Source organism: Microlunatus flavus, assembly GCF_900110855.1.
GTDB classification, from domain to species: domain Bacteria; phylum Actinomycetota; class Actinomycetes; order Propionibacteriales; family Propionibacteriaceae; genus Microlunatus; species Microlunatus flavus.
In genome coordinates this window covers 843747-900710 of sequence record NZ_FOFA01000001.1, presented here as the reverse complement: position 1 = coordinate 900710, position 56964 = coordinate 843747, and the positions used below count along the sequence as shown (strand labels likewise).

The following is a 56964-nucleotide window of genomic DNA, read 5'->3' as shown; positions in this document are numbered from 1 at the left end:
CTGAGCAGACCGAGACCGGCGAGGAGCCGGGCCCCGAGGACTCCACTCCCCTCACGCCTCCGGTCGAACCGGCCGACGACGCTGTCACTCCCCCGGTGGCGCCGGCGACCTCGACCACCGAGACCGTCATCCCTCGCGCACCCGGACCGCGGCGCGCCCGGTTCGAGCAGGACGAGCTGGCCGCCAAGCCGGAGGCCCCGGACGACCTGGTCGTTCCACGTGAAACATCGACACCGGTCCTCCCCCGGCCCGCCGCCCGACGAACCTTCGTCATCGCCAACCAGAAGGGTGGCGTCGGCAAGACGACGACCGCCGTCAACCTGGCGACGGCGCTCGCCCTCGGCGGCCTCCGCGTCCTAGTCGTCGACCTCGACCCTCAGGGGAACGCGTCGACGGCCCTCGGCATCGACCACGGACCCGGGACGGCCGGGACGTACGAGGTCCTGATCCAGGGCGAGACGGTGGCCGACCACGTGGTCGAGTCCCCGGAAGCGCCTGGCCTCCAGGTGCTGCCGGCCACGATCGACCTCGCCGGCGCCGAGATCGAGCTCGTCAGCGTGGTCGCGCGCGAGCGCCGGCTGATCCGCGCGCTCGACCGCTACACCGCCGAGCACCCCGTCGACTACGTCCTCCTGGACTGCCCGCCGTCGCTCGGCCTGCTCACGCTGAACGCGCTCGTCGCCGCCACCGAGATCCTCATCCCGATCCAGTGCGAGTACTACGCCCTCGAGGGCGTCTCGCAGCTGGTGCGGACCATCGACCTGGTCAAGGGCGAGCTCAACGACCGGCTCCAGCTGTCGACGGTGCTGCTGACGATGTTCGACGGACGCACGCGGCTGTCGGCGCAGGTCGCCGACGAGGTGCGCGCGCACTTCCCGGCCGAGACGCTGCCCGTCGCCATCCCCCGCTCCGTCCGGATCTCTGAGGCGCCGAGCTACGGCCAGTCCGTCCTGACCTACCACCCCGACTCCGTCGGAGCCGTGTCCTACCTGAAGGCGGCCGAGGAGATCGCCCGCCGTGGAGCCGAGGAGGCCGCATGACCGTCACGCCCGAGCGCACCCACGAGCGGAGCGAGCGCCGCGGCCTGGGCCGCGGCCTGGGAGAGCTCTTCCAGCGCACCGACCTGCCGACGGAGAGCCGGCCGGAGGCCCCGGCGACCCCGACCACCACCGAACCGTTGGTGCCGGTCCCCGAGGGTTCCTCGTACGCGGACCTGCCGCTCGACGCGATCGTCCCGAACGCCCGGCAGCCGCGCAACGTGTTCGACGGCGACGCGCTCGAGGAGCTGGTCGAGTCGATTCGCGAGGTGGGCCTGCTGCAGCCCGTCGTGGTCCGGCCGCTGGGCGACGACCGCTACGAGCTGGTGATGGGGGAGCGGCGCTGGCGCGCGTCCCAGGCCGCCGGGACCGGAACCATCCCGGCGATCATCCGTCCGACGGAGGACCACGACCTGCTGCGCGACGCGCTGCTGGAGAACCTGCACCGCGCGCAGCTGAACCCGCTCGAGGAGGCGGCGGCCTACCAGCAGCTCCTCGAGGACTTCGGGTGCACGCAGGACGAGCTCGCGGTCCGCATCAAGCGGTCCCGGCCGCAGATCTCGAACACGATCCGCCTGCTGCGGCTGCCGCCCACCGTGCAGCGCCGGGTGGCCGCCGGCGTCCTCAGCGCCGGCCACGCCCGCGCGCTGCTCGCCCTGCCCGACCCGCTCGGGCAGGAGCGGCTGGCGCAGCGCGTCGTGGCCGAGGGGCTGTCGGTCCGCGCGACCGAGGAGCTGGTCACGCTGGGGGAGCGCGAGCAACCCGACGCCTCGACCACGCGCCGCGGCCCCCGGGAGCCCTCCGAGCGTGCACGGGTGCTGGCCGAGACGCTGACGGACCGGCTGGACACCCGCGTACGCGTGGACGCCGGCCGCAAGCGCGGCAAGATCACCATCGAGTTCGCCTCGGAGGAGGACCTGGAGCGCATCGCGGCTCTACTTGCGGGTCCGACAACTTAAATAGTCTGGCTATGTTCTGGACCCGATCCCGCTCGTCGAGGTCGACGACCTGCGGGGCCGGGCCGCCTGCTTGCCGTCGGTAGCCGTCGGGGTCCCTCGACCTCGACCAGCGGCGGGGCTGACCACCCGGGTCTCCGCCGGGCGGTACAGCGCGTGGCAGGGCGGCACGGGGCCGGAGCGCCGCCGGAGGCCGGGCGAGCGTTCCGCCCTCGTACGCCGACCGCGAGGGTCGGTCAGCCCTGCGGGTCGGCGATGACGGCCTCGGGCTCGGTCGGGTGCGCCTCGTTCCAGGCCAGCTTGGCCTGGACGTCCTTGTTCGCGTAGTGCTCGGCCACGAAGGTGACGAAGGGGACCGTGCCGGCCAGCGCGATCAGGAGCAGCCGCAGCCAGCTCCAGCGCGCCCGCCGGCCGAGGTCGATCGCGGTGATGATGAGGAGCATGTAGAGCCAGCCGTGGGCGATGCCCGCCACGGTCACGACGCTGTCGTTGTGCCAGATGTACTTCAGCGGCATGCCGACGCAGGTCAGCACGATCAGCATCACCCCCACCACGTAGGCCATCACGCGGTAGCGGATCAGGGCGTTGCGCATGGGTTCGAGCCTACGTCGCCGTCCTGTGCTCCAGCCTCGTCAGCGGCGGCTCGCGCGGAGCGGCAGCCACACCGCCAGTCCCATGAGCAGCATCGCGAGAGGGAAGTGCACCGCCGTCAGCCCGGCCCGGTCACCGATGAGCCCGCCGAGGTAGGCCTCGAGCACGAGGAGCACCAGGAAGACGATGCTGCCGATGACCAGGTCGCGGCGGCTGCGGAGCTTGACGAGCGCCAGGACCACGGCCACCAGGGCCAGCGCGATGGCGACGTCGGCGCCGCGGGCGTGCACCTCGACCCAGCCGTCCTTGTAGTCCTGGCCCTCCTGGACGAACAGGCCGGCCCACAGCCCCTGCAGCAGGACGACGAGCGTGCTCAGGCCGACGAGAACGCTGAAGAGGCGGCTCCGCACCCGCGGCGTACGGGCGTCGGAGGCGGCGGGGGAGGGGGTGCTGGTCTGCGTCATGCCGACGGTTCCCGGGGCTCCGTGACGGTGGACGCGGACCGCCGGTCGATCCGGCTCAGGTCTCGCTCAGCCGTCGTGTGCCTCAGGCGTACGGGTCGAGCTCGCGCTCCTCGAGCCGCCCGAGGTCGCGGGCCACGCGGATGCTCATCCCGAGGGCGAAGGCGGCGAACACCCACCACTGCAGCGCGTACGCGCCGTTGCGGAGCCGTCCCTGCGCCTCGGGCAGGTCCACGGCGACCGGGGCCAGGCCCTCCGCGCCGGCGCTGTCGGCGTCGAGGGTGACGAAGCCGCCCACGAGGGGACCGGGCCAGGTCTGCGCCAGCGACGGCAGCCGGATGGTCGGCACCTGTCCGGCGGGCAGGGGAGCGGTGGAGGTCGAGGCCTCTTCCGACGGCAGGAGCACGCCGGTGCGGGTCACCTCGCCGGCGGGCGGCACGGGCTGCTGCGGCTCGGCCTCCTGGCCGCGGACCACGGCCACCACGCTGCCGTCGGCCTGCTTGAGCCCGGTCACGACCCGGTAGCCGCCGTCGGTGGGGACGAGCAGCTGCAGGCCCGGGTCGTACGTGCCCGTGAACGTGACGCGCCGGCCGAAGCCGTCACCCACGGTCCCGCCCGCGGGCGCCACGGTCGTCAGGGGCAGCGGGGCCTCGGCCGCCTTGCGGGCCGCCGCCTCCGTGCCCTGCCGCTCGTAGACGTCCAGCTGCCACAGGCCGAGGACGACCATGGCCGCGGCGAGCACGACCCCGAGCGCGACCACGCCGGTCTGCTTGAGCCAGGTGTGCGACGGGGCCAGGGGAGAGCCCTCGACCTGGGTGCTCACGGCCGGACCACGCCCGTCACGCGGGCGCGACGACCGCGGGACGGCCGCCACGGGCGGCGGCGACCGCGACCAGGTCGGCGCACATCTTGCCCAGGCTCCAGCCGGCGGCCTCGCTGGCCAGCGGGACCGCCGAGGTCTCGGTCATGCCGGGCGCCACGTTGACCTCGAGGAAGACGGGCTCGCCGCCCGAGATGATGAGGTCGGTGCGGGACAGGTCGCGCAGGCCCAGCTCCTCGTGCACACGCAGGGCGACGTCGGCGCACCGGGTCGCCACGTCCGCCGGCAGCTCGGCCGGGCACAAGAAGCGGGTCGTCCCGGCGGTGTACCGGGCGGTGTAGTCGTACACCCCGGAGTCGGGCCGGATCTCGACGGCGGGCAGGGCGGCCGGGCCGTGGCCGCGGTCGACGACCGCGACGGTGACCTCGGTGCCCTCGACGAAGGACTCGACCACAGCGACCGGGCCGTACGCGTACGCGCCGACCATGGCGGCGGGCAGCTCGGCAGGGGTCGAGACCTTCGAGCAGCCCAGCGCGGAACCGCCGCGCGACGGCTTGACCATCATCGGGAAGCCGATCTGGTCGCCGAGCGCCGCGACGAGGGCCTGCGCGCCGAGCTCGCGGAAGATCTCGTGGGGCAGGGCGACCTGCGTAGGCACGGTGAGGCCGGCGTCGGCGACGACCGTCGTGGCGATCGACTTGTCGAAGGCGACGCGGCTGGCCGAGCCGATGCTGCCGACGAAGGGCACCCCGAGCAGGGCGAGCACCTCGCGCAGCGCGCCGTCCTCGCCGGCCTCCCCGTGCAGGACGGGGAAGACCACGGCGTCCGGCGTCTCCCCGAGCCGGGGCACCAGCGTCGAGTCGACGTCGCTCTCCAAGACGTCCAGCCCGCGCGAGCGCAGGGCCTGCGCGACGCGCCGGCCGGAGCGCAGCGAGACGTCGCGCTCGTGCGACAGCCCCCCGGCGAGCACGACGACGAGCTCGGGCAGCGGCAGGTCGATCGGCTCGACGGGCACGCTGAAGTCGCTGCCCTGCTCCGGTGCGCTCATGCCGTCCGCCTCACGCCTGGTTGGTGCCGGGCGCAAGGTGCGTCGACAGCTCGGGGGTCCTCGGGCCGCTGACGGACGTGCCGAAGGTGGACATGAGGTCGGCCTCCCGGGCCAGCACGTCGCCGAGCCGGCGGGTCCCCTCGAGGATCCGCTCCGGCGTGGGGAAGCAGTAGGACAGCCGCAGGTGGCGGCTGCCGAACCCGTCGGCGTAGAAGGCGGTGCCCGGCACGTACGCGACCCGGGCGGTGACGGCCCGCGGCAGCATGGCCTGCGCGTCGAAGCCCGGGGGCAGCGTCACCCAGACGTAGAAGCCGCCGGCCGGCACGGTCCAGGTGACGCCCGCGGGCATGTTGTCGGCCAGCCCGGCGAGCATCGCGTCGCGGCGCTCGCGGTACATCTCGGCGAACACCTTGATCTGGCCCTGCCAGTCGTGCTGGGCGAGGTAGGCCGTGATGGCGAACTGGCTGAACGTCGGCGGGCAGAGGGTGGCCGACTCCTGCGCCAGGACGAGCTTTTCCCGCACGGCGTGCGGCGCGAGGACCCAGCCGATGCGGAAGCCGGGCGCGAACGTCTTGGAGAACGTCCCGAGGTAGACGACGCGGTCGTCACTGAGCGAGCGGATCGCGGGGATGGGGTCGGCGTCGAAGCCGAGCAGCCCGTACGGGTTGTCCTCCACGACGAGAAGGTCGGTCTCCTCGGCCACGGCGAGGATCGCCTCGCGGCGCTCCAGCGACTGGGTCACGCCGGCCGGGTTGTGAAAGCTGGGGATCGTGTAGACGAACTTGACCTTGCGGCCGGCCGCGCGAAGCGCCAGGACGGCCTCGCGCAGCGCCTCGGGCACCAGGCCCTGCTCGTCCATGGCCACGTGCGCGACGTCGCACTGGTAGCTGCGGAACACGCCGAGCGCGCCGACGTAGCTGGGGGCCTCGCAGAGCACGACGTCGCCCGGGTCGCAGAAGATGCGGGTGGCGAGGTCGAGGGCCTGCTGGGAGCCGACGGTCACCGTGACGTCGTCGGGGTGGGCCGAGATGCCCTCCAGGCGCATGACCTCGCAGATCGCCTCGCGGATCTCCGGCTCGCCCTGCCCGGAGCCGTACTGCATGGCCTGCAGGCCGCGGTTCAGCACCAGGTCCTGCAGGCTCGACCCGACGACGTCGAGGGGCAGGTCGGCGATGTTCGGCATGCCGCCGGCCAGCGAGACGACCTCGGGCCGGTTGGCGACGGCGAAGAGGGCGCGGATGGCGGAGGCCGTCATGCCGTGCGTGCGCGCGGCGTAACGGTCGACGTAGCTGTCGAGCCGGGTGTCCTGGCGCCGCAGGACCGGGGGCTGCGACCCGTCGCGCCCCGCACCCTGTCCCGGCGTGCTCTCCACCCCCCAAGGGTGCCTCATCGCCCCCAGCGGCGCACGTCACCACCCGAGGGTGAGAAGACCGCCCCGCTCGGGCGGTGCCGCCGCCCTGGCGGCGCTCACTACGATGGGGGCGTGGCGTCCAGGGTGTCGTCGGGTCTCTCGGCCCCGCTGCGCTGGGGCCTCTGCCTGCTGGCGGGCGTCGCCGGCGGGCTGGCGGTCGGCTTCGTGGTCGGCCTGGCCCGGCCGCGGACGTGGCCGGACCCGGCGGCGCTCGGCTGAACGCCGGCTCGGAGGTCGGCGCGAGCCGGCTCCGGGCAGCAGGAGAAGCAGCGCTGGGCAGCGGCGACCAGTGCCGGTGCAGCGACCTCGGGTCCGACCGTGCGGCGGACCTCCGGGGGTGGGAGGAGCACGCATGGGGAACCGTCGCCTACGACCGATGACGCCCGACGACCTCGACCTGCTGCCGGAACCCTGCGGCAGCTGCGCCTTCTGGGAGACGAGCGTCGGCGACCTGGCCTCGCCGGTCGAGCACCGGGCGCGGGCCTCGCGCAAGGCGGAGTGGGCGCAGCAGGTCACCGACCGCTGGGGCTACTGCGGGGTGGTCGCCGTGCACGACGAGGAGGTCGTCGCCTTCCTCACGCTCGCACCCGCCGGGCTCGTACGGCGGCTGCCCGCCTTCGCGACGACCCCGGTCGGGACAGACGTGGCGGTGCTGCTGTCGGCGCAGGTGGTGGAGTCCTGGCGGGGCAAGGGGCTCGGCCGCCAGCTCGTCACGACCGCGGCCGGACTGGTCGCGCGTCGCGACCTCCGCGCGCTCGAGGCCGTGGGCACGCGCCGCGAGGGCCCGTCCTGCATGATGCCCGTCTCCTGGCTGGAGTCGGTCGGCTTCGCCGTGGTGCGCGAGCACCCCGTCACGCCGCGGCTGCGGATGGACCTGCAGACCACGCAGCGCTGGCCCGGCTTCGGCGCGGCCTGGAGCCGGCTGACCGGTCTCGTGGCGCCCGCGGCCAGCCCGCAGCCCGCCGCGTACGCGGGGCGCGAGGCCCGCGACCCGCAGGCCAGGCCGACCACGCCCGCCGTACCGGTCGCGGCTGCCGTGCCGCCGGCCGTCCAGCCCGGCTGAGGACAGACGGTTCCGTCAGCCGGGCAGGAGGCTGCGGGTCAGAGGTACTCCTCCAGCGCGTTGAGCAGCGTGGACTTCGACTTGGCGCCCTTGAAGGCCTTGACGACCTCGCCGCCCACGTAGACCTGGATGGTCGGCAGGCCGAGCACGTGGTTGTTCGCCGGGGTGACCGGGTTGGTGTTGGTGTCCATCTTGACGAAGGTCACCTTGTCGCCGTGCTGCGCGGCCAGCTCCTCGATGATCGGCCCGACCTGCTTGCACGGGCCGCACCAGTCGGCCCAGTAGTCCACGACGACGGGCTTGTCCGACTTGAGGACGACGGCCTCGAAGGTCTCGTCGGTGACGTCGGCGACGTTTGCCATGTTGCTGCTCCTGGTCTCAGGTCCTGCACCGGCCCTCAGTCTGACGGCCGGGTCTGACAGCGCGGGGGCGCGAGGTCCCCGCGCGGGGGACGCTCTAGCTGCCTGCGCCGGCCATCAGCGCGGCCTCGGCCTGCGCGAGCACCGGGTCGCCGACGTCGTCGAGGTCGGCGAGGTAGCGCTCGGCGTCGAGGGCCGCGGCGCAGCCGCTGCCCGCCGCCGTGATGGCCTGGCGGTAGGTGTGGTCGACGAGGTCGCCGGCCGCGAAGACGCCCGGCAGGTTCGTCCGGGTCGAGCCGGACTCCGTCAGCACGTAGCCCTCCTCGTCCAGGCGCACCTGGCCGTGCAGCAGCTCCGAGCGCGGGTCGTGGCCGATCGCGATGAACAGGCCGCTGATCGCGAGCTCGCGGGTGCTGCCGTCGAGCGTGTCGGTCAGCGTGACGCCCTCGACGTGGTCCTGGCCGTGGATGTCGGTGACCGCGGAGTTCCACGCGAAGCGGATCTTGGGGTCCTTCTCGGCCCGTCGCGCCATGATCTTGCTGGCGCGCAGGTCGCCGCGGCGGTGCACGAGGGTGACCGAGCGGGCGAAGCGGGTGAGGAAGGTGGCCTCCTCGATCGCTGAGTCGCCGCCGCCGACCACGGCGATGTCCTTGTCCCGGAAGAAGAAGCCGTCGCAGGTGGCGCACCACGAGACGCCGTGGCCCGAGAGGCGGTCCTCATCGGGCAGGCCGAGCTTGCGGTAGCCGGAGCCCGTCGCCAGGATCACCGCGCGGGCGGAGAACGTGTTGCCGTAGCCGTCGGTGACGGTCTTGACGCCGCCGGTGAGGTCCATCGAGACGATGTCCTCGCTCACCAGCTCGGCGCCGAAGCGCTCGGCCTGGTTGCGCAGGCCGTCCATCAGGTCGGGACCCTGGATGCCCTCGGGGAAGCCGGGGTAGTTCTCGACCTCGGTCGTGTTCATCAGCGCGCCACCGGCGGTGATGGAGCCCTCGAAGACGAGCGGGTGCAGGTCGGCGCGGGCGGCGTAGATCGCGGCGGTGTAGCCCGACGGGCCGCTCCCGACGATGATGACGTCACGGATCTGGTCGCTCACTTCGCCTGTTCCTCGCTGTCTGCGTGCTGCCTGCCGGTCGACGGGCCCAACCCTAGGCCGGGTGCTCGCCGTGGACCACCAGAACGCCGCGGGGCAGGACCGCTATTCCCCGCCGGCCGGCGCGGCCGAGCAACGTTCGCGGACCACCCCCCGTATCCGCAGGGAACTCCTGCTCCCCGCAGCAGATCTGCTGGGTGAAGCATCGGAGCTTCACGTGAACGTGGCGAGATCCCGGGGTGAGAAACCTGAGGCGCGAGGGACCCCAGCCGGCGGGCGGTCGGGGGACGCGGTCCGCGGGCCGAGCTCAGTCGCCGATGCGGACCCAGGGGGTCGCCGCGGGTGTCGTCGTCTCGCAGCCGGTGACCACGCGGACGCCCAGGCCGTCGCTCGTACGGACGTAGACCAGCACGGCCGGCTGGTCGTCGACGCGGGTGGTGGCGAGCCCGACGATGCGGCCGTCGCCATCGGTGGCGCGCCGGGCGCACCACCAGGCCTGGGAGAAGCGGTGCGGGTCGATGTCGGTGCGCTGGCGCAGCGTCGCGGCCTCGCCCGGCAGCCGGCCCGGGGCCGTGGAGATGGAGACGGCTGGGGGCTCGTTCAGGCCGAGGGTGGCGCTGGCGACGTACGCGACGAAGCCGAGGACGAGGGCCGCGGCGGCCGCGGCGAGCACGGGGACCGCCCACCGGCGGCCGGGGGAGACGGTGCGCAGGTCCTCGCCGAAGCGGTGGCCGAGGCTGGGGTGCAGGCGGCGGCGGGTGCCGTACGGGTGGCGCGGGACGGGCGGGGCGTCGGGCCCGGAGCCGGGCACGGCGTGCAGCACCGCCGACACCTCGCGGGCGGCCTGCTCGGTGGCCAGCACCGCGGCCAGGCGGGCGGCGACGTCGGCGGGCATGGTCGGCGAGGGGGCCGCGGCCAGCACGGTGCTCACCTCGGAGAAGGCGGCCAGCTCCGCCCGGCAGTCGGCGCACCCCGCGACGTGCGCGTCGACCGTCGCCGCCTCCGCGGGCTCGAGGAGCCCTTCGGCGGCGTCCGCGAGCGTGTCGCGGGACGGGTGGTCGGTCACGGTCGGGTCCTTGCCGGGTGCTCGAGGGGGAGTGGGGGAGTGGTGGTGCCGGGGTGCTCGGTCTGGTGCTCGGTCTGCTCGCCGCGGGTGCGGCCGGGCTCGGCGACGGGGGTCGCCACTGGTTCGACGCCGGAGCGCGCGGTTCGGTTCCGTCCGACCCGCGACGCGGACGGGGGACGTCCCGGCGCGCCGCCAGTATGGCCAGGCCCGGGGTCGCGGCCCACGGGCGCAGCCGGGTGCCCGGCCCCGGCCCCGCGGCCGGTGCGGCTCACGGCGGGGCCCCCTGGCGCTCGTCGGGCGGGTCGCGCAGGTGGGTGAGCAGCGGCACGAGCCGGGCGCGCCCGCGGGCGCAGCGGCTCTTGACCGTCCCGGGGGCGCAGCCGAGGATGCGCGCGGCCTCGTCGACGGAGTAGCCCTGCATGTCGACGAGGACGAGGGCGGCGCGCTGGTCCGGGTTCAGCGTCTGCAGGGCGTCGGCGACGGCGTCCTGACGCTCCTGCTCCTCGAGCGGGTCCCGTTCGGGCTCCCGGCCGAGGAGCTCGGCCCGGTCGAGGTCCTCGGGGAGGGGGTCGGCGGCGCGCACCTTGGCGCGGCGCAGCCGGTCGAGGCATGCGTTGACGACGACGCGGTGGAGCCAGGTGGTGACCTGCGCGTCGCCGCGGAAGGTGCCGGCCCGGCGGAAGGCGGCGACGTACGCGTCTTGCAGGGCGTCGGCGGCGTCGTCGGGGCCGCCCATGACGCGCAGCGCGACGGCCCAGAGGCGGTCCTGGTGGCGGCGGACGAGGGTGCTGAACGCCTGCGGGTCGCCCTCGACGTGCGCGCGCAGCAGCTCGGCGTCACTGGGGCCGGGGCTGCCTGGCTCGGGGCTGCTCGGGTCGGCGCCGCGAGAACCGCGGCCGCCTGGCTCGCGGTCGTCGGTCCCAGGGCCTCCCGGCCCCGGGCTGCCCGGCGCGGGGTCGTCCGTCGCGGTGGCCGCGGCGCCGGGGGTCGGGTGCGGGGCCTGGCCCTCGGTCACCCCACCGCTCAAGAACGCACCTCGGCCTCGTAGATGCCGCCCCGGTAGCCGCTCCCCTCCCTCGGCAGCGAGGTGAGGTACACCAGCACGAACCGGGTGGTGACGGGCTGGTCCGGGGTCAGGGTCGCCGAGGAACCCGCGTCCGAGCGGGAGGCGACCTTGCGCCAGGACTTGTCCGAGCCCATCGGCGGCGTGGTGGTGCGGGCGGGGTCGTCGGCCGGGACGCGCAGCTCGACGTCGGTGCCGTCGCCGCTCAGCCGCAGCCGGACCGAGCCCACCTGCTGCGCCTCGCCGAGGTCGAGCACGAGCCCGACGCCCCGCTTGATCCCGCCGAGGCGGGGGTTGCCCTTGTAGGTGACCGTCGTCCAGCGGGTGCTGTCCTTGCCGTCGACGGCCAGCGGGACCTCGTCGCGGTTCTCCTCGCGGGTGTCGCCCTGCGGGTCGAAGTCGCGGGCGGACACCACGCGCACGACCTGCCCGGACGGCGTACCGGTCGGGGTCGGCGAGGACGTCGTCGGCGCGGCGGCGGAGGGGGCGGGGGCGGCGGACCCGGCGAGGCGTCGGCTGAGGACCTGCGCCGAGACGGTTCCGGCGACGACGAGCACGAGGCACAGCGCGAGCAGCACGGCGACCCAGCGTCGCGGGTGCGCCGGCGCGGCAGGACGCGCCTGCGCGGCGGTCGGGCGGACGGGGGTGGTGACGGCCTGCGTCACGCCGGCGGCGCCGGACGCGGCCAGCGGGACCGATCGCGGGCGGCTGACGGGGGCCTCGGCGGCGGGGCGGCGGGTGTGGGCCGGTGCGGCGGGCGTGCCCGGACGGGCCGGGCGGATCGCCGTCATCTCCTCGGTCGGCTGGTCGAGCAGGGCGCTGACCGGCGGAGCCCCGGTGTCGGGGTCCGCGGCGGCGCTCGGCACGCGGCGGGGGCCGTGGTGGACGACGGGGATGGGCTGGTGCAGGCGGCGTTCGAGGTCGCCCGAGGCGTCGGCCGTGCCGAGCACCTTGGTCAGCGCCTGCACGAGCTGGTGGGCCGTGGTGATCTGCGGCGCGTGGTGGCGGGGCGGGTCACCGAGCACCTGGTCGCAGACGTTGTCGAGGGCGGGGGACACACCGGCGCGGACCTGGCGCGGCGTCATCCAGCGCCGGCCGAGCCGCGGAGCCGCGGGCAGGCTGTACGCCGGTCCGCCCGGCCAGCGCGACACCAGGGCCGCGTACAGGAGGCGTCCGAGGTCGGCCACGTCGACCAGCTCGCCGGTGTCGGCGCCGGGGACGCTGGTGCTGCGGTTCGGCCGCAGGACCGCGTCGATGAGCAGGCCGACGATCTTGACGTTCCCCGACGGGGTGACGATGACGTTCTCGGGGTTGACCCGGCGGTGGTGCAGCCCGAGGCCGTGCACGCCGGACAGCGCGTCGGCGACCTCGCGGACCACCCAGGCCGCCTCGAGCCCGGACAGCGGGGCCTGGCTGAGCAGCACCTCGAGCGACTGGCCCGTGGCGTACTCGCAGACGATGTACGAGCCGACCCCGGCCTCGCCGCCGCTGACGGCGTCGAGCACGCGCAGGAAGCGCGAGTCGGTGGCCACCGAGGCACGGCGGGCCGCGGCCATCAGCTCCGGCTCGTCGGGGTCGCCGGGGGCCAGCACGTGCACGAGCACGGAGCGCGAGAGGACCTCGTCGAAGGCCCGCCAGGTCACCGAGGGCCGCGAGTCCGCGATCAGCTCCTCGAGCCGGTAGCGGGCGGCCAGCACCGTCCCGGTGGGCAGTGCGGCCGCGGTCGGCACGTGGAGGAATTCGTCCGGTGCGACCTCGGAGGATGCGTCCTCATCGGTACGGAGCTCCTCGTCGGCACGGAGCGGGGCGATCGCCGTCTGCGTCATTCCATCGTCCTCGGACCGGCCGGAGGCCGCGCTCTCGTCGCCCCGATCGAGAGCTGCGGCAGGGGTGGTGGGTGGTGCCCCGATGCTAGGGGCACCGGGCCGTACGAGGGTGGCCGAATCGCCGTTCTCCTCCGAACTGCCGGTGGCCGCCGACGCGGTCGCCGCCTCGGCCTCGGTCTGGACCGGGTCGCGCCGGCCGCGCACCTCGGTGTCGACCTCCTCCTCGGCGACGGGGCCGGTCGGCTCCGACCCCGTCAGGTCCGTCGCCGGAGAACCGCCGCGGCGGCGCAGCACCCGGGTGAGCTGGGTGACCTCGCTGACGCGCAGCAGCCGGGCGAGGACGAGGAAGACCCCCACGGCGACGACCCCGGCCAGCACGAGCGCCAGGAACAGCGCCGGCCGGGACCCCAGCCGGCTCGTCACCGCCCAGCACACGACCCACGCCAGCGCCGCCGCGGGCAGCGCCGCGGCGAGCAGCCGGACGCAGAGCGCGACCAGGGAGTGGCCCTCCAGGTCGGGCAGCGTGCGCCGCAGCCGGCGGAACGAGACCAGCGCGCCCACCACGTACGCGAGCGAGTAGGCCAGCCCGAGGACGGGGGCCACCCAGTCCTCGTCCTGCACGAGCGCGATCAGGCCGACCGCGGCGACGACGTTCACCGCCGCGATGACGAGCTGCAGGAAGAACGTGGTCCGGGTGTCCTCGAGGGCGTAGAAGGCCCGCAGCACGACGTACTGGACCGTGAACGGGACCAGCCCGAGGGCCAGCGCCATCAGCGTCCAGCCGACGAACGACGCGTCCCGGCCGCCGCGGCCGAAGCCGAACGCGAGCTGCGCGGCGGGCAGCCCCAGCGCGACGAACCCGACCGCGACCGGGAGCAGGACCGTCACCGCCAGCCGGATGGTGCGCGTCGTCTCGGCGGCCACCCCGCGCAGGTCGCCGGCCGCGCCGAGCCGCGAGGCCGACGGCAGCATGGCGGTCGCCAGCGAGACGGTGACCAGGGAGTGCGGCAGGATCCAGACGGCGTACGCGTTGGCGTAGGCGGTGAGCCCGGCGCCGCGCCCGGACACGGTCGCCTCGGTGGCGAGGCGGTTCACCACGACGAGCGCGAGCTGGGTGACGGCGACGAAGCCGAGCGTCCAGCGCGCGAGCCGGAACGTGTGGCCCAGGCCCGTGCCCTTGAGGTCGAGCCGCGGCCGGAACCGGTAGCCCGCCGAGCGCAGGAACGGCACGAGCACGACGGCCTGGACGGCGATGCCCAGGGTCGCGCCGAGGCCGAGGACGACCTCCTGGCTCGTCGTGAAGGCCGCGCCCGTGTCGGTGCGGCCGAACACGACGGCGAAGAGCCCGAGGACCGCGACGGAGACGACGTTGTTGGCGATCGGCGCCCACATCATCGGGCCGAACCGGTCCCGGGCGTTGAGCACCTGCCCCGCCAGGACGTGGACGCCGTAGAAGAAGACCTGCGGCATGCACCAGTAGGCGAGGGCCGTCATCGAGGCGTACTGGGCGTCGAGGCCGGGCGCCTTCCAGCCGGGACCGGAGTAGAGGGCGACGACGAGCGGGACCGCGAGGGTCAGGGCCACGGTCACCAGGCCGAGCCCGAGCAGGCCGATGGTCATGACGCGGTTCGTGTACGCCTCGCCGCCGTCGGCGTCACGGCGCACGGCCCGGACGAGCTGGGGCACGAGCACGGTGTTGAGGACGCCGCCGGCCAGCAGGATGTACATCGAGTTGGGCAGCGTGTTCGCGATGGCGAACATGTCGGCCTGCCGCGTCGCGTTGCCGAAGAGGTAGACGAGCACGATCAGGCGGACGAAGCCCAGCACGCGCGACAGCGCCGTGCCCGCGGCCATCACCGCGCCGGCCGACACGAGCCGCCGGGTCGCGCCCGCCTCCTCGACCTTCGCCGAGGCGTCCGGCCCGACCCGGGTGTCCTGGCTCATCAGCTGCCCACCGACGCGTCGTCGTGGCGGGTGCCGAGCTCGCTCGACGGCACCGAGCCCAGCGCGCCGGTGGCGGGGGCGCCGCCGCCGGCGGCGTCGGCCGCCTGACGGGCGCGCTCGCGCTGGACCTGCCGGATGCGCCAGGTGGTGGAGCCGACGAGCACGAGCCCGGCGACGACGGCGATGGCCCAGCCGGTGGTCCCGTTCTGGGTGACCTGCACCTCGATCGGCACCGGGCGCCCGACCTTGCGCCCGGACTCGGTGTAGAGCTGCGCCACGACCGGCACGGTTCCGTTGGCGCGGGCGGTGACCGCGGCGTTGCCCGTGAACCCGGAGTCGGGGGCGAGCGTCCCGATGGTGTCGCTGGTGATCGACCGGACCGTCAGGCGCCGGGAGTTGTCGGAGACGAAGTCGAGCCGGACCCGGATCGCCGCCGGGTCGTCGGGACCGCCGTCGCCCTGGGGGGCCAGGTCGTTGCGGACCGTGATGGGGAACTCGACGCCCTGCTGGGCGACGGTCGAGACCTTGCGGATGCTGCTGATGCGCACCTGCTCCGTCAGCCGGGTGTCCAGGCTGGCCTGCTGGGGCGCCAGGTACGCGGTGCTGCGGCGCTGCTGGCCGCGCCAGCTGCCGCTGGCGGCCCGGGCGACGGCGGCGTCGGCCGCGTCCGAGGCGGCGTCGCCGTGCACCAGCAGGTCGCTCCACGTGCGCTCGGCGTCGTCGAGCCGGGCGAGGGCGGCGAGCTGGGTGGCGGTCAGCTCGTCGTCCGCGGCGGAGGACGGGTAGCGCAGCGTGCCGGACCAGCGCTGCGGGCTGCGCTCGAGGATCTCGCCGAGCGGCGTCGCCTCCGACCACGGCGGGTCGGTCCGGTCGGCGGACGTGGCCTGCGCCGTGGTCCGGACGACGCGGACGTGGGCGGCGCGGGTCTCGCCGCTCGTGGTCTCGACCCACGACGCGGCGAGCGAGCGCTGCTGGATGTGCACCGCGTCGTCGCTCGGGTCGGGGCCCGGACCGCCGCCGAGCGAGGCCGCCCCGTACGTCAGGACGCGGACCCCGTCGGCCTCGAGCAGCGGCCCGGCGCCGCGGGTGGCGCTGTCGGAGAGCAGCACCGCGCGCGGGCGCAGGGCGGCGGCGGCGCGGAGGGTGGTGCCGTCGGCGGCGCCGCCGTAGGGCAGGACGAGCAGCGGGAGGTCGGCGGTCGCCTCGACCCGGGCCCCGGCGTCCGCGGCGGCCTCGAGGACCTGCGTCCGGCGCGCGTGGGCCAGGGCGGCCACGTCGGGGGAGCCGAACAGCAGCCGGTAGCCGTCGTGGTCGGCGCGGAGCTGGGCGAGGTCGGCGAGCCAGCGGGCGGCGTCGGCCTGCCCCGGCCCGGGGGTCGTCCCGCCGTCGGCGGTGCGGACGGAGTAGCCCGCCCGCATCGTCTCCAGCTCGGCGACCAGGGCCGGGTCGACGGCGTAGCTGGCCCGGTCCCGCCCGGCGGCGTCGAGCAGGGCGCGCAGCCGTCCTCCGGCGGCGACGTCGCGTGCGAGGTGGTCGTCGGCGAGCAGCCCCGGGGCCAGGTAGGAGGGGCGCGAGTCGAGGACGACCAGCGTGGCGACCTGGGAGGTGCGCTCCGGGTCCTCCGACAGCACGGGCACGAAGACGCGGGTCCGGGCGACGGCGACCGGCACCCCGTTCTGCAGGACCTGGACGCCGACGAGGTAGACGCCGTCGGTGGGGGCCAGGGCCAGGTCGGCCATCTCGGCGGAGACCGTGAAGGTCGCGGACGCGCCCGGCGCCAGGTCGGGCTCCGCGGCGGTGTAGAGGTCCTGGAACTGCCCCGGCTTCTGGTAGAGCCGGCTGCCGATGGGCGAGTTCGACGCCGAGTCGAGCGCGGCGTCCAGCCCGTCGACGTCGGTGATCGGCGCCTGGTCGCGCCACAGGAGAGCCTGCGGGCGCACGATCGGGTCCTTGCTGGTGTTGGTGACCTTGCCCGAGAGGGTGATCGTGCCGTCGCGCGACGGCAGCGAGGGCTTGATCGAGGTCAGGCTGATCGTGGCCAGCGAGGTGGGTTCGGCCGCCGCCGCGGCGACGGGGTGGGCGCCCAGCCCGAGCACGACCGCGGCCCCGGCGGCGAGGGCCAGCACCAGGCTCCCCAGCGCACCCCGGAGGGCGGCGGTGCGGGTCCGGGCGGCGCGCGCGGCACCTGGCGAGGAACGAGGGGCGCCACCCGTGCGCGCACCCGCGGGGTGCACGCGGACCCGCGTGCCCCGCCTGCTCATCGGCTCATCCTAGTGGCGACGCCTGGCTCTCCCTCGTCTCCGCGAGGCCGGCGCCGTACCCGTCGCGGCCCTTCGGCACACGGGGCGGGTCCGCGGCGCCGGTAGAGTGGAACGCCGTGCCCACCACCCGTCCGGCCTCCGCGCAGCCCTTGCCGCAGCAGCCTGCGCCGTCGGCCGGAGACCCCCGACCCGCCCTCGACGAGGCCCAGCGCGAGGCGCTGAGCGAGCTCGTCCGCCTGACCCCCGTCGTCGACCGGCTCGGCGACCTCTTCGTCGGTGCCGGGCACGAGCTCTACCTCGTCGGCGGCAGCGTGCGCGACGCGCTGCTCGGGCGCCTCGGCTCCGGCGGCGTCACCGACCTCGACTTCACCACCTCGGCCCGCCCGGACGACGTCGAGGCGCTGCTGCGCCGCTTCTCCCCGGCGGTGTGGACGATCGGCAAGGAGTTCGGCACCGTCGGCTGCCAGGTCGTCGAGCGCGAGACCGGCACGACGTGGGTCGTCGAGGTCACGACCTTCCGCGCGGACGCGTACGAGCCAGGCAGCCGCAAGCCCGCCGTCGCGTTCGGCGACACCGTCGAGGGCGACCTGCTGCGCCGCGACTTCACCGTCAACGCCATGGCCCTCGAGCTGCCCTCGCGACGGTTCGTCGACCCGTACGGCGGTCTGCGCCACCTCGCCCGCAAGATCCTCATGACCCCGGCGGAGCCGGAGGTGTCGTTCAGCGACGACCCGCTGCGGATGATGCGGGCCGCACGGTTCGCCGCCCAGCTGGGCATGGTTCCCGCGCCCGACGTCGTGCTCGCCATGGAGGCGATGGCCGACCGGATCGCGATCGTGTCGGCGGAGCGGGTGCGCGACGAGCTGAGCAAGCTGCTGCTCGCCGACGCGCCGCGCCCGGGGCTCGACCTGCTCGTCGGCACCGGCCTGGCGGCGCAGGTGCTCCCCGAGCTGCCCGCCCTGCAGCTCGAGCGTGACGAGCACCACCGGCACAAGGACGTCTACGAGCACAGCCTGACCGTGCTCGACCAGGCCATCGAGCTCGAGGCGCGCCTGCCCGTGCGCCCCGACCTCGTGAACCGGCTCGCCGCGCTGCTGCACGACATCGGCAAGCCGAGGACGCGCCAGTTCGAGCCGGGCGGCAAGGTCTCGTTCCACCACCACGACGTCGTCGGCGCCAAGCTGGTCCGCAAGCGGCTGACCGCGCTGCGCTACCCGACCGACGTGGTCAAGGCCGTCTCCGAGCTCATCGCGCTCCACCTGCGCTTCCACGGCTACGGGGCCGGGCAGGCCGAGGGCGGCGGCTGGACGGACGCGGCCGTGCGCCGCTACGTCCGCGACGCCGGCGACCAGCTCGAGCGGCTGCACATCCTCACCCGCGCGGACTGCACGACCCGCAACCGCGCCCGCGCGCAGCGGCTCTCCGCGGCCTACGACGACCTCGAGGAGCGCATCGCCGTGCTCGCCGAGGAGGAGGAGCTGTCGGCGCTGCGCCCGGACCTCGACGGCAACCAGATCATGGAGCTCCTCGGCGTCGGCCCCGGTCGCGTCGTCGGGCAGGCGTACGCCTTCCTCCTCGAGCGCCGCATCGAGGAGGGCCCGCTCGGCCCCGACCGCGCCCGCGAGGAGCTCCTCGCCTGGTGGGCCCAGCAGCCGCGCTGACGGTTCCGCAGCGTCAGTCGGATGCGCCACGTGCGCGCCCGTGAGTCCCAGGTTTTTCACGTCCACGTGGAACTCCGGTGCTTCACCGAGCAGATCTGCTGGGTGGAGCAGGAGTTCTCTGCGGGAACCGCTGACGGCCGGACCTCGCCTACGACGCCTCGGCCGCCCGTACGCCGGTCCGCAGCGACTCGGTGCCGCGGTCGAGGTGCAGCCGCCGGCTGGCGAGGGTGAAGGCGACGGCGGTCGCGGCGTAGCAGGCGGCGAGCACGACGAGCACCGGGATCGAGCGGCCGTCGGTGGGCAGCACGGCGGCCGCGATCAGGGCGGCCAGCACGAGCGAGACGTTGAAGACCATGTCGTAGAGCACGAACGTGCGGCCCTTCACGTCGTCGTCGACGTGCGCCTGGACGAGGGTGTCCACGCAGATCTTGATGACCTGGGCGCCGAGGCCGAGCAGGAACGCCGCGACCAGCAGCGGCACGCGGCTGTAGATCGCGCCGGGCAGCAGCTGGAACAGCGCCGACCCGACGAGGCAGCCGACGACGACCGCGCGGATGCCGAACCGGGCCGACAGCGGCGGCGCGACGGCCGCGGCCACCACGAACCCGACCGCCGTGGCGACGACGAGCACGCCGAGGTCGGCGATGGCCGGCTCGACGTCGGTGACCGCGTGGAAGTAGTTGCGGTAGACGAGGATCGTCGCGACGGTGACGACGCCGTAGACGATCCGGTGGGCGCCGATGGTGAGGAGCCCGAGGCCCGCCTCCGGCCGCTGGCGCAGGTGCCGTACGGCCTCGACGAGCCCGTGCAGGACGTCGCCGGCGCGCACGGACGGCGTCGCCGCGTCCGGCCCGAGCGCCGGCCGCGCGATCCGCAGCGCCAGCAGGCCCGCCACGACGAAGGCCACGGCCACGACGGCGAACAGCACGGCGTTGGCCAGGTAGTCGGGCATGACCCGGCCGAGGACCAGGCGCAGGCCCGTGCCGACGCCGGCACCGACGAGCACGCCCGCCGGCCCGACGGTCGGGACGACGGCGTTGGCCACCAGGTACTCGTCGGCGTCGATCGTGTGCGGCAGCGAGGCCGACAGCGCGGCGAGCAGGTAGCGGGTGAGGCTGATGCTGAGCAGGACGATCCCGTACACCGCGGCCTCCGACGCGCCCGAGCGCGAGCCGCTGCCCACGACCGCGGCGAGCCCCAGCGCGAGCACGGCCTCGCCGAGCGCGCCCACCAGCAGGATCTGGCGCCGGGAGAAGCGGTCGATGGTGACGCTGACGAAGGGCCCGAGGACCGAGAAGGGCAGCAGCGTCACCGCGAGCACGGCCGCGATCGACGCGGCGTCGGGCTGGCGCTCGGGCGAGAACAGCACGAACGAGGCGAGCGCCACCTGCAGCAGTCCGTCGGCGCCCTGGATCGCGACGCGCACGACCAGCAGCCGGCGGAAGAGCCGGTGGCGCCACAGGCGGCGCAGCCCGGCGACGAAGCTCACGGGCGCGCGCCCGCTCGCCGGCTCATTCCTGCGGGTTCTTGTCGACGTAGGAGGCCATGGTGTCGTCCCGCATGGCCTTGCCGAGCTCGGCCATCTTGACCTGGTCGACGATGTCGACGTCCTGGCCGCCGATGCTGGCGAAGCCGGAGATCGGCGCCTGCAGCAGGGTGATGTCCTTGGCGCTCAAGCGCAGCGACAGCGCCGTCGACCGGATCTCGGAGTCGCTGAGGCTGTTGTCCACGGTCAGGTGCTTGGACAGGTTGCCGATGAACGCCGTGAACTGGGCCGGGTCGGAGATCACCCCGGCGCTCAGCCCTTTCGCCACGATGGCCTTGATGACGTTGCGCTGGTTCTCGGCGCGGTCGAGGTCGCCGCCGGGCAGCGAGTGCCGCTCCCGCACGAACCACAGCGCCTTCTTGCCCGCGATCGTCACCTTGCCCTTCGGGTAGGTGTAGCCGTGCGAGGTGAAGGCGGTCTTGTTCGGCACGGTGACCCCGCCGAGGTCGGTCGTGAGGTCGATGAACCCCTCGAAGTCGACGAGGACGACGTGGTCCATCGACGCGCCCGTCAGCTGCTCGAGCGTCTTGACCGTCAGGGTGGGGCCGCCCTCGGAGAAGGCCGCGTTGATCTTGTTCCTGCCGTAGCCGGGGATGTCGACGTACATGTCGCGCGGGAACGAGGTGATGTAGGCCTGGTTCCGCGCCTTGTTCAGGTGCACGACCATGATCGTGTCGCTGCGGCCGTCGCTGGGGTTGCCGTCGCGGCTGTCGGAGCCGAGCAGGACGTAGTTGAGGACGCCGGTCTCGCGCGGCTGCTGGGCCGTCGGCGACGCCGCGCCCGGGGTCGTCGGGGCGGCGGGCAGCTCGATGCCGCGGTGGATGTTGCTGGTGATCTGGCGGTTGATCGTCCAGGCGTACGCGCCGACGCCCACCAGGGCGACCACGAGCAGGGCGGAGACGCCGACGACCACGCGCCGCAGCACGTACCGGCGGGGTGTCGCGCGCCGCGGACCGGCGGGGTGGCCGGGCGCCGGCGTCGGGTCGTCGGCGGTTTGGCTCACTGCGTCGTCCTTGCGTCGGGAACTGGGGAGTCTAGAGGGGCGGGGCGCACAGGGCCGTGCGCCACGACGCCCAGGAGCCAACGCCGGCAGGGCTCCAGAGGTTCCGGGCTAGGGTTCCGGCGTGTCCCGAGCCGAGGAAGCCGCCCGTCGCGCCGAGCTCGCCGCCGCGAAGGACCGGGCCGAGTCGCGGGAGGCGCAGGTGCTGATCGACGCCTTCCTCGTGGAGGCCAGGGAGCGTGGCATCGCGCCCGAGCCGCTGCGCGCCACGCTCTACGACGGGCACGCCGTCAAGACCGACAAGACCGGCTGGTACCTGCGGAAGAACAAGAGCGTCGCGATCGGTGACGACGGCGCGTACTACGTCCTCACGGTTCCCGGCGGCCTGCGCGAGCGGCTCACCGGTGCCAAGCTGCGCGCCACGCCGCCGCCGCTCGAGGTCGGCCGCGGCGGCAAGGACGGCGAGACCGGCGGCCTGGCCGACTTCCTGCGCTGGCGCCTGGAGCGGGGGAACTGAGCCTTCTGTCCTCGCTCCGCTCGGACGCGCCTCGCGCTCCGACCCTTCGCCTTCCTCCCTCCCGGTGACGCCGACGAAAACCGTGTCGTTGTCACCGTCCGGTCGTCCAGGCGAAGGCGCGCGAGCCGGCTGTGGTCAGGAGACCGTTGACCGCAGCCTTGTGCTCAGTCCGCTGACGGTCAGCCCAACCCTCAAATATCTTCGGTCGTCGTCGCCGACTTCTTGACCTTCACGTGCGTCATGTACGCCTCGATGACCTCTTCCGGCGCGCCGCGCATCATGAGGCGGCCCTTGTCGAGCCAGATGCAGTCGTTGCACATCTCGCCGATGCTGCCCAGGCCGTGGCTGACCAGGAACATCGCCCGGGCGCTCTCGCGCAGCTCGGACATCTTGGCGTTCGCCTTCTCGCGGAAGTGCGCGTCACCGGTCGAGAGGGCCTCGTCGATCATGAGGATGTCGGGCTTCATGTGCACCGCGACCGAGAAGCCGACGCGCGCCGACATGCCCGAGCTGTAGGTGTTCATCGGCATGTCGATGAAGTCCCCGAGCTCGGTCCACTCCGCGACCTCGTCGGCCCGCTCCTCGACCTCGCGGCGCGACAGGCCGGAGGCGAGGCCGCCGAGGACGATGTTCTCCCGGCCGGAGAGCGACTTGTTGAAGCCGACGCCCAGCGCGAGCAGCGTGCTGGCCTTGCCCCAGACCTCGACGTTGCCGGCGGTCGGCGGCAGGATGCCGGCCATCGCCCGCATGAGGGTCGACTTGCCGGCGCCGTTCGAGCCGATGATGCCCATCGAGGTGCCGACGCGGACGTCGAAGCTCACGTTCTTGAGCGCGTGCACCTCCCGCACGGCCCGCTCCCCGCGGCCCAGGCGCACGATGGCCTGCTTCAGCGTGGGCTTGCGCTCGAACGTCGTGCGGTAGGTGATCGACAGGTCCTCGACGCGGACGGCGTACGGCGACGTGCCGGTCTCGGTCTCGAGATCAGGTGAGACGGACAGCAAAATCACGCTCCCGCGAGATGAAGAACAAGAACCCGACGACGGCGGCGGCCAGGGCCCAGAGGCCGGAGCTGACGAAGAGCCCGACGTCGGGCACCTTCTCCTGCTGCAGGGCCTCGGTGTAGCCGCCGACCATGGCGTACATCGGGTTCAACCGGATGATCGTGAGCAGGGTCTTGCTGAAGTGCGCGACGTTCTCGGGGAGCCACAGCACCGGCGAGAGGTACATCCAGATGCGGATGAAGTACGGCAGGAAGCTCGAGGTGTCGCGGAAGTAGACCTGGACGGTCGCGAAGAAGGCGGCGAGCCCCGCGCCGAAGACGATCATCGTGCCGAGGAACCACAGCGACAGGAACATCGTCGGCGACCACACGTGCGTCAGGAACAGCAGGTGGAAGACCAGGTAGACGGGGATCGTCGGCAGGAAGCGGAACACGGCCGTCCGGGTCGCCGACAGGGAGATCAGCAGGCGCGGGAACGCGGTGTTGATCAGCAGCTTGCCCGAGGACACGACCGACTTCGTCCCGCTGTTGATCGAGCTGGAGACGAGCTGGAAGGCGAAGAGGGCGAGCGTCAGGTGGACGAACGCCTTCGGGTCGTGGTGGCCGCGCAGGATCGTGATGAGCAGGTAGTAGACGCCGGCCAGCAGCAGCGGGTTGATGACCAGCCAGAGCTGGCCGAAGACGGTCGACGTCTTCTCCCCGCGCATCGTGGCCCGGCTCATCTCGGCGGCGAACCCGCGCCGGTGCCACAGCTCGCGGAAGTACGGGACCAGCGGGGGCAGCCCGGCCCGGTGGGGGCCGTAGCGGTGGTAGACCGGCTCGAACTCGGTCCTCTCGCGCACGGGCGCCGTCATGCCAGCCTCCTCGGGGTGGTCGCCGTTGGTCTGCGGTGTCGGTCAGCGGCCCGCACACGAGTGCGTCCGCACCGCCCGAGGGCGAGGATCAGTCTGCCATGCCGGACAGGGCCGGGCTGCGTCCTCGGCTCGCGTCGGCCGGGCCGGACGGTCGTCCCGGCCGGCGACGGAGCTTGAGGAGCACGGCCCCGAGCAGGACCGCCGCGGCCCCGAAACCCACGCTGAGGAAGGGCCCGGAGTCCTGCCCCTCGCCGCGCAGGCGGGCGCTGGCGGGGTCGCCAGGGGCGTAGAGGACGGTCACGGTGTCACCGACCTGGAGCCGCTGGCGGTAGCGGCCGTGGGCCGCGACGTAGTCGTAGGTCCGCCCGTCCACGACGTAGGTCACCTTGGGCGCCAGGCTCGGGACCCGGGCGTCGACCCGGGACTCCCGCGTCGAGCCCAGGGGTGCCCGCGCGACGAGGGCGACGACCGTGCCGTCGGTCCGGCCGGCCGTGCGGACGAAGTCCGCGTTCTGCGCCGACAGCAGGGCGAAGACGACGGCCATCGCGGCCAGGTAGACCGCGGCCACGACCCCGATCGTCTGCGGGAAGCGACGTCGGCTCACGGTCGTGAGGGTAGCCGCCGCTCCTGTCAGAGGAGCTGCAGCGAGGTCGCGACCCGCTCGAGCGGGGCGGCGTCCGGCGGGTCGTCGCCCGAGGAGGTCGCGAGCCCGTAGACCTCGACCGCGCGGTCGTCGAGCCAGACGGTCAGGGTCAGGGAGCTGCTCGCCCCGCCGTCGCCGTCCGCCGGATGGGTGACGACCTGCTCGAGGGCGGGGTGGCCGGCGACGACGAGCCGGCGCGACCCGGAGCGCGAGGAGCACGGCCAGCCCGCGCACTCGCGGTCGACGCCCTCGGCGTGGAAGCTCTCGAGGGTGTCGCCGTCCTCGGTGTCGAAGCGGTCGACCTCGACCCGGCGCGACTGCCAGAGGTTGCTGGCCGCGATGACGGGTGGGGACCCGGGGTCCGAGCCCGGCTCGCCGGTGTTGTCGTACCAGGAGCGCGGCACCTGCACCGACACGGTGCGCGCGGAGTCGTAGAGCACCTTGGTGCCCCGGACCACGAGCACCACGACGAGACCGGCCGCGACCGCCAGCACCAGCGCACCGACGCCGGCGACCCACCAGGTCCGGGACTGTCGCGGGCGCCGCGGGGTCGGCTCGGCGGGGTCCGGTCCCGGGAGCGGTCGGGCGCTCCAAGGGGGCGTCGCCCCGTACGCGTCCGGCGCCGGCTGCGCGGCCGGGGGCGGGCCGGGGACGGGCGACCACCAGGCGTCGGGGTCGGGCGCGCTCACGCGCCGAACGTTAGACCTCGGCGACGGACGACACGTCGATCCGGCCGGACAACACCAGGACGCCCTCGGACAGCACCTCGGACAACACCGCAGGACAAGGCTGGGCCGCGTCGGGGAACCGTGGGTCGGTGGGCTCCCAGGGCGGCGCCGGTGGCGCGCATCGGACGGGGGCGGCGTGGGGCGGACGGCAGTGCTGGGGCGGATGGACCGGGAGTGGGCGCGCTTGCAGGAGGACGCGGACGCGGCGGCGGCCTGCGCCCGGTGGGCCACGCGCTCGGTGGTGCTGTCCGGCTGCCGCCGGCCGCAGGACGTCGTGGACCGGGTGCGCGCCGCGCCGGACGAGGTGCTGCTCGTCCTGCTCGAGGACGCGGTGCGCGGCGGTGCCCTGGCCGGGCGGGTGGTGCTGCAGGCGATGCTGCCCAAGGTCGTCCTGATGGCCTCGCTCGACGCGGCGGCCGAGGTGGACGACTACCTGACCGCGCTGTGGTGCGAGGTCGCGGCCTACCCGGTGCGGCGGCGGCGCTCGTCCGTCGCGGCCAACCTCGCGCTCGACACCCTCAAGTCGGTGCGCCGCGAGCGTTGTCCGCCGCACGACGTGGCGACGCCCCCGCACCTCGTCGTGCTCGCCGCGGACCGGCACGGCGGCCGGGGACCGGTCGAGGACGGACGGCCGGACGGAGGGCTCACGGCGGACGTCGTCCTCCGGCAGGCCCACCAGCACCGCCTCGTCGACCCGCGCACGCGCGACCTGCTGCGCAGCGTCTACGCCGAGGGGCTGTCCGGCGAGGCGGCGGCGCAGCGCCACGGGCTCAGCCCCGGCGCGGTCCGGTCGCGGTGCTCACGCGCCGTACGGGTCCTGTCGCGCCATCGCGCCCTGCTGGCGGAGGGCTCGTGAGCCGGTCGTGCTGGCCGTCCGGCTCGGCGGTCCGGGCGGCGCGCCCGCGGTCAGCTGACGCCGCGGGTGCGGAACTGGATGCTCACGCGCGGCCCGACCGGGCGGGTCGTCTTGGGGACCGCGTGCTCCCACGTCCGCTGGCACGAGCCGCCCATGACGATGAGGTCGCCGTGGTGGAGCGTGTGGCGGATCGTCCCGGTCCCGGTGACGGTGCGCGGCCGCCCGGCGATCGCACCTGGCGTGCCGCCGCGCGCTCCCGGCCGGGCGGCAGCGGTCCGCGCCGGCCGCGGTTCCTCGGCGACGGGACGGGTGACGGGCAGCTCCGACCCGGCGATCGCCCGGGCGACCGCGCTGCCGCCGCGAGGGCGCAGCAGGAACTCGCGCGGCGACCCGAGCGACAGGATCGCCACGGCGGTGTCGGTCGACCGGCCCCGGCCGATGGTGTCGCCGTGCCAGGCCACGGAGTCGGCGCCGTCGCGGTAGAGGCAGAGGCCGGCGGTGACCAGGCGCTCGCCGAGCTCGGGCTCGTAGTGCGCGTTCAGCGCGTCGCGCACGGCCTCGAGCGTCGGGTGCGGCAGACGCTCGCCCTCGCCGTAGTGGCACAGCAGCCGCGGCACGTCGACGACCCGGTCGTACATCGGGCGGCGCTCGGCGCGCCAGGGGACGTCCTCCAGCAGGCGGTCGAGGAGGTCGCCGCCGGTGACCCAGTCCGGGAGCAGGTCGATCCAGGCGCCCCGGGCGAGCTGGTGGCGCACGACACCGTGGAGGGAGAGCTCAGCCGCCGTGCCCGGCGCGTCCTGCGCGTCGGTGCCGGCGGGGCCTGCCGCACCGGTCGTCTTCGGAGGGCCGGTCTCCTCCGGCTCGTCGTCGTCGAAGAGGCCGGGGTCGAACAGCGACGTCTCGGCGTACATGAGGTGAGGCTAGCACCGAACCGCACACGCGTTCGATTAGCCGACGGCGTCCGTCCCGCCCAGCCCGCCGACCAGGGGCAGGTGGCCCCCGGCCGCCGAGCGAGCGTTCCCGGTCGAGCCGTCCCCGATCACCGCGCCGCCGTTCCCGGCGCCGCCGTTGCCCGAGGCTCCGCCGTTCCCGTTCCCGTTCCCGTTGCCGCCGCCGTTGCCGTTGCCGTTGCCGTCACCCCCGCCGTTGCCGCTGCCGTTGCCCTCCCCGTTGCCGTTGCCGTTGCCCTCGCCGTTCCCGTTGCCGTTGCCGCTCTCGGACGGGGTCGACGACGGGGTGGACGGTGCGGTGGGCGACTCGGTGGGGGTCGACGGGGGCGGGGCGGTCGGGGCGGGGGCCGCGACGACCAGCTTGATCGTCGTGCTCCGGGACGCCTCGCTGCCGCCGTCGGGGCTCTGCGAGACCACGGTCCCCTCGGGCTGGCTGCTCACCTGGCTCGACACCGAGACCTTGGTGAAGCCGGCCTCCTTCAGGGTCCGTTCGGCGCCGGCGCGGGACGAGCCGCGCACGTCGGGCACCGCCGACTTGCCGGTCGCGTAGGTGACGGTGACCTTGGTGGAGAGCGGGGCCGAGGTGCCCTCGTCGGGCGAGACGCTCAGCACCTCGCCCTCCTTGTCGCTCGGGTCCTCGCTCGTCGCCGCGTTGGTGTCGACGTCGCTGAACCCGGCCTTCTCGAGCTTCTTCTTGGCGTCGTCGACGTCCTCGCCGACCAGACCGGTCGGGATGTCCGCGGACTCCGGGCCGTCGTTCACCGTGACGGTGACGGTGCTGCCGGAGGGCGCCTGGGTCTTGCCCGCCGGGTCCTGGGCGACGACCGTCCCCTTGGTCGACTCGTCGCCGTTGGTGTGCTCGACGCTGAAGCGCAGCCCGGCGCCCTCGACGAGCCCGCGCGCCTGGGACTCGGTGTAGGTCAGGACGTCGGGGACGGCCACGTCCTGCACAGAGGGGTTCGTCAGGCGGTAGACGGCGAAGACCGCGCCGGCGACCAGCGCCAGGACGAGGAGGCTGAGGAGCACCACCATCCCGGTGCGCCGCTTGGGCTCCTCCTCGTCGGGCTCGTCGGTCGTGGTCGTCGTCACCGCCACGGCGGTCGGGGCCGGGGTGACGACCCGGGTCGGCGCGTCGGCCACGGGCACGGCCACGGGAACGCGGGGGACGACGGCGGTCGCCTGCTGCCCGGCGAGGACGCGGTTGATGTCGGCCTTCATCTCCCGGGCCGACTGGTAGCGGTCGGCCGGGTCCTTGGCCAGCGACTTCAGCACGATCGCGTCGATGTCCGGGCCGATCTCCGGGTCGATCTGGCTCGGCGGCACCGGCGCCTCGCGGACGTGCTGGTACGCGACGCTGACGGGGGAGTCGCCGGTGAAGGGCGGGCGCCCGGTGAGCAGCTCGTAGAGCAGGCACCCGGTGGAGTAGAGGTCGCTGCGGGCGTCGACGGTCTCGCCGCGGGCCTGCTCGGGCGAGAGGTACTGCGCGGTGCCGATGACCGCGGCCGTCTGGGTCATGGTCGCGCTGGTGTCGGCCACGGCGCGCGCGATGCCGAAGTCCATGACCTTGACGGTGCCGTTGGTGGTCAGCATCACGTTCGCGGGCTTGATGTCGCGGTGGATGATGCCGGCCCGGTGGCTGTAGCCGAGCGCGTCGAGCACGCCGGCGGTCAGCTCGAGGGCGCGCTCGGGCAGGATCTTGCGGCCGTCGCGGAGGACGTCGCGCAGGGTCGGGCCCTCCACGAGCTCCATGACGATGTACGGGATCGACACCCCGGTGCGCGGGTCCGGCTCCTCGCCGGTGTCGTAGACGGCGACGATCGTCGGGTGGTTCAGGCCGGCCGCGCTCTGCGCCTCGCGCCGGAAACGCGCCTGGAAGGTCGGGTCGGTCGCCAGGTCGGGGCGCAGCTGCTTGACCGCCACCGAGCGGCCCAGCCGCAGGTCGACCGCACGTCGCACCTCCGCCATGCCGCCGCGGCCGAGCGGGCCGTCCAGCTCGTAGCGGCCTCCGACGGTCTCCGTCATCGCCTCGTCCTCTCCTGCGGCCCGCCCTCGGACGCTGCCATCCTGCCGACTTCACGGGGGGTCCGCAGACGTCTCGGGAACGTCGTGCGGGGTCCTCCGGCGTGCGGGGCCGTCGTCCTCATCGTGACAGGCCCGCCTGCATCACGGCGCGGGCGATGGGCGCCGCGAGCCGCCCGCCGGCGATGTCGTTGCGCGGGATGTCCGCGTCCTCGACGACCACGGCGACGGCGATCTCGGGGTCGTCCAACGGGGCGAAGGAGGTGAACCACGCGAAGGGCTTGCGCTTCGGGTCCGACTGCGCCGTGCCGGTCTTGCCACCGACCTCGACGCCGGCGATGCGGGCGTTCGTCCCGGTGCCCTGGCTCACGACCACGCCCATCATCTGCTGCAGCGCCTCGGCGTTGCCCGGCGTCATCGCCGTCGACAGCACCCGCGGCTTGTGCGTCTCGATGGGCGTCAGGTCCGGTGCCTGGACCGAGCTGACGACGTACGGGTCCATGAGGACGCCGTCGTTGGCGATCGCCGAGGACACCATCGCCATCTGCAGCGGGCTGGCGGCGACGTCGTACTGGCCGATCGAGCTCAGGGCCAGCTGGGCGTCGTCCAGGCTGTCCGGGAACTGGCTGGCGACCCCGCCGAGGTCGGACAGGTGGCGAGCGTCGAAGCCGAAGAGCTGGGCCTGCTCGCGGAGCCTGGCCTCGCCGACCCCGAGGCCGAGGTTGGCGAAGGCGGTGTTGCAGGACACCTTCAGCGCCTGCTCCATGGTGATGGTCGTCCCGCCGCAGCTGCCCTCGTTGGGCAGGTAGGTGCTCGTGCCCGGCAGCCGCAGCCGGTCGGGCGCCTTGACCTTGGAGTCGGGCGTCTTGCCGTCGGCGAGCGCCGCGGCGGCGGTGACCAGCTTGAAGGTCGAGCCGGGCGGGTAGATCTCGCGGGCCGCCCGGTTGCTGAGCGGGCGGCTGCTGTCCGCCGCGAGGCTGTCGTAGGCCTTGTCGGCCTTCTCGACGTCGTGGCCGGCGACCGTGTTCGGGTCGTAGCCGGGGCTCGTCACCAGGGCCAGCACGGCGCCGGTCTTGGGGTTCAGCGCGACGACCGCCCCCTTCTGCCGCCCGAGCGCGGTGGCTGCGGCCTCCTGGACCTTCGGCACGATCGTCGTCTGCACGCTCGCGCCCTGCGGCGTGCGGTTCGTCGCGAGGTCGATGAGCCGTCGCACGAACAGCGAGTCCGCCGTCCCGGCCAGCTGGGTGTTGTACGTGTTCTCCAGGCCGGTGCTCGCGTGGTCGTAGGAGAAGTAGCCGGTGACCGGGGCGTACAGGCTGCCGGACGGGTAGTTGCGCTGGTAGGCGAAGCGGTCCTTCGACGGCACCGTGGTCGCGATCTCGGTCTTGCCGGCCGCCAGGATGGAACCGCGGTTCTGCGAGAACTCCGCGTCACGGACGCGACGGTTCTGGGGCATCGCGTCGAGGGGCCCCTGCCGGAACAGCACGATGTAGGTGCCGTTGGCCAGGAGCAGGGCGAACATCAGCATCGCGACCACGGCGACGCGCCGGATCGGCCCGTTCACGCGACCCTCACCACCTGGGTCGTCTCGAGGTCGGGCCGGTACGACGCGGCCGTCGCGACGGGGCGCCGCACCTGGTGGGAGATGACCATGAGCAGCCCGACGATGATCCAGTTGCAGATCATCGACGACCCGCCCTGCGACATGAACGGCGTGGTCAGCCCGGTCAGCGGGAGCAGGCGGGTGACCCCGCCGATGATCGCGAACACCTGGAGCGCGAAGGCGAAGGCCAGGCCGGCGGCGAGCAGCTTGCCGAACGGTTCGCGGCACTGCAGCGCCGTGCGCAGGCCGCGGGCGACGAACAGCCCGTAGACCATGATCAGCGCCATCAGACCGGCCATGCCGAGCTCCTCGCCGACCGCGGCGGCGATGAAGTCGCTGCGGGCGAGCGGCGTCAGACCCGGCCGTCCGAGGCCGAGGCCGGTGCCGAGCAGGCCGCCGTACGCGTAGCCGAACTGCGCGCTGATCACCTGGTAGTAGGCGTCGAAGTCGCTGAACGGGTGCAGCCAGGCGCCCACCCGCACGCGCACGTGGCCGAAGTTCAGGTAGCCGAACCACGCCCCCGCCGCGAACAGCAGCAGCCCCAGCACCGCCCAGCCGGCCCGCTCGGTCGCGACGTAGAGCATCATCACGAACAGCCCGAAGAACAGCAGCGAGGTCCCGAGGTCGCGCTGCAGGACGAGGATCGCCAGGCTGAGCAGCCAGACCAGCAGGATCGGCCCCAGGTCGCGGGCACGCGGCAGGTCGAGCCCGAGCACGCGGTAGCCGGCGAGCGCGAGGACGTCGCGCTTCTCGACGAGGTAGGAGGCGAAGGCGACCGCCAGCAGCACCTTCGCGGCCTCGGCGGGCTGGAAGCTGTAGGGACCGACCTGGATCCAGATCTGCGCCCCGAACTTGGCGGTGCCGATGCCCGGGACGAGCGGCAGGAGCAGCAGCACGACGCCGACGAGGCCGATCGTGTACGGGTAGCGCTGCAGCGGGCGGTGGTCCCGCAGCCCCACGGCGACCGCGAGGAAGACGACGACCCCGAGCGTGGTCCAGATCAGCTGCTGGCGGGCGCCGTGCGCGACCGGCTCGCTGATCAGGTCGATGCGGTGGATCATCGCCAGGCCGAGGCCGTTGAGCACGACCACGCAGGGCAGCAGCAGCGGGTCGGCGTAGGGCAGGCGCCAGCGCACGGCGAGGTGGGTCAGGAGCACGCCGACCGTGCAGCCGACGGCGACGGGGACGAAGCGGGGACCGAGGGCGCCGGTGACGTTGACGTCGACCTGCGCGTACGCGCCGAGGCCGAGCAGCAGCGCGAAGGCGAGCATGACGAGCTCGATGCCGCGCCGCTTGCGGGGCAGGACCGTCGGAGGTCCCTCGGGACCGGGTGCGGACGACATCAGCAGGTGGGCCCGGCGGAGCTGCTCGCGCTCGCCCCGGGCGCGGTCGAGACGGCCCCGCGGCTCGGGCTGGGGCGTCCGCCCGCGCTCGACGAGGCCCGCGGGGACGACGCGGTCGGGGAGGGCGAGGGCGAGGGCGAGCCCGTCGGGCCGCAACGGGTGGCCGCGTCGCGCAGCTCGGTCACCGTCTCGCGGGCGGCGGCGAGGCTGGGGACGTCGATCGCGCTGCGGACGCGCTCCTGGTAGTAGACGGGCAGGCTCGACACCTCGAGGTCCTGCACCTCGAAGAGCTCCGAGAGCGGGAGGCCGGGCAGGCCCTCGGAGACCCCGCGGTAGATCGCGACCTGGGAGCCGGAGGCCCCGACGTAGTACTGGCTGCGGGTCCACGCGTACGCCGCCCCGAGCCCGGCGGCCACGACGGCCAGCACGAGCACCGCCGCGACGACCGGGCGCACCCAGCGCCGTCCGGCGGGCGGCACCGGGTCGTAGCGCGCCTCGTCGACCGGGCCGGGTCGAGGGGCCCCGTCCGCGGCGGCCGAGGAGGCGGGCGCCGGCGCGGCGGCTCGGGTGAGGTCGGTGGCAGCGGCCGGGTCGGCGTCGTCGGCCTCCTCAGCAGCGTCGTCAGGGGCGCCCGCGGGCACGCCTGCGGCGGCGCCGGTCCGGGTGACCGCCGTGTCGTCGGGCGCCCCGGCGTCGCGGGCCGGGGGCACGGGACGTTCGGCTGCCGCGCCCAGGACCGTCGACGCGTCGGCGTGGGCCGGGGTGTCGGCCAGGTCGGCCGGCGCGCCCACGAGACCGGTCGCGGTCTCCACGACGTCGGCCACGAGGACGGTGATGTTGTCGACGCCGCCCTCGGCGCGGGCCGCGTCGACCAGCGCGGTGAGCGCCTCGTCCCGGTCGGGCAGGGCGAGCAGCTCGGCGATCTCGGGGTCGTCGACCAGCCCGCACAGCCCGTCGCTGCAGAACATCAGCCGGTCCCCGGCGACGAGGTCGAGGATCGAGAGCTCCGCGTCGGCGCCGGGCTGGCCGTTGAGGACGCGCAGCAGCGGGGACCGGTGCGGGTGGACCGCGGCCTCGGCCTGGCTGATGCGGCCCTCGTCGACCAGGGACTGCACCCAGCTGTGGTCGTGGGTCAGGCGGCGCAGCGAACCCTCGCGCAGCAGGTACGCCCGGCTGTCGCCGATGTGGACGAGGCCGAGCTCGCGGCCGTCGAACATCGCCGCGGTCACCGTGGTGCCCATGCCGTCGAGCGAGACGTCGTCGGCGACGAGGTCGGCGATCCGGTCGTTCGCGTCCTCGACGGCGTTCGACATCACCTCGAGCATCGCCGCGCCCTGCGTCGTGGCGTCGACCCGCATCAGGGTGTCGACGGCGACGGCGGAGGCCAGGTCGCCCGCGGCCGCACCGCCCATGCCGTCGGCCACGACGAGCAGGTGCGGGCTCGCGAAGCCCGAGTCCTGGTTGTTCTTGCGGACCAGCCCGATCTCGGAGTGGCTCACCACCCGCAGCACGAGCGCCATCAGCGCCCACCTCCGCGGACGCGGACGGGGTGGAGCGGGGACGGACCTCTCGGGGCCGGCACTACGGCACCAGCCGGAGGATCGTCCGCCCGATCCGGACCACGTCGGCGAACCCGACGGCGGTCGGGCTCGTGATGCGCTGGTTGTTGACGTAGGTCCCGTTCGTCGAGCCCATGTCCTCCACGTAGACGCCGTCCGGGCCGTCGACGACGCGGGCGTGCCGTGTGGAGACGTAGTCGTCGTCCAGGACGAGCTGGCAGTCCGACCCGCGCCCGACCAGGATCACGTGGTCGACGAACTCGCCCGACTCCCCGCTCTGCGGACCCTGGGTGATCGTCAGCGCGCGCGGCGCACCCCGCTGCCGGCGCACCTTGCGCGACGGCGGCCGGGGCGCCTCGATGGCCGGCGGGCCATCGTCGGTCGTCACGGTCCGGCCGAAGAGGTCGCTGCGCACGACCGACACGGCGGACAGGATGAAGAGCCACAGCAGCGCCAGGAACAGCACCTTGACGACGGTGACCGCGATCTCCGACATCAGTCAGCGGGCGGAGGGGTCGTGGACGAGCATCCGCGTGGAGCCGATCTCGATCCGCGAACCCTCGGTGAGGGTGGCCTGCCGCACCTTGTGCCCGTCCACCGTGATGCCGTTGGTCGAGCCCAGGTCGACGATGTCGAGGCTGCCCGGACCGTCCTGCCCGACACGGATCTCGGCGTGACGCCGGGAGATGCCGGGGTCGTTGATGCGGAGGTCCGCCTCGGTCCCGCGGCCGATGACCAGGCCAGGCGGCTGGAGGGGGTGGCGCGTGCCGTTGACCTCCAGCACCAGGTCGGCGCCGCGGCTCGGCGCCTCGGGCTCGCGCGTCGCCACCGGCTGCTCGTGCGGGGCGACCGGCTGCTCGCGCGGCGCCCGCGTCGGCCGGCCGGCGGGAGGAGCGTCGGGCACGTCGACGCCGGCGACCGCCTCGGAGGAGACGGTGAAGCGACCGGTCGGCAGCCGCTCGTCCAGGGCGAGGTCGATCCGGATGGGGCCGCTGAACACGTAGCCGCGGTCGCCCGCGTGGCTCCGCAGCTCGTCGGCCAGCTCACGGGTGAGCGTGGACGCGTACGGGGCGAGCTTGTCGTGGTCGTGGGGCGAGAGCTCGACGGTGAAGTCGTTGGGCACGAGCTTCTTGTCGCGGGACATGAGCTTGGCCTCGGCGTCGAGCTCGCGCTGCAGCCGCGCCGCGATCTCGACCGGCTGCACGTCGCCCTTGAACGCGCGGGCGAACACGCCGTTCACGGCGCCCTCGACGCGCTTCTCGAAGCGCTGGAAGATCCCCATGTCCCTCCCTCCCGCGTGGTCGTCCCGGACGCTGGCCGGGTCGCTGTCCTGGCGGCCACCCTACGGTGTGCTGCTGTCCGCACCGCGCAACGACGAGGGCGTCGGCCCCGCCCGTCGGTGCGCTCACCGGCTGGTTTCCGGTCGGGGAGCCCGCCCGCGCCGTGCTAGCCTTCTTCGGCTGGTCCGGCAGGTGAGCAACCCTCGCCCTGGACCTTGCGCGAGTGGCGGAATGGCAGACGCGCTGGCTTCAGGTGCCAGTGCCCGCAAGGGCGTGGGGGTTCAAGTCCCCCCTCGCGCACGACCACGAGGACCGGTCCTTCAGGACCGGTCCTCGTCGCTTCTCCGGGAACCTGATCGCCCGGCTGCCCGCGTGGACCCCGAGCGACCTCGGCCGCCGGTACGGTCTGACGACGTCGAGCGAGGAGCCCCCGATGCCGGTGCCACGCGAGCAGTCGACCCTCGCCCTGGGTCTGCTGGCCTTCTGCACGGGCACGATCGTCCTGCTGCTCGCCCTGGTGCTCGGCTTCAACCTCGCGGGCACGACGGACGGGGCGGTGCGGTCGGCCAAGGGCCAGCGCGTCGCGGTGCCGGGCGTCGTCGCCGTCGTGACAGCCGTCGTCGCGCTCAACGGGCGGCGCCGGCGGTGGGGCTTCGGAGTGGCGTGCGTCGGCGTCGCGGCCGCCGCCGTGGCCGTGCTCCTGATGATCCTGCTGCCGGGCGAGCTCTGAGCCGGCTCCGAGGAGCCGCGGCCCCTCAGCTCACGGAGACGGTGTCTCCCGACACCGAGACGGTCCGCGCGGGCAGCGGCTGCGTGGCCGGGCCGTTCACGACCGAGCCGTCGGTGATCGAGAACTTGCTGCCGTGGCAGTTGCAGTTGATCGTGCTCGTCACGTCGGCGACCGGGCAGCCCGCGTGGGTGCAGATCGACGAGAAGGCCTTGAACTCGCCCGCCGCGGGCTGGGTGATCACCGCCTGGCCTTCGGCGAAGACCTTGCCGCCGCCGACGGTGATGTCGCTGGTCTTGGCGCTGACGGGGCCGGCCGACCCGCCCGAGGAGGAGCCGGCGCCGCCGTCACCCCCGCCGCCGCAGGCGGAGAGGCCGCCGACCGCCGCGGCGGCGAGGCCGGCGGAACCGAGCAGCGTGCGCCGGCTGATGCGGCGCTCGGGACGGACGTACGGGGTCATGGGGGCCTCCAGGTGCGTCGGGTGGTCAACGGTATGCGGTCGTTCCCCTGGGATCCGCCCCACTCGATGCGCGTGGGCCCGCGCGCGGAGCGCGCCTCCCGCGACGATCGAGCGAGCCGGTCTCAGGGGAGGGGCGCCCTAGGCTGGTCGGCGTGGCACGGACGATCACGGAGGCGGTGACCGAGGGTCCCGTGGTCCTCGACGGCGGCCTGGCGACCCAGCTGGAGGCGCAGGGGCGCGACCTCTCCTCCTCGGTCTGGTCCGCGCAGGTGCTGGCCGACGACCCGGACGCCGTCCTCGCCGCGCACCGCGCCTTCTTCGCCGCCGGCGCGCAGGTCGCCACCACCGCGTCGTACCAGGTGTCCTCGCGCGGGTTCGCCAGCGTCGGGCAGGACAGCCTCCACATCAGCCGGCTGCTGCGGCGCAGCGTCCGGGTCGCACGGCAGGCCGCGCACGAGGTCGACGGCGACGCCTGGGTGGCCGCGAGCGTCGGCCCGTACGGCGCGGCGCTCGGCGACGGCTCGGAGTACCGCGGCGACTACGGGCTGAGCGTCACGCAGCTGCGGCGCTGGCACAAGTTCGGCATCCAGGTGCTCGCCGACGTCGGGCCCGACGTGCTGGCGCTCGAGACCGTGCCCTGCCTCGCCGAGGCCGAGGCCCTGCTGGCCGAGGTCCGCGGGCTCCCGACGCCCTGCTGGCTCTCGATGACCTGCGACGGCGACCGGACCCGCGCCGGCGAACCCGTCGCGGAGGCGTTCGCCATGGCCGCCGAGGTCGACGAGGTGATCGCCGTCGGCGTGAACTGCCTCGACCCGGCCGACACCCCGGCGCTCGTGGCCCTGGCCCACGCGACCAGCGGCAAGCCGGTCGTCGTCTACCCCAACGCCGGCGAGCGCTGGGACGCCGACGCCCGCCGCTGGACCGGTGACCGCACCGCCGTCGCCGGGCTCGTTCCCGGCTGGATCGAGGCCGGGGCCCGCCTGGTCGGCGGCTGCTGCCGCGTCGGACCGGACGAGATCAGCGCCGTCGCCGACGCCGTCGGCCGGCTGCGGGCTCCGACCCCGGTCTGAGGCCCGGGTCCGGCCCCGACCACGGGCTCACAGGACGTCCACACCGCGGGCTGATGTGATCCACGCCGCAGCGACGCACTCTTGAGGCATGGACATCGCACAGCTGGGCACGGCGATCGCGGCGGTCGTCGGTGTCCTCGTCATCGCCCTCGTCGCCGTCGTCCCCAACGTCCTCGACCTCGAGCAAGGGGTTGGCTGATTGTTAAGGGGCGCTCGCGCGCCGGGCGCTCGAACGCTCCGTCTTCCTCGCTGCGGGGCGCGACGAAAAGCGTGTCGTGCCCCTCGCTCGTCCAGACGGACCGGCGCCCGGCCCCCGACACTCGCGCCCGCGCACCCCACCACGAGCGCACTCGAGATCAGAGTGCGGGCAGGCGGAGGCGGTCGTCCTGCAGCAGCCGGACGATCTGCGCGCGGGTGACCTCCAGGCCCGCGCCCGGCCCGGAGTCGCGGACGACGACGGTGACGACCTGGGTGCCGTCCGGGCGGTACTGGCCCTCGAGCCCGTCGGCGACGTCGAGCGCGTCGCTGAGGATGAAGCGGTTGCCGTCCATGAAGCGGATCGAGGAGCAGGTGGTGCCGGTCGCCTCGCCGCAGCGGGGGGCGTACGCGCGGGCGGTCGCGACCTGCAGGTAGACCTGCGTCGAGCCGCTCCCGACCCGGAACACCTCCATGGCCAGGGCGCCCTTCTTGGTCTCCCACAGGCCCTCGGTCTCGTCGCGGGCGTAGTAGCTGGAGGCGTTGAAGTAGCGGCCCTCCGGGTCGAGGTGGTCGGCGACGACCTCGTAGACCATGGCCCGCCAGGCCCGGGTCAGGAGGGCCTGGCAGGTGACGAGGGTCCGGTCGCAGGGCGTCACGGGGCTCGGCGTGACGGTCACCGTCGAGGTCGGGACCGGCACGAGCGGCGCCGGCCCGCTCGCCGGGGACTGGGCCACCGGCCGGAGCTGGGTCGCCACGAGGACGAGCAGGACGAGGGCGGCGGCCGCGACCCCGGCCCGTCGGACCCACCGGCGCTGCACGAGCTCCTGGCCGTGCCGCAGGTCGTCGTAGCGGCGTACGGAGCGCACGTCCGGCGGAACGGCCGCGTCGAGGCGGCGCACCAGGACGGTGTCGTCATCCAGCTCGGGCGCGCGGCGGACGAGCGCCGTACGGGCGTCGCGGGCCACGTCGGCGACCGTCTCGGCGGAGGAGTCGAGGACGGCGGCCATGTCCACGCGCGGCACCCGCGCGACCCACTCCAGGACGACGACCATCCGCTGGCGGGCCGACAGCGCCTCGAGGTGGGTGACCAGCGGGTCGACGGGTTCACGGGTCGTACGGCCGTCGAGCAGCTCGAACCGGGCGCGCGGCGACGTCGCCGGCAGCCGGCCGAGGTCGGTCGTGTAGAGCAGGCGCAGCGCGACGAGCAGCGGGTCGTGGACGTGGCGCCAGCGGGCGTACAGGTCGGCGAGGGTGGCGGCCACGAGCTCCTCGGCGGCGTCGCGGCGCCCGACCAGGAGGTACGCGCAGCGCTGCAGGAGCGCGCGCCGGTCCTCCACGAACGTCGCGTAGTCGCGGTCGCGGGTCAGGCTGGTCGTCCTCGCCATGCGGGCCCCCTCGTCAGAGGGTAGTTCGGAGCCGACCGACCCGCCCGATGCCCCGGCACCTGCACGCGTCGGTCGGGGCGGGCCAGAATCGGGGGCGTGACGGGCTTCCGGCGTTACGTGGCGATCGGCGACTCCTCGACCGAGGGTCTGATGGACGAGACCGAGGACGGCGGGTTCCGCGGCTGGGCCGACCGGCTCGCGCAGCACCTGGCCGACGCCCAGGACGAGCCGCTCGACTACGCCAACCTCGCCGTGCGCGGGCTGCACGCCGCCGAGATCCACGCCACCCAGCTGGACCCCGCGCTGGACCTGCGGCCCGACCTGCTCACGCTCTTCGCGGGCGTCAACGACGTCATCTCCGTGCGCTGCGACTTCTCTGCGCTGGAGGCCGACCTCGAGGCGCTGTTCGTGGGAGCGGCGGCGAGCGGCGCGACGCTGGCGACCTTCACGATGGTCGACCCCGGGGCCGTGAACCCGCTGGTCCGCCACGTCCGGGGACGCGTGTTCCGCCTCAACCGGCTGATCCGGGCGGCCGCGGCGCGGCACGGGGCGCTGCTCGTGGACTTCGAGGCCTACCCGGTCGCGGTCGACCCGCGCCTGTGGTCTCCCGACCGGCTGCACAACAGCGCGCTCGGCCACGCCCGCATCGCCGCGGCCCTGGCGTGGCGGCTCGGCGTCGCGGGCTTCGACGCGCACTGGGCCGACCCGTTCCCGGAACCTCCCGGCCCGCACTCGGTCCGCGAGACGGTCACCGGCGACGTCGACTGGGTGGTCCACCACTTCAAGCCGTGGCTGGGCAAGGCGGTCCGCCACGTCCCGCACGGCCGGGGCGTCACGGCCAAGCGGCCGGTGCCGACCGTCGTGCCCCGCTCGGACGCGAGCGCCCGGCTCGGCTGAGGGTCAGCCGTACGCCGTGGACCGACCTCAGGCGAACAGCGCCTGACCGATGTGCTCGCCCGACTTGGCGCCCGGGGGCACCGCGAACAGCGCCGACCCGGTGTGCTGCAGGTACTCCTGCAGCCCGTCGGTCCGGCTCAGCTTGGTCTGCAGCGGGATGTAGTGGGTGCGGGGGTCGGTCACGTACGCCATGAAGAACAGCCCGGCGTCGAGGCGGCCCAGCCCGGTGCTGCCGTCGACGAAGTTGTAGCCGCGCCGCAGCAGCTGGACGCCGTGGTTGTTGTCGGGGTGCGCGAGCCGGACGTGCGCGTCGGTGGCGATGATCGGCTCGTTCCCGCGGCCCGCCATGGTGAAGTCCGGCTGGCTGAACTCGCCGCCGCCGGACAGCGGCGCCCCCTCGGCCTTGGTCCGCCCGACGACGCGCTCCTGCTCGCTGAGCGCCTGGCGGTCCCAGGTCTCGATGGTCATGTTGATGCGCCGGGTGACGAGGTACGAGCCGCCGCTCAGCCAGGCCGCGCGCGGGTCGGCGCCGGAGGGCACCCAGACGTGCGCGTCCACGCCGGCCGGGTCCTCGGCCTTGAGGTTCATGGTGCCGTCCTTGAACCCGAAGAGGTTCCGGGCGGTCGCCTGGCTCGTCGAGGTCGAGGACGTGCGCCCGAAGCCCAGCTGCGACCAGCGGATCGCCGCGCGGCCGAAGGCGATGCGGGCCAGGTTGCGGATCGCGTGCACCGCGACCTGCGGGTCGTCGGCGCAGGCCTGCACGCACAGGTCGCCGTCGGACCGGGACTCGTCGAGGTTGTCGCCGGGGAAGAGCGGCAGGCGCTTGAGCGCGGCCGGCTGCCGGGCCGCCAGCCCGAAGCGGTCGCGCCCCGACTCGCGGAACAGCGACGGGCCGAAGCCGAAGGTCAGCGTCAGGCCGGACGCCGGCAGCCCGATGGCCTCGCCGGTGTCGTCCGGGGGTGCGTCGTACGGCCCGGACGTCGGCCCGTACTCCCCGGCGCCCTCGCCCTGGGTCATCCGCGCGGCGGCGGTGGTCCAGTCCTGCAGCAGCGAGACGAGCTCGGCCCGGTCGGTGGTCGTGACGTCGAACGCCGCGAAGTGCAGCCGGTCCTGGGCGGGCGTGGTGATGCCGGCCTGGTGGTCGCCGTAGAAGGGGTAGATCTTCGGCCCGGCCGGCGCCGGCGGCTCGACCGACGCACGGGCCACCCCGATCCCGCCCGCAAGCCCGACCGCCGTGCCCGCCACGCCGACCCCGGCCGCGCCGAGCGCGCGGCGCCGGGAGAACCGTCCACGCGGACGGGCGTCCGGCTCGACGGCCCCGGCACCCTCGGGGGCGGGGGTCGGGTCGGCGGCGGGGACCTTCGGTTCGCTCTGCTCGGGCACGATCAGGTGGTCTCGCTTCCTCAGGAGACGGCGGCGGTGAGCTTGGACAGCGGCTCCGCCAGCGCGTTCACCGCGTCGGACAGGGCCTTGATGTCGCTCTTGCTCACGGCGTCGTAGGACTTGAAGCCGTCGCCGGACTTCTGCTGGTCGAGCAGCGTCTGCAGGTCGCTGAAGCGCGCGTCGAGCTGGGTGTCGAGAGCCTTGTCGCGCGAGGCCAGGATCGGGCGCAGCCCCTCGAAGCCGATCCGGGCGCCGTCGACGTTGGCCTGGAAGTCGTAGAGGTCGGTGCGCGACCAGTACTCCTCCTCGCCGGTGACCTTGCCCGTGGCGACCTCGTCGAGCAGGCCCCGCGAACCGTTGGCGATCTGGTCGACCGTGAAGGTCATGTCGCGGGTGCGGGCGTGCAGCGTCTTCGTGTTCTTGACCAGGTCGTCGGCGAAGGTGGCCCGCTGCGCGGCCGACAGGGCCTTGTAGCCCTTGGCCCGCTGCGGCCAGAGGTCCTTCTCGATGCGGTGCCAGCCGGTCCACCTCTGGCCCTGCTCCAGGTCGGCCTCGCGCAGGTCCATCTTGGGGTCGAGGTCGCCGAACGACTCCGCCACCGTCTCGATGCGCTCCCAGTGGGTGCGGGCGACGGGGTAGAGGGCGCGGGCCTTCGCGTCGTCGCCGGCCTCGTACGCGGCGGCGAACTCCTCGGTCTTGCTCAGCAGCTGGTCGGTCTGGTCGCGGACGTAGGAGGCGTAGTTGGCGTTGGCCGCGGCCACCAGCTCGCCGTCGTTCGCGTCCGTCGCGCCGGCCTGGCCCGATTCCGCCACGGTGAAGGGCGCCCGGATGCCGTCGCCGACCATGCCCGGCTTGCAGGCCGTGAAGTAGCTGCCGGCCGGGGCGGTGAGCACGAGGTCGCGGGTGATGCCCGGGCCGATGTTCTCGACCTCGCCGACGATGCGGAGCCCGTCGCCGGCCAGCAGGTAGAACTCGTTGATCTTCGAGCCGCTGTTGGTGACGGTGAAGGTGAGCTTGCCCGAGGGGGCCTGCGTGCCGGAGACCGCGCAGTCGGTGTCGCTGGCGGAGACCGTGAGCGCCCGGGGGTCGGCCGAGGGGCCGTCGTTCGCCGAGCGGGTGTTGTCGGTGCAGCCGCTGAGGACGGGGAGCGCGAGGAGCGCGCCCACGGTCACCAGCGGGGCGAGGCGGCGCGCCGCGGCGGGGCGGCGGGTCGTGGCGGACAAGGGTTCAGTTCCTTCCGGAGGCGACCGGCTGCGAGGCGGCCGGGCGGGTCGTGAGGGTCGCGGCCTTCGGGGCGGGCCCGGTCGGCGCGGCGGCGGCGCGGCGGCGCGCCTTCGTGAGGAAGACGGCCAGCACCGGCACGACGTACGCCGTCCAGACGACGGCCTCGAGCACGGTGGTGGCGGGGGAGAAGTTGAAGACGCCCTTGAGCACGGTGCCGTACCAGGAGGTCGGCGGGACCGCGCGGGAGACGTCGAAGGCGAGCGTGTTCAGGCCGGGCAGGATGCCGGCCTCCTGGAGGTCGTGGACCCCGTAGGAGAGGACACCCGCGGCGACGAAGATCAGGAAGACGCCGGTCCAGGTGAAGAACCTGCTGAGGTTGATCTTGATGGCGCCGCGGTAGATGAGGTAGCCGAGCGCGACAGCGACGGCGAGCCCGACGAGGGCGCCGAGCAGCGGCTGGACGGTGCTGCCGGTCGTGCCGGCGGCGGCCGAGGTCGCCGCCCACAGGAAGATCGCCGTCTCCAAGCCCTCGCGGCCGACCGCCAGCAGGGCGACGATGGCGAGCGACCAGGTCTTGCCGTCGGCGGCACGATCGACGGCGCCGCGCAGCTCGCCCGACAGGGAGCGGGCGGTGCGCGCCATCCAGAAGATCATCCAGGTGACCAGCGCGACGGCGACGATGGAGAGCGAGCCGCCGATCGCCTCCTGCGCGGTGAAGGTCAGGCCCTTGGGGCCGAAGGTCAGCAGCGCGCCGAAGCCGAGCGAGACGACCACGGCGACGGCCACGCCGGCCCACACGCGGGGCAGCAGGTGGCGCCGGGAGGTCTTGACCAGGTAGGCGACGAGGATGCTCACGACCAGCGCGGCCTCGAGGCCCTCGCGCAGGCCGATGAGGAAGTTGGCGACCATGGTGCTGGCGCTCCTCGGTGTCCTCGTGGCTCTGGGCCGGGTGGTGCTCGGCGGCCTCAGGGCTGGTCGTCGGAGCGGCTCCCCACTAGGTGAGCCTGCCCTAACTTAAGCGAGGCTCCCCTTGCTCGGCAACCGGGTGTGACGCGCCGAACAGTCAGGGGCCACGACGCTCCCTGAGCGTGTCGAAGGGCCTGCGCTTGACTCGGCCACGCTCCCTGAGCGTGTCGAAGGGCCTGCCCCTGGCTCGGCCACGCTCCCTGAGCCTGTCGAAGGGCCGCCCTACGCCCCCACACGAATCCAGCGGTCCCCACGCGCGCGCAGCCCGAGCGTGACCGCCCGCGCGGCCATGAACACCGCGTACGACGCCCACACCCAGGCCAGCCCGACGCCGAGGTGGCGCACGAGGAGGGCGACGGGCAGGTACGCGGCGAGGCAGACGAGCCCGGCGAGCGCGAGGTAACGGGCGTCGCCCGCGCCGATGAGGACGCCGTCGAGGACGTAGACGACACCGGCGAGCGCGGCCTGCAGGGCGACGACGAGCACGACCCGGCCGACGAGGGCCCGCACGGCGGGGTCCGGGGTGAACAGCCCGACGTACGCGGGCCGCGCCACGACGAGCAGCAGCCCGAAGACGGCCCCGGACACCGCGCCCCAGCCGAGCATCCGCCGGGTGAGGGCCCGGCCGAGGGCGACGTCGCCGCTGCCGAGCGCGGAGCCGATGAGTGCCTGCCCCGCGATGGCGACCGCGTCGAGGGCGAACGCGAGCAGGGTCCACAGCCCGCCGGTGACCTGGTGCGCCGCCAGCGCGGTGGCGCCGAGCCCGGCGGCGACGACGGTGTTCGTGGTGACCGCGGCCTGCAGGAGGGCGGTGCGCACGACCAGCCAGCCGCCCGAGCGGGCCACGGCGGCGACCCCGGCCGGCCGCAGCGCGACCGCGGCCCCGGCGGCCCGGCTGCGGCGCACGACCACGGTGACCACGGCGACCGCCGCGCCGGTCTGCGCGATCAGCGTCCCGAGCGCGGAGCCGGCGATGCCGAGCCCCGCCCCGTACACGAGGGTGACGTTGAGGGCGATGTTGAGCAGGTTCGTGGCGACGACGACCACGAGCGGCGTCCGGGCGTCCTGCAGCCCGCGCAGCACGCCGGTCCCGGCCAGGAGCACCAGCACCGAGGGCAGGCCGAGCGCGGCGATCCGCAGGTAGCGCACGGCGAGGGCCTCGATGGCGGGGTCGACGCCGTACCAGCCGACGACGACCGGCAGCAGCAGCTCGAGCGCGACGGCCAGCACCACCCCGACGAGCACGGCGAGGACGAGCCCGTCGATCCCGCCGCTCAGCGCCGCGAGACGGTCACCGGCCCCGAGCCGGCGCGCGACCGTGCCCGTCGTCCCGTACGCCAGGAAGATCGACAGCCCGACGAGCACGTTGAGGACGTTGGAGCACAGGCCGAGCGCGGCCAGCGGCTCCGTGCCGAGGTGCCCGACGACCGCGGAGTCGGCGAGCAGCAGCAGCGGCTCGGAGACCAGCGTGGCGAAGGTCGGCAGCGCCAGCGCCAGGATGCGCCGGTCGAGCAGCCGTGCGCTGGAGGGCGTCGCGGGCGTCGAGGTGGAGTTGTCCACAGGAGTTGTCCCCAGTGTGGAGAACTACAGCGGTGTAAGACGGGCCTTTCGGCCCTAGCGCCAGAGGGTCGCGAGGCCGAATGCGGCGGCCATGCCGCCCATGCCGATGAGGATGTTCCAGTTGCCGAGGTCGCTCATGAAGGGCACGTCCTGGCCGGCGACGTAGTAGACGATGAGCCAGGCGACGCCGAGCAGGCCGACGGTGATGAAGGTTGGCGGCACCCAGCGACGGCTCGTCGGCGCCTTGACCTTCTTCTTGGTCTCGGCGGCGGCCCGCTGCTTGCGGACCTTCTTCTCGTCGGCGGACTTGCGCGTGCGGGACTCGGGCACGACCAACTCTCTCGGGCTCGGGGAGGCCTGATCAGGCTCTGACCAGGCTGGCCCGCGACTGGGCCGTGCCTCCTTGTCGTGGCGTTAGCGTAGTTGCTGGTGCCCCCTCGGGCGACCAGGCGAGGCGGAGGAGCGGGTGTTGGCCGACGACCAGCCGACGTGGGGCGACCGCGTCGTGGCCGCCCTGCTGCGCGGTCGGGAGGCCTCGCGGCGCCGCAACGCCGGGCGCCGGCCGGGCGCGCGGGTGCTGACGGCGACGGTGTGCGCGATCGCGGCGTTCCTCGTCGTGCTCAGCACGGTGAACGCCCGCGGCAGCGACCTGCGCCCCGCCCGCAACACCGACCTGGTGAGCCTGGTGGCCGACCAGTCGCGCCGCAACGCCGAGCTGACCCGGCAGGTCACCGACCTGCGCGCCCAGGTCGACGCGCTCAGCGCGGCGGAGAACGCGAGCAACGGCTCCGACCTGTCCTCCCAGCTCCAGACGCAGGAGCAGGAGGCCGGGCTGACCGCGGTGACCGGGCCGGCCGTGTCGGTGACGCTGGACGACGCGCCGTCGTCGGTGCAGCTCAGCGGCGTCGACGCGGACCTCCTCGTCGTGCACCAGCAGGACATCCAGACCGTGGTCAACGCCCTGTGGTCCGGCGGCGCGGAGGCGATGACCATCCAGGGCCAGCGCGTCATCTCCACCACCGGCATCAAGTGCGTCGGCAACACGGTCGTCCTGCACGGCGTCCCGTACGCGCCGCCGTATGTGATCAGCGCCATCGGCGACCAGAACCGGCTCGAAGCGGCCCTGGGCGGTTCGACGGCGGTGCAGATCTACCGTCAGTACGTCGACGCGTACGGCCTGGTCTACGAGGAGGGCCGCGAGGAGTCGGTGACCTTCCCGGCCCACGAGGGTTCGCTGGACCTCCAGCACGCCCGCGCTCTCGGCGGGAGCGCCTCCCCCCGCTGAGCGCCGCTCCAGCTTCTGCGGCTCGCGCTCTGCCGAAAGTGGTCAGTCCGGAGCCCCCGCCCGAACGCCACGGGGCTGCGAGCGACCACTTGCCGTATGCGGAGGGTTCGAGCTCCGGGTTCGACCGTCCTTCGGGAAGTGGTCACTCGGACGGTCCTGGACGCCGTCTCCCGGTCCCGGAGCGACCACTTTCCCGGACGTTGCTGCACGCGGACCGCTTGCAGCGCCTGCCTCCTCGAATCGGCGTTCACGGACAACACCGCAGGCCGCTCGGACAACACCTCGGACAACACCTCTGGGGCAGAGTGCTCTGTGAAGATCCGCAAGATCGACGAACGCTGCGCCGACACCCGTCGGCGCCTATAGCGTGTCGCTGTCAGCCTCGGGGGAGTCTGAATGGTAGGGCGTGGCGAGAGCCAGACCGTCGGAACCTTCCCCTGCCCGGAAGGACCGCGATGAAGATCAGAAACCTGGCGGCGGTGGTCGTCGGCGTGCTCGTGCTGCTGCAGGCGGGGGTACGCGCCCCGCGGCCGACCAGGCGGACGCGTCAGGTGCGTGACGAGCGCGGGCTCAGCCAGTCCGCCGAGACCGCGATCCTGCTCGCCGGCGCTGTCGTCGTCGCGGGGATCGTCGTCACGGTGATCACCGCCTTCGTCAAGTCCAAGCTGCCGAAGTAGCCGTGCCCGGTCGTCGTCCCCGCCTGCCCGGCGCCGCGGACCAGCGCGGCCTGAGCTCCTCCACGCAGCTCGCCCTCGTCCTGCCGCTGCTGATGCTGCTGACGCTCGGCGTCGTCGAGGCCGGGCTGTGGCTGCACGCCCGCAACGTCGCGCAGAGGGCGGCGACCGCGGCCGTCGACGTGGCCCGCGGCAGCTACGGCACCGCCGGCGACGGCGAGGCGCGCGCCCGGGACCTGGCGGCCGGCGCCGGGCTGACCGACGTCAGCGTGCACGTCGACCGCGGGCCGCAGCAGGTGACCGCCCGGGTGTCGGCGCACGCGACCCTGCTGCTCGACCTCGGCCTGGGGACCGTCGAGGAGACCGCGTCCGGCCCGCGCGAACGCGTGAGCGTGCCGTGAGGACCCGGACGGACCGGCGGGCGGGTCGGCCCGGACGCCGTGGCGAGACCGGGTCGGTCGCCGTGGAGGTCGCCCTCCTCGCCCCCGCGCTCGTGCTGGTCATCGGCCTGCTGGTCGCCGGCGGCCGGCTCTGGTTCGCGCGGACCACCGTCGTCGAGGCCGCGCAGTCCTCGGCACGGGCCGCCTCGCTGGCCCGTGGCGCCGCGCAGGCAGGGGTCGTGGGCGCAGAGGCGAGCCGGCAGTCGATGTCGACCGCGGGGCTGCGCTGCGGGGGCAGCTCGGTCCGGGTGTCGACGACGGCGTTCTCGGTGCCCGTCGGCACGCCCGCCACGGTTACCTCCGACGTCTCGTGCGACGTGGCGTTCGCCGACGTCTTCCTCCCGGGCATGCCCGGCTCGATCCACCTGACCGGCCGCGGCCAGGCCGCTCTCGACACCTACCGGGCCCGATGACCGGCCGCTCAGGCGTGCGGGCACGCCGCGACGAACGTGGTCTGGCGGTGAGCGTGTTCGTGCTCGCCATCCTCGCGGCGCTGGTCGCGACGGCCGGGCTCGTCATCGACGGCGGGCAGAAGGTGACGGCGGCGAGCCAGGCCGAGGCGGCGGCCGACGGTGCTGCGCGTGCCGCGGCCAACGCGGCCGCGACCCAGCGACTCGCCGGGCGCGACGGGGCGGGTGCCGGCGTGCTGGCGGCGAAGGCGTACCTGGCGGGGCAGCCGAACGTGAAGGGCTCGGTGCGGCTGGCGGGCGGCGTGGTCCGGGTCGACGCCTCGGCCACGGCACCGACGATCTTCCTCAGCGCCATCGGGGTCGGTGAGGTGACGGGGACGGGCTCGGCCACCGCCTCCGTCGTGCCGACCGGACGGGAGCGGTGACGCGATGACCGTGCAGGTGGACCCCGGCCGCAACGGCAGCGCTCCAGGCCGCCGACGGGCGGTCCGGGCCGGCGTCGAGGACGGGCCGACGACGCCCGCCCCGCCGCGGCTCCCCGGCCGACGCAACCCTCGCTGGATCGCCCTCGGCGTCGTCGCCATCTGCCTCGGCGGCCTGCTCTCGTACGCCGTCTACGCGCGCGTCAGCACGGAGACCCGGGTGCTGGCGCTCGCCTCGACGGTCTACCGCGGCGAGGTGCTGGAGGCGGCGGACCTGACGACGGTGGTGCTCCACGGGCAGCCGCCCGGGCCCACGGTCGCGGCGGTCGACCAGGCGTCCGTCGTGGGCAAGAGGGCTGTCTTCGACCTGCCGGCGGGTGCGCTGGTCGCTCCCGCCTCGCTCGCCGACACCGCCCTGCCGGCCACCGGTCGTTCCGTGGTCGGGCTCCGGCTGGCGACCGGGCGGGCGCCGGCCAGCCTGCTCGAGCCGTCCGCACCGGTCCGGGTGGTGGCGCTGCCGGCTCCCGCCGGCGGCACGGGTGCTCGGGACTCGCTCGTCGGCAAGACGTACGCCGGCCGCGTCGTCGGCTCGACCCCGGGCGCGGACGGCACCTCGACGGTGGTCGACCTGGAGGTCGACGCCGGCCAGGCGGCGACCATCGCCTCGCTCGCCGCGCAGGACCGGATCGCGCTGGTGCGCGACGCGGGGAGCTGACGCGAATGGCCATCCTGCTGCTGACGTCGGCGGCCGGCGCCCCGGGCGTCACGACCCTCGCCGTCGGGCTCACGCTCGCCTGGCCCCGCCCGGTGCTCCTGGCCGACTGCGACGCGGGCGCCCACCAGGCCGTCCTCGCCGGCTACCTGGCCGGGCAGAGCGCGGGCGGCCGGGGCCTGCTCCGGGTGGCCGAGGCCCACCGCGACCGCCGGCCCCTGCGTGAGGCCGTGCTCGACCAGACCCTGCCGATCAGCGGCGAGGACGGCGAGCGGCACCTCTTCCTGCCGGGCTTCAGCCGCGCGGCGAGCGCGGGACTCTTCGGCGCCGTGTGGGACGACCTCGCCGACACCTTCGACCGGCTGGGCGAGGTCGGCTACGACGTCATCGTCGACGCCGGCCGGCTCGGGGCCCACGGTCTGCCCGGACCGCTCGTCGAGCGCAGCGCGGTCACCGGGCTGGTCCTGCGGACGAGCCTGCGGGCGGTGATGGCCGCGCGCGTCCACCTGCCCTCCCTCACCGAGCAGGAGCGGCTCAGCACGGCGGGCCGCACCGGGCTCGTCCTGGTCGGCGAGGGCGACCCGTACGGACGCCGCGAGGTCGCCAAGGCCCTGGGCGTGGGGGTGCACGCCGTCGTCGCCGACGACCCCCAGGCCGCGGCGCACCTCTCCGACGGGAGCCCCCGGCCCCGACGCTTCGACTCCTCCCCGCTGGTTCGCAGCCTTCGCGCCGCGGCCGGGGTGCTGGCGGGCCGGATGGCGCGCACGACCGAGGCGGTCGGCCGGTGAGCGTGGACGAGACCGCCGAGGTCCGCGACGACGCCGGCCTCGAGACCCGCGCGCTGCAGGACGTCCCCCTCTTCGTCGAGACCGTCGAGGAGGCGGGCGCCGGGTCCAGCCCGGTGACGCGACGCGCGCTGCAGTCGTACGGGGCGTTCCGTCGCGACGAGCTGCGAGCCGCCACCCTGCCGCTGCCGACCGCCGAGCTCGACTGGGCGACGGTCGTGCAGCTGCGCCGGCGCGCGTCGGAGGAGATCGCCGGCGAGAGCGAGCACCAGCTGCGGACCACCGGCTCGTCGGTGACCGGTGACGACCGGCTGCTGCTGGGACGTTCCGTGATCCGCCGGGTCGTCGCCGAGCACGTCCGCACCCTGCACCGCGAGGGGGCCGCCCTGTGGTCGCCCGCGCAGGAGCAGGCCTACGTCGAGGCGGTCGAGGACGCGGTCTTCGGCTACGGACGCCTGCAGCCGCTGCTCGGGCTCCCCGACGTGGAGAACATCGAGATCCACGGCTGGGACTCCGTCGTCGTCCAGCACGGCGACGGGCGCCGGGAGGTGATGGCCCCGGTCGCGGACGACGACGCCGAGCTCGTGGAGGCCATCCGCTTCCTGGGGCAGAACGCCGAGCCCGCGCGCCCCTTCGACGACCTGCACCCGACGATGACCCTGGCGCTGGGCGAGCGGTTCCGGCTGCACGCCATCGGCTTCGGGCTGTCGTACCGCCCGAGCGTCGTCATCCGTCAGCACACGATGACGTCGGTGTCTCTCGCCGACCTCGCCGAGGGCGGCCTGATGCCGCCGGAGGTCGCGGCCTTCCTCGACGCGGCGGTGCTCGCGCGGCGCTCCATCGTCATCTCCGGCGACCAGGGCGCGGGGAAGACCACCCTGCTGCGCGCGCTCATTGACGCCATCCCGGCCGACGAGCGGTTCGGGACGCTGGAGACCGACTACGAGCTCATGACCCACCTGCAGCCCGGCCGGCAGAACATCCTGGCCCTCCAGGCCCGGGTCGGGCACGGTGAGTCGTCCGGCGGGCGTGCGGTGGGCGAGTTCACCATCGCCGACCTCATGCCCGAGGCCCTGCGGCAGAACCTCGCCCGCCTGGTCGTGGGCGAGGTGCGCGGCAGCGAGGCGGCCTCGATGTTCGAGGCGATGCAGGCCGGCACGGGCACGCTCTCGACGACCCACTCGCACTCGGCCGCGTCCACGATCGACCGCCTCGCCTCCCGCGTGGCGCAGGGCGGCGTGCTGTCGGTGGAGGAGGCGTACCGCCAGATCGCGCACAACATCCACCTCTTCGTGCACGTGCGCCTGGTCGACGACACCTGGCGCGGCGGCCGGCGGCGCCGCTACGTCTCGGAGGTCCGACAGGTCGTCGGCGCGATCGAGAACGGCCGGCCGGTCACCCACCTCACGTACAGCGCGGAGGGGGTCGCCGGACAGCCCGCTGGGTTCTTCCCCGACGCGGGCTTCGCCGCCGAGCTGGCCCCGTTCCGTCGCGAGCTGCGTCCGCCCGGACCGCGCTCCGCCGACGACCCGAGCACGTCGTGACCTCGCTCGTCGCCGTGCTGGCCGGGCTGCTCGTGTCGGCGGGCCTGGTGGCGGTGGTCGCCGGTCTGCGACGCAGCCCAGCCCGGACCCGCCGGGCCGGCCCCTCGACGCTCGCCGTCCGGTGGTCCCGGCTCACCCGACGCCCCGCAGGTCGGGCCGGGCGCCGCCGCGACCTGCTCGTCGCGGGGAGCCTGCTCGGTGGGTTCGCCCTCGCGGCCCTCAGCGGGTGGTTGGCGGCGGTGGTCGTGGTGCCCGGTCTCGTCCTCGCCCTGCCCTACCTCCTCCGGGCACCCCGCCCGCGCGACGTCGCCCTGCTCGAGGCGATGGACCGCTGGGTGCGGACGCTGGCCTCCACCCTGTCGACCGGACGTTCCGTGACCGACGCGATCCGGGTGTCGCGGAGGACGGCGCCCGTCACGATCGCGGACGAGGTCGAGCTGCTGGTCCTCCGGCTGAACAGCCGCTGGGAGACGCGACGCGCGCTCCAACGGTTCGCCGACGCGCTCGACTCCCCCGACACCGACGCCGTCGTGGCCGCGCTCATGCTGGCCGCCGACCGGGGCGCGGCCGGGGCGTCGACGACGCTGCACGCGCTGGCGGAGTCGATCCAGGCGCAGCTGCGGGCCCGGCGCGTGATCGAGGTGGAGCGGTCCAAGCCGTACGTCGTGGTCCGCCAGGTCACCGTCATCACCCTGGTCACCCTCGGCGGGCTGTTCCTGCTGCGCCCGGAGTTCTTCGCCGGCTACCGCACCCCGGTGGGCCAGGTCGTGCTGACCGTCCTGGTCAGCGTCTACCTCGGGTCGCTCCTGCTCATGCGCCGCAAGGCGCGGCAGCCCGAGCGCGCCCGGATCCTCGTCGGAGGGGCGCCGTGACCCCGGGCTGGGCCCTGCTCGCCGGGGTCCTCGTCGCCGCGGGCCTCGTGTCCGTCGCCGCGGGCCTGCGCCGCTCGACGCCGGGGCTGCGGGCCGCGCTGGACCGGGTCGGGGCCGCGGGCCCGGTCCTCGAGGCCGGGGCCGTGCAACGCCCCGAGAGCCGGTCGGAGCAGTGGGGAGCGCTGCTGCACCGCCACCTGCCCCTCGGGCTCACGGCGCGGCAGCGCCGGGCGCTGCGGCTGCAGGACAAGTCCGTGGCCGAGCTGTACGCCGACAAGACCGTGATGGCGGTCATCGGTGCTGTGCTGCCGGCGCTGCTGGGCTCCGCCCTGAGCTGGGTCCTCCTGGGGCACCTCTCGCCGGTGCCCGCGGTCGCCGCGGTGCTCGGCGCGGTCGTCGGCTTCTTCGTGCCCGACCTGCTCCTCCTCCGTTCGGTCGCGGGCAGCCGGTCGTCCGCCCTCGAGGCGCTGCTGGTCTTCGTCGACCTGGTGACGCTCGAACGGCTCGCCAACGCCTCGGCCCCGCAGTCGCTCGTCCGTGCGGCCGGCCTCAGCCAGGTGCCGCTGTTTGTGCAGATCCGCACGGCGCTGGAGCGCGCGAGCCTCGAGCAGCAGAGCCCGTACGCCGAGCTGCGCCGCCTCTCCGAGACCCTCGAGCTGCCCGAGCTCGCGGACATCGCCGACGTCATGCAGCTCGACGAGACCGGCGCCGCGCTGTCGGGCACCCTGCGCGCACGGGTGCGCGAGCTCCGCGACGCCCACCTGACGGCCGAGCAGATCAAGGCGAGCGCCGACGCCGAGGGCATGACGATCTACATGACCCTCCCGGCGATGGCCTTCGGGCTCATCCTGCTCACGGCCGCGCTCCTCCAGATCGTCCTGGGATGACCGGCCACGAGCCCTGGTCCCGACGAGGGACAACACCGGCGGTGGACGGACAACACCTCCGAGGCCCACGCAGGCGACCGAGCGGCGACCCTGGAAGCAGGACGGCCTGCGGAAGGGGAGCGGTGTGAGCGAGCGCCTCGAGCGCTGGTGCCGGGGGCTGGCGTCGCTCGCCCTGCTGGTGGGACTCGTCGTCGGTGTGCCGGCCGCGCTGCTGGTGCTGGGCGGCGACCCGGTGCCGCACGCCGACCTGCGCACGATCGGGAAGATCCTCCTCCAGCCGGACGACGGCACGGTCCTCGCCCGGCTCCTGGCCCTGGTCGGCTGGCTCGCCTGGGCCGTGTTCGTCGTGACGCTCCTGGTCGAGCTCGTCAACCTGGTGGGCCGGCAGCGCCGTGGGCTGGTCCTGCCGGGACTGGGCAGCCTTCAGCAGTGGGCGGCAGGCCTGATGCTGTCCGTCGTGGCGCTCGGCGCCGCTGCCCAGCTGACGTCCGGGGGTGCGGCGACCGCGCCGGCGGTCACGGCGGCAGCGGAGCCCGCACGGACCACGGCCGACCCGGTCTCGAGCACCGCCCGGCCGTCACCGTCCGCGATCGCCGACGAACCGGGTCGCGCAGAGACCGGGCGGGAAGCCGAGGTGGTCGCACCGGTCGACGCGCCGCACGGCCGTCGGGAGCGGGTCCACGTCGTCACGGCCGGCGACGACCTGTGGTCGCTCGCGGAGCGGTACTACGGCCGCGGGCAGGACTGGCGCAGGATCGCCGCGGCCAACCCCGACTTCCTCACGGGTGGCCCTGACCGGCTCCGCGTCGGCTGGCGGCTCGTGGTCCCCGAGACCGGTTCCGACGCCTCCGGCCGGGCCGACGACGGCAGGCCTCGGGTACGGGTGCGCCCCGGCGACAGCCTCAGCGCGATCGCCGAGCGGGAGCTCGGGGACGGCGACCGGTGGAACGAGCTCTACCGCGCCAACCGTGACCAGCTCGCCGACCCGGACGAGCTGCCCGTCGGGCTGGTCCTGCGTCTGCCCGACGGGCCGACCGGACGTTCCGACGACCCTGCCGCGACGCCGCAGGAGCGGGCCGAAGACGCCGACCCGCCCGACGAGGTGCCGGTCGGACGGGACGACGCGGACCGACAGGCCCGGCCCGCCGGCGGATCGTCCTCCGGCTCGGCGACGCCATCGACCACACCGGCTGCGACGTCGCCGGCGGAGCCGACCGCCAGGCCGGTGCCCGCTGGTCCGACGGTCGGCGGCGACGCAGAGGGCCGGGGCGACCCGGCACCGGCCGACCGGCCGTCCCAGGAGGGGCTCGAGCCCGCGGACGAGCAGGGTGCCGCCGTTCCCCTGCCGGGGCTGGCCGGGGTCGGCGGGCTGCTCGCCGCCGCGCTCGTCGGCGGGCTGGCGGCCCGGCGCCGGTGGCAGCTCCAGCGTCGTCCGGTGGGCCGGCGCATCGCCCACCCGCCACCGACGACCCGCCCCGTCGAGGTCGCCCTGGCGCGGCGAGCACGCCCGATCGGGCTGCGCACGCTGGACCGGGCGAGCCGTGCGGTCGCCGCCGCCTCCGCCGACGCCGGCCTCGGCGTGCCCGCCCTGCGCTCGGCGTCCGTCTCGAGCGAGTGGCTCGTCCTGGAGCTGTCCGGACCGACTCCGCCGGCGCCCCGCTGCTTCGTCGACACCGGCACCAGCTGGTGCCTGGCGTCCGACGCGGTGGACGACCTGCGATCGGTGACCGGCGTCGCCGACGCCGTCCGCCCGTGGCCCCTGCTCGTGACGCTGGGGACGGAGGAGGGCGCGGAGGCGGACGGAGCCGAGCGCGTCGTCGACCTGGAGTCGATCGGCCTCCTCGCGCTGACCGGCGAACAGCCGGCGACGACCGGGGTGATGGCGGCGATGGCCCTCGAGCTCGCCTGCTCGCCGTGGACCGAGGAGCTCCGGCTGACCCTGGTGGGAGACGACCGCCTCGCTCCGGCCCTGGCCCAGCACAACGTGCAGACCACCGACGACCTCGACGGGCTCCTCGACCGCCTCGAGCGCGTGGCCCGAGCGCGTCGCGAGCACGGCGGCGGGTCCGAGGCCCGCGACCTCCGGCTCGACCCCGACCGCGCGGAGGCGTGGACGCCGGAGGTGGTCCTGGTCGGAGCGCCGCCGACGCCGAAGCAGGTCGAGCGACTGGTGCGGCTCACGAGGGCCGTGCCCGGCGAAGGGGTGACGGCCGTCGTCGGAGGACCGGTGGAAGGCGCCGGAGCCGTCCTGGCCCTGAGCCAGGACGGCGCGGCGACGCTGCGTCCCGACGGGGTCCGGCTTCTCCCGCAGACGCTCGCCGCGGCTGCCCTGGACCAGGTCGTCGAGCTCGTGGGCGTCACCGGGAGCGAGGTGACGCACCCCGCGCCCTGGTGGTCCACGGACGACCCGCCCGAGGCCCCGCCCGACAACGTGACCTACCTGGGCCGACGACGCAGGACCGACGAGACCGACGAGCAGGAGAGGAGGGCGGCGGTGCAGGCACGGATGACCGAGGCGGCGGACGGGACGGCACGCCACCCGCTGCTCCGCCTCATCGGCCCCGTCGACCTCGTCGGCGCGACCGGTACGCCGCCGACCCGGGCCGCGAAGCAGTGCCTCGAGTACTGCGCCTGGCTGCTCGAGCACCCGGGCGCGACGGCCCAGGCGATGGCGACCGGGCTGCTCGTGGCGGAGGGCACCCGCCGGTCGAACATGAGCCGGCTCCGCTCCTGGCTCGGCGACGGCGCCGACGGCGAGCCGTACCTGCCGGACGCGTACAGCGGGCACATCTGGCTCGACCCGGTCGTGAGCTCGGACTGGCACCAGCTCCAGCTCCTCGTCGCCGAGGGCGTGGACCAGGTGCCGACGTCCGTGCTGGAGCTCGGGCTGCGGCTGGTCCGGGGCGCGCCGTTCGCCGACGCCGCACCCGTCCAGTGGCACTGGGCGGAGGAGCTGCGCAGCGACATCGTGTCCTGCCTGCGCGACATCGGCGTCGAGCTGGCGCGCCGCGCGCTCGAGGACGGCGACGTGGACCTCGCCCGGTGGGCGGCGTCGCGGGCGCTCGTCGTGTCTCCGGGCGACGAGCTGCTCCTGGCGTCGAGGATCCGGACCGAGCACCAGGCCGGCAACGTCGCCGAGACCGAGCGCCTCTGCCTCCACCTCGCCCAGCAGGCGCGCGTGCTCGGCGCCGACCTCGACCCCGCGACGGTGGACCTCATCCAGGAGGTGATGGAGGGCCGGCTCCGGGCGCGCTTCGCCTGAGCCCGCCGGCGCGAAGGACTAGGAGGGCAGCGGTCGGAACCGGCGCAGCCGCAGGCTGTTGCCCACGACGAAGAGCGAGCTGAAGGCCATCGCCGCCCCGGCGAGGACCGGGTTGGCGAAGCCCAGGGCGGCGAGCGGCAGGGCGGCCACGTTGTAGGCGAAGGCCCAGAAGAGGTTGCCGCGGATCGTGCGCAGGGTCGCGCGGGAGAGGCGTACGGCGTCGGCGGCCTGGCGCAGGTCGCCACGGACGAGGGTGAGGTCGGCCGCTTCGATCGCCGCGTCGGTACCGGTGCCCATGGCGACGCCGAGGTCGGCCTGGGCGAGGGCGGCGGCGTCGTTGACGCCGTCGCCCACCATCGCGACCCGGTGGCCCTCGGCCTGCAGCCGGCGGACGGCGTCGACCTTGCCCTCGGGCCGGACGTCGGCGACGACCTGGTCGATGCCGACCTCGGCGGCCACGGCCTCCGCCGTACGGGCGGTGTCCCCGGTGAGCAGCACGGGCCGCAGCCCGAGGGCCTGCAGGCGGCGGATCGCGTCGGCGGAGGTCGGCTTTACGGTGTCGGCCACGGCCACGACCCCGCGGGCGGCACCGCCCCAGCCGACGAGCACGGCCGTGCGGCCCTGCTCCTGCTCGGCGGCGAGCCGCTCCGCGAGGGCGGCGTCGACGGTCAGGCCCGCCGACGCGAGCAGGTCCGCGCGGCCGACCACGACCGCGCCGGTCCCCTCGACCTCGGCGACGACGCCGAGCCCGGCGGGTTCGCGCAGGGCGGTGACGCCGGGGAGCGGGCCGCGGGCCTGCCCGTACGCGGCGACGGCCTGGGCGACCGGGTGCGAGGACCCGGCCTCGACCGCACCGGCGAGGCGGACCAGCTCGGGCTCGTCGACGCCGTCGGCGGCGTGCACCGCGACGACGCCCATCCGGCCCTCGGTGACGGTGCCGGTCTTGTCGAGCAGGACGACGTCGACGTCGCGGGTGGCCTCGAGGACCTCGGGGCCCTTGATGACGATGCCGAGCTGGGCGCCGCGTCCGGTGCCGACGAGCAGGGCGGTCGGCGTGGCGAGTCCGAGCGCGCAGGGGCAGGCGATGATCAGGACCGCGACGGCGGCGGTGAGCGCGAACGAGGCGCCGGCGCCGGCCAGGATCCAGCCGACGAGGACGACGACAGCCAGCGCGATGACGACGGGCACGAAGATCCCCGACACCCGGTCGGCCAGCCGCTGCACCTGGGCCTTGCCGCTCTGCGCC

52 protein-coding genes, 1 tRNA gene and 1 pseudogene (1 of these 54 cut by a window edge) are annotated in these 56964 nt (G+C 74.5%); 22 read left to right on the top strand and 32 right to left on the bottom strand.

Translation table 11 applies throughout. The annotated features are described in order from the left end of the window. The first annotated feature begins 95 nt into the window (after positions 1-95). Complete coding sequence (locus BMY04_RS04325) at positions 96-1040, top strand: ParA family protein (RefSeq protein ID WP_408630434.1); 945 nt, start codon at positions 96-98, stop codon at positions 1038-1040. Continuing rightward, complete coding sequence (locus BMY04_RS04320; RefSeq protein WP_091177808.1) at positions 1037-1996, top strand: ParB/RepB/Spo0J family partition protein; 960 nt, start codon at positions 1037-1039, stop codon at positions 1994-1996. The genes BMY04_RS04325 and BMY04_RS04320 overlap by 4 nt, the downstream gene beginning before the upstream one ends. Before the next feature lie 233 nt (positions 1997-2229). On the opposite strand, the gene BMY04_RS04315 is transcribed toward BMY04_RS04320, so the two are convergent. From BMY04_RS04315 to BMY04_RS04295, 5 genes are all read right to left on the bottom strand, one after another. Next, positions 2230-2586: a DUF3817 domain-containing protein gene (locus BMY04_RS04315; RefSeq protein WP_091177807.1), complete on the bottom strand. Its 357-nt coding sequence runs from the start codon at positions 2584-2586 to the stop codon at positions 2230-2232. A gap of 39 nt (positions 2587-2625) precedes the next feature. Beyond that, positions 2626-3048: a hypothetical protein gene (locus tag BMY04_RS04310; protein ID WP_091177806.1), complete on the bottom strand. Its 423-nt coding sequence runs from the start codon at positions 3046-3048 to the stop codon at positions 2626-2628. A gap of 82 nt (positions 3049-3130) precedes the next feature. Further along, a complete protein-coding gene (locus BMY04_RS04305; protein WP_139209740.1) occupies positions 3131-3868 on the bottom strand; it encodes an SURF1 family protein in 738 nt (245 codons plus the stop codon). 16 nt (positions 3869-3884) lie between these two features. After that, positions 3885-4853, bottom strand: a complete 969-nt coding sequence (locus BMY04_RS04300) for a D-alanine--D-alanine ligase family protein (RefSeq protein WP_091177955.1) — start codon at positions 4851-4853, stop codon at positions 3885-3887. Positions 4854-4923: 70 nt separating this feature from the next. Beyond that, positions 4924-6285, bottom strand: coding sequence for an aminotransferase-like domain-containing protein (locus BMY04_RS04295; RefSeq protein WP_408630433.1), 1362 nt, complete (start codon positions 6283-6285; stop codon positions 4924-4926). 111 nt (positions 6286-6396) lie between these two features. Here BMY04_RS04295 and BMY04_RS22635 point away from each other — a divergent pair, with 111 nt between their 5' ends. Beyond that, on the top strand, positions 6397-6543 hold the full coding sequence (locus tag BMY04_RS22635; RefSeq protein ID WP_170853977.1) for a hypothetical protein: 147 nt from the start codon (positions 6397-6399) through the stop codon (positions 6541-6543). 157 nt (positions 6544-6700) lie between these two features. Beyond that, positions 6701-7387: a GNAT family N-acetyltransferase gene (locus BMY04_RS04290; protein ID WP_170853976.1), complete on the top strand. Its 687-nt coding sequence runs from the start codon at positions 6701-6703 to the stop codon at positions 7385-7387. 38 nt (positions 7388-7425) lie between these two features. Here the strand turns inward: BMY04_RS04290 and trxA are convergent, their stop codons facing one another. The 6 genes from trxA to BMY04_RS04260 form a co-directional block, all read right to left on the bottom strand. Continuing rightward, positions 7426-7749 (bottom strand): thioredoxin, encoded by a 324-nt coding sequence (gene trxA, locus BMY04_RS04285; protein ID WP_091177802.1) that lies wholly within the window; start codon positions 7747-7749, stop codon positions 7426-7428. Positions 7750-7843: 94 nt separating this feature from the next. Beyond that, a complete protein-coding gene (gene trxB / locus BMY04_RS04280; protein WP_091177801.1) occupies positions 7844-8839 on the bottom strand; it encodes a thioredoxin-disulfide reductase in 996 nt (331 codons plus the stop codon). A 304-nt stretch (positions 8840-9143) separates the two neighbouring features. Further along, positions 9144-9902, bottom strand: coding sequence for a zf-HC2 domain-containing protein (locus tag BMY04_RS04275; RefSeq protein WP_091177800.1), 759 nt, complete (start codon positions 9900-9902; stop codon positions 9144-9146). 268 nt (positions 9903-10170) lie between these two features. After that, positions 10171-10929, bottom strand: a complete 759-nt coding sequence (gene sigM / locus BMY04_RS04270; RefSeq protein ID WP_232506088.1) for an RNA polymerase sigma factor SigM — start codon at positions 10927-10929, stop codon at positions 10171-10173. Beyond that, the gene (gene murJ, locus BMY04_RS04265) at positions 10926-14735 is read right to left on the bottom strand and encodes a murein biosynthesis integral membrane protein MurJ (RefSeq protein WP_091177798.1); all 3810 of its coding nucleotides are present in this window, start codon (positions 14733-14735) and stop codon (positions 10926-10928) included. Before murJ ends, sigM begins: the two co-directional genes overlap by 4 nt. Continuing rightward, positions 14735-16996: a hypothetical protein gene (locus tag BMY04_RS04260; RefSeq protein ID WP_139209738.1), complete on the bottom strand. Its 2262-nt coding sequence runs from the start codon at positions 16994-16996 to the stop codon at positions 14735-14737. Before BMY04_RS04260 ends, murJ begins: the two co-directional genes overlap by 1 nt. 116 nt (positions 16997-17112) lie before the next feature. Between BMY04_RS04260 and BMY04_RS04255 the strand changes: the two genes are divergently transcribed. After that, on the top strand, positions 17113-18657 hold the full coding sequence (locus BMY04_RS04255; protein ID WP_091177796.1) for a CCA tRNA nucleotidyltransferase: 1545 nt from the start codon (positions 17113-17115) through the stop codon (positions 18655-18657). Positions 18658-18805: 148 nt separating this feature from the next. Here BMY04_RS04255 and BMY04_RS04250 read toward each other — a convergent pair whose 3' ends face one another. Together BMY04_RS04250 and BMY04_RS04245 are read right to left on the bottom strand one after the other, a co-directional pair. Then, the gene (locus BMY04_RS04250; protein WP_091177795.1) at positions 18806-20146 is read right to left on the bottom strand and encodes an MFS transporter; all 1341 of its coding nucleotides are present in this window, start codon (positions 20144-20146) and stop codon (positions 18806-18808) included. A 22-nt stretch (positions 20147-20168) separates the two neighbouring features. Next, positions 20169-21206 carry an LCP family protein gene (locus BMY04_RS04245; RefSeq protein ID WP_091177794.1) on the bottom strand — a complete coding sequence of 346 codons (1038 nt, stop codon included), beginning with the start codon at positions 21204-21206 and terminating at the stop codon, positions 20169-20171. 121 nt (positions 21207-21327) lie between these two features. Here BMY04_RS04245 and BMY04_RS04240 point away from each other — a divergent pair, with 121 nt between their 5' ends. Further along, a complete protein-coding gene (locus BMY04_RS04240) occupies positions 21328-21720 on the top strand; it encodes a hypothetical protein (RefSeq protein WP_091177793.1) in 393 nt (130 codons plus the stop codon). 191 nt (positions 21721-21911) lie between these two features. Here BMY04_RS04240 and BMY04_RS04235 read toward each other — a convergent pair whose 3' ends face one another. The 4 genes from BMY04_RS04235 to BMY04_RS04220 form a co-directional block, all read right to left on the bottom strand. Beyond that, complete coding sequence (locus BMY04_RS04235) at positions 21912-22727, bottom strand: ABC transporter ATP-binding protein (protein ID WP_232506087.1); 816 nt, start codon at positions 22725-22727, stop codon at positions 21912-21914. After that, positions 22702-23574, bottom strand: a complete 873-nt coding sequence (locus BMY04_RS04230; protein ID WP_091177792.1) for an ABC transporter permease — start codon at positions 23572-23574, stop codon at positions 22702-22704. Before BMY04_RS04230 ends, BMY04_RS04235 begins: the two co-directional genes overlap by 26 nt. Before the next feature lie 88 nt (positions 23575-23662). Further along, positions 23663-24178: a DUF3592 domain-containing protein gene (locus BMY04_RS04225; protein ID WP_091177791.1), complete on the bottom strand. Its 516-nt coding sequence runs from the start codon at positions 24176-24178 to the stop codon at positions 23663-23665. Between the two features lie 26 nt (positions 24179-24204). Continuing rightward, positions 24205-24906 carry a hypothetical protein gene (locus tag BMY04_RS04220; RefSeq protein ID WP_091177790.1) on the bottom strand — a complete coding sequence of 234 codons (702 nt, stop codon included), beginning with the start codon at positions 24904-24906 and terminating at the stop codon, positions 24205-24207. A 175-nt stretch (positions 24907-25081) separates the two neighbouring features. Between BMY04_RS04220 and BMY04_RS04215 the strand changes: the two genes are divergently transcribed. Further along, entirely contained in the window at positions 25082-25801 is a 720-nt protein-coding gene (locus BMY04_RS04215) for an RNA polymerase sigma factor (protein ID WP_139209737.1), read from the top strand. Positions 25802-25851: 50 nt separating this feature from the next. Here BMY04_RS04215 and BMY04_RS04210 read toward each other — a convergent pair whose 3' ends face one another. The 7 genes and pseudogenes from BMY04_RS04210 to BMY04_RS04180 all read right to left on the bottom strand — a co-directional run bounded on the left by BMY04_RS04210 (position 25852) and on the right by BMY04_RS04180 (position 34557). After that, positions 25852-26712, bottom strand: coding sequence for an alpha-ketoglutarate-dependent dioxygenase AlkB (locus BMY04_RS04210; protein WP_091177788.1), 861 nt, complete (start codon positions 26710-26712; stop codon positions 25852-25854). A gap of 312 nt (positions 26713-27024) precedes the next feature. After that, positions 27025-28773 (bottom strand): annotated as a pseudogene (gene pknB / locus BMY04_RS04205) (Stk1 family PASTA domain-containing Ser/Thr kinase); the annotation flags it as partial. Between the two features lie 118 nt (positions 28774-28891). Then, on the bottom strand, positions 28892-30334 hold the full coding sequence (locus BMY04_RS04200) for a peptidoglycan D,D-transpeptidase FtsI family protein (protein ID WP_091177786.1): 1443 nt from the start codon (positions 30332-30334) through the stop codon (positions 28892-28894). Then, the gene (locus tag BMY04_RS04195; RefSeq protein WP_091177953.1) at positions 30331-31716 is read right to left on the bottom strand and encodes an FtsW/RodA/SpoVE family cell cycle protein; all 1386 of its coding nucleotides are present in this window, start codon (positions 31714-31716) and stop codon (positions 30331-30333) included. The genes BMY04_RS04200 and BMY04_RS04195 overlap by 4 nt, the downstream gene beginning before the upstream one ends. Next, positions 31716-33236 (bottom strand): PP2C family protein-serine/threonine phosphatase, encoded by a 1521-nt coding sequence (locus BMY04_RS04190; RefSeq protein WP_091177785.1) that lies wholly within the window; start codon positions 33234-33236, stop codon positions 31716-31718. The genes BMY04_RS04195 and BMY04_RS04190 overlap by 1 nt, the downstream gene beginning before the upstream one ends. Positions 33237-33297: 61 nt before the next feature. Beyond that, positions 33298-33771, bottom strand: coding sequence for an FHA domain-containing protein FhaB/FipA (locus BMY04_RS04185; protein ID WP_091177784.1), 474 nt, complete (start codon positions 33769-33771; stop codon positions 33298-33300). 3 nt (positions 33772-33774) lie between these two features. Beyond that, positions 33775-34557 carry an FHA domain-containing protein gene (locus tag BMY04_RS04180; protein ID WP_091177783.1) on the bottom strand — a complete coding sequence of 261 codons (783 nt, stop codon included), beginning with the start codon at positions 34555-34557 and terminating at the stop codon, positions 33775-33777. A 215-nt stretch (positions 34558-34772) separates the two neighbouring features. On the opposite strand from BMY04_RS04180, the gene BMY04_RS04175 reads away from it, so the two are divergent. Together BMY04_RS04175 and BMY04_RS04170 are read left to right on the top strand one after the other, a co-directional pair. Beyond that, a tRNA-Leu gene (locus BMY04_RS04175) sits at positions 34773-34855 on the top strand. Positions 34856-34988: 133 nt separating this feature from the next. Further along, a complete protein-coding gene (locus BMY04_RS04170) occupies positions 34989-35285 on the top strand; it encodes a hypothetical protein (RefSeq protein WP_091177782.1) in 297 nt (98 codons plus the stop codon). 25 nt (positions 35286-35310) lie between these two features. Here BMY04_RS04170 and BMY04_RS04165 read toward each other — a convergent pair whose 3' ends face one another. Continuing rightward, a complete protein-coding gene (locus tag BMY04_RS04165; RefSeq protein WP_091177781.1) occupies positions 35311-35742 on the bottom strand; it encodes a Rieske (2Fe-2S) protein in 432 nt (143 codons plus the stop codon). Between the two features lie 152 nt (positions 35743-35894). On the opposite strand from BMY04_RS04165, the gene mmuM reads away from it, so the two are divergent. Beyond that, a complete protein-coding gene (gene mmuM, locus BMY04_RS04160) occupies positions 35895-36812 on the top strand; it encodes a homocysteine S-methyltransferase (protein ID WP_232506086.1) in 918 nt (305 codons plus the stop codon). 356 nt (positions 36813-37168) lie between these two features. On the opposite strand, the gene BMY04_RS04155 is transcribed toward mmuM, so the two are convergent. After that, positions 37169-38395, bottom strand: a complete 1227-nt coding sequence (locus BMY04_RS04155; protein ID WP_091177779.1) for a SigE family RNA polymerase sigma factor — start codon at positions 38393-38395, stop codon at positions 37169-37171. A 96-nt stretch (positions 38396-38491) separates the two neighbouring features. On the opposite strand from BMY04_RS04155, the gene BMY04_RS04150 reads away from it, so the two are divergent. Beyond that, positions 38492-39292 (top strand): SGNH/GDSL hydrolase family protein, encoded by an 801-nt coding sequence (locus BMY04_RS04150; protein ID WP_198409919.1) that lies wholly within the window; start codon positions 38492-38494, stop codon positions 39290-39292. A 27-nt stretch (positions 39293-39319) separates the two neighbouring features. Here the strand turns inward: BMY04_RS04150 and efeB are convergent, their stop codons facing one another. From efeB to BMY04_RS04125, 5 genes are all read right to left on the bottom strand, one after another. After that, positions 39320-40675, bottom strand: coding sequence for an iron uptake transporter deferrochelatase/peroxidase subunit (gene efeB / locus BMY04_RS04145; protein ID WP_091177778.1), 1356 nt, complete (start codon positions 40673-40675; stop codon positions 39320-39322). 20 nt (positions 40676-40695) lie between these two features. Further along, on the bottom strand, positions 40696-41898 hold the full coding sequence (efeO, locus tag BMY04_RS04140; RefSeq protein WP_091177777.1) for an iron uptake system protein EfeO: 1203 nt from the start codon (positions 41896-41898) through the stop codon (positions 40696-40698). A 4-nt stretch (positions 41899-41902) separates the two neighbouring features. Continuing rightward, entirely contained in the window at positions 41903-42808 is a 906-nt protein-coding gene (gene efeU / locus BMY04_RS04135; protein WP_091177776.1) for an iron uptake transporter permease EfeU, read from the bottom strand. A gap of 279 nt (positions 42809-43087) precedes the next feature. Continuing rightward, a complete protein-coding gene (locus tag BMY04_RS04130; protein WP_091177775.1) occupies positions 43088-44425 on the bottom strand; it encodes an MATE family efflux transporter in 1338 nt (445 codons plus the stop codon). A 54-nt stretch (positions 44426-44479) separates the two neighbouring features. Next, complete coding sequence (locus BMY04_RS04125) at positions 44480-44755, bottom strand: cell division protein CrgA (protein WP_091177951.1); 276 nt, start codon at positions 44753-44755, stop codon at positions 44480-44482. Between the two features lie 139 nt (positions 44756-44894). On the opposite strand from BMY04_RS04125, the gene BMY04_RS04120 reads away from it, so the two are divergent. From BMY04_RS04120 to BMY04_RS04070, 11 genes are all read left to right on the top strand, one after another. Continuing rightward, positions 44895-45710 carry a DUF881 domain-containing protein gene (locus tag BMY04_RS04120; RefSeq protein WP_232506085.1) on the top strand — a complete coding sequence of 272 codons (816 nt, stop codon included), beginning with the start codon at positions 44895-44897 and terminating at the stop codon, positions 45708-45710. A 455-nt stretch (positions 45711-46165) separates the two neighbouring features. Then, positions 46166-46387: a hypothetical protein gene (locus BMY04_RS04115; RefSeq protein WP_091177774.1), complete on the top strand. Its 222-nt coding sequence runs from the start codon at positions 46166-46168 to the stop codon at positions 46385-46387. Positions 46388-46389: 2 nt separating this feature from the next. Further along, positions 46390-46785 (top strand): TadE/TadG family type IV pilus assembly protein, encoded by a 396-nt coding sequence (locus BMY04_RS04110; RefSeq protein WP_091177773.1) that lies wholly within the window; start codon positions 46390-46392, stop codon positions 46783-46785. Continuing rightward, the gene (locus tag BMY04_RS04105; protein ID WP_091177772.1) at positions 46782-47237 is read left to right on the top strand and encodes a TadE family protein; all 456 of its coding nucleotides are present in this window, start codon (positions 46782-46784) and stop codon (positions 47235-47237) included. The genes BMY04_RS04110 and BMY04_RS04105 overlap by 4 nt, the downstream gene beginning before the upstream one ends. A gap of 47 nt (positions 47238-47284) precedes the next feature. Next, positions 47285-47659 (top strand): pilus assembly protein TadG-related protein, encoded by a 375-nt coding sequence (locus BMY04_RS04100; protein ID WP_091177771.1) that lies wholly within the window; start codon positions 47285-47287, stop codon positions 47657-47659. Positions 47660-47663: 4 nt separating this feature from the next. Next, complete coding sequence (locus BMY04_RS04095; protein ID WP_091177770.1) at positions 47664-48371, top strand: hypothetical protein; 708 nt, start codon at positions 47664-47666, stop codon at positions 48369-48371. Positions 48372-48376: 5 nt separating this feature from the next. Next, positions 48377-49156: a CpaE/TadZ family protein gene (locus tag BMY04_RS04090; protein WP_091177769.1), complete on the top strand. Its 780-nt coding sequence runs from the start codon at positions 48377-48379 to the stop codon at positions 49154-49156. Positions 49157-49284: 128 nt separating this feature from the next. Continuing rightward, positions 49285-50697, top strand: coding sequence for a TadA family conjugal transfer-associated ATPase (locus tag BMY04_RS04085; RefSeq protein WP_408630436.1), 1413 nt, complete (start codon positions 49285-49287; stop codon positions 50695-50697). Continuing rightward, entirely contained in the window at positions 50694-51569 is an 876-nt protein-coding gene (locus tag BMY04_RS04080) for a type II secretion system F family protein (RefSeq protein ID WP_091177768.1), read from the top strand. The genes BMY04_RS04085 and BMY04_RS04080 overlap by 4 nt, the downstream gene beginning before the upstream one ends. Further along, positions 51566-52456: a hypothetical protein gene (locus BMY04_RS22630; protein ID WP_091177767.1), complete on the top strand. Its 891-nt coding sequence runs from the start codon at positions 51566-51568 to the stop codon at positions 52454-52456. The genes BMY04_RS04080 and BMY04_RS22630 overlap by 4 nt, the downstream gene beginning before the upstream one ends. A gap of 124 nt (positions 52457-52580) precedes the next feature. After that, positions 52581-55718, top strand: coding sequence for a LysM peptidoglycan-binding domain-containing protein (locus tag BMY04_RS04070; protein ID WP_091177766.1), 3138 nt, complete (start codon positions 52581-52583; stop codon positions 55716-55718). 18 nt (positions 55719-55736) lie between these two features. Here BMY04_RS04070 and BMY04_RS04065 read toward each other — a convergent pair whose 3' ends face one another. Then, positions 55737-56964, bottom strand: the 3' portion of a protein-coding gene (locus BMY04_RS04065; RefSeq protein WP_091177765.1) for a heavy metal translocating P-type ATPase. Its footprint extends 1079 nt past the window's final position; the window shows 1228 of its 2307 coding nt (coding positions 1080-2307); the start codon falls outside the window, past its right edge; the stop codon is at positions 55737-55739.

Bases quoted from the DNA above. Each gene is read 5' to 3' on its own strand.
- BMY04_RS04320 (WP_091177808.1), top strand. From the start codon at position 1,037: ATGACCGTCACGCCCGAGCGCACCCACGAGCGGAGCGAGCGCCGCGGC.
- BMY04_RS04315 (WP_091177807.1), bottom strand. From the start codon at position 2,586: ATGCGCAACGCCCTGATCCGCTACCGCGTGATGGCCTACGTGGTGGGG.
- BMY04_RS04310 (WP_091177806.1), bottom strand. From the start codon at position 3,048: ATGACGCAGACCAGCACCCCCTCCCCCGCCGCCTCCGACGCCCGTACG.
- BMY04_RS04290 (WP_170853976.1), top strand. From the start codon at position 6,701: ATGACGCCCGACGACCTCGACCTGCTGCCGGAACCCTGCGGCAGCTGC.
- trxA (WP_091177802.1), bottom strand. From the start codon at position 7,749: ATGGCAAACGTCGCCGACGTCACCGACGAGACCTTCGAGGCCGTCGTC.
- murJ (WP_091177798.1), bottom strand. From the start codon at position 14,735: ATGAGCCAGGACACCCGGGTCGGGCCGGACGCCTCGGCGAAGGTCGAG.
- BMY04_RS04260 (WP_139209738.1), bottom strand. From the start codon at position 16,996: ATGAGCAGGCGGGGCACGCGGGTCCGCGTGCACCCCGCGGGTGCGCGC.
- BMY04_RS04230 (WP_091177792.1), bottom strand. From the start codon at position 23,574: ATGACGGCGCCCGTGCGCGAGAGGACCGAGTTCGAGCCGGTCTACCAC.
- BMY04_RS04210 (WP_091177788.1), bottom strand. From the start codon at position 26,712: ATGTACGCCGAGACGTCGCTGTTCGACCCCGGCCTCTTCGACGACGAC.
- BMY04_RS04195 (WP_091177953.1), bottom strand. From the start codon at position 31,716: ATGTCGTCCGCACCCGGTCCCGAGGGACCTCCGACGGTCCTGCCCCGC.
- BMY04_RS04190 (WP_091177785.1), bottom strand. From the start codon at position 33,236: ATGGCGCTCGTGCTGCGGGTGGTGAGCCACTCCGAGATCGGGCTGGTC.
- BMY04_RS04185 (WP_091177784.1), bottom strand. From the start codon at position 33,771: ATGTCGGAGATCGCGGTCACCGTCGTCAAGGTGCTGTTCCTGGCGCTG.
- BMY04_RS04180 (WP_091177783.1), bottom strand. From the start codon at position 34,557: ATGGGGATCTTCCAGCGCTTCGAGAAGCGCGTCGAGGGCGCCGTGAAC.
- BMY04_RS04170 (WP_091177782.1), top strand. From the start codon at position 34,989: ATGCCGGTGCCACGCGAGCAGTCGACCCTCGCCCTGGGTCTGCTGGCC.
- BMY04_RS04165 (WP_091177781.1), bottom strand. From the start codon at position 35,742: ATGACCCCGTACGTCCGTCCCGAGCGCCGCATCAGCCGGCGCACGCTG.
- BMY04_RS04155 (WP_091177779.1), bottom strand. From the start codon at position 38,395: ATGGCGAGGACGACCAGCCTGACCCGCGACCGCGACTACGCGACGTTC.
- efeU (WP_091177776.1), bottom strand. From the start codon at position 42,808: ATGGTCGCCAACTTCCTCATCGGCCTGCGCGAGGGCCTCGAGGCCGCG.
- BMY04_RS04115 (WP_091177774.1), top strand. From the start codon at position 46,166: ATGAAGATCAGAAACCTGGCGGCGGTGGTCGTCGGCGTGCTCGTGCTG.
- BMY04_RS04095 (WP_091177770.1), top strand. From the start codon at position 47,664: ATGACCGTGCAGGTGGACCCCGGCCGCAACGGCAGCGCTCCAGGCCGC.
- BMY04_RS04090 (WP_091177769.1), top strand. From the start codon at position 48,377: ATGGCCATCCTGCTGCTGACGTCGGCGGCCGGCGCCCCGGGCGTCACG.